The sequence below is a fragment of the Pseudomonas sp. IT-93MI4 genome, assembly GCF_949767635.1.
Lineage (GTDB): Bacteria > Pseudomonadota > Gammaproteobacteria > Pseudomonadales > Pseudomonadaceae > Aquipseudomonas > Aquipseudomonas putida_A.
Map to the genome: position 1 here is coordinate 1 of NZ_CATKPP010000006.1, position 57671 is coordinate 57671.

50 protein-coding genes (1 of these 50 running past the window's edge) are annotated in these 57671 nt (G+C 61.0%); 23 read left to right on the forward strand and 27 right to left on the reverse strand.

Annotation, left to right across the window (positions count from 1 at the left end; genetic code table 11):
• Positions 1–145 precede the first annotated feature (145 nt).
• The gene (locus tag ACM6I7_RS04860; protein WP_027610681.1) at positions 146–592 is read right to left on the reverse strand and encodes a response regulator; all 447 of its coding nucleotides are present in this window, start codon (positions 590–592) and stop codon (positions 146–148) included.
• Positions 593–851: 259 nt separating this feature from the next.
• Here ACM6I7_RS04860 and ACM6I7_RS04865 point away from each other — a divergent pair, with 259 nt between their 5' ends.
• The 8 genes from ACM6I7_RS04865 to ACM6I7_RS04900 all read left to right on the forward strand — a co-directional run bounded on the left by ACM6I7_RS04865 (position 852) and on the right by ACM6I7_RS04900 (position 10055).
• The gene (locus ACM6I7_RS04865; protein ID WP_414888069.1) at positions 852–2786 is read left to right on the forward strand and encodes a DUF294 nucleotidyltransferase-like domain-containing protein; all 1935 of its coding nucleotides are present in this window, start codon (positions 852–854) and stop codon (positions 2784–2786) included.
• The gene (locus ACM6I7_RS04870; protein ID WP_414888070.1) at positions 2783–3490 is read left to right on the forward strand and encodes a PolC-type DNA polymerase III; all 708 of its coding nucleotides are present in this window, start codon (positions 2783–2785) and stop codon (positions 3488–3490) included. Before ACM6I7_RS04865 ends, ACM6I7_RS04870 begins: the two co-directional genes overlap by 4 nt.
• A gap of 207 nt (positions 3491–3697) precedes the next feature.
• Complete coding sequence (locus ACM6I7_RS04875; protein WP_083369393.1) at positions 3698–4216, forward strand: RNA polymerase sigma factor; 519 nt, start codon at positions 3698–3700, stop codon at positions 4214–4216.
• Positions 4213–5184 (forward strand): FecR domain-containing protein, encoded by a 972-nt coding sequence (locus tag ACM6I7_RS04880; protein ID WP_027610677.1) that lies wholly within the window; start codon positions 4213–4215, stop codon positions 5182–5184. The genes ACM6I7_RS04875 and ACM6I7_RS04880 overlap by 4 nt, the downstream gene beginning before the upstream one ends.
• A 234-nt stretch (positions 5185–5418) precedes the next feature.
• Positions 5419–7857, forward strand: a complete 2439-nt coding sequence (locus ACM6I7_RS04885; protein ID WP_414888072.1) for a TonB-dependent siderophore receptor — start codon at positions 5419–5421, stop codon at positions 7855–7857.
• Between the two features lie 74 nt (positions 7858–7931).
• Positions 7932–9056 carry a PepSY-associated TM helix domain-containing protein gene (locus ACM6I7_RS04890; RefSeq protein ID WP_414888073.1) on the forward strand — a complete coding sequence of 375 codons (1125 nt, stop codon included), beginning with the start codon at positions 7932–7934 and terminating at the stop codon, positions 9054–9056.
• Positions 9053–9232: a hypothetical protein gene (locus ACM6I7_RS04895; RefSeq protein WP_027610674.1), complete on the forward strand. Its 180-nt coding sequence runs from the start codon at positions 9053–9055 to the stop codon at positions 9230–9232. The genes ACM6I7_RS04890 and ACM6I7_RS04895 overlap by 4 nt, the downstream gene beginning before the upstream one ends.
• A gap of 193 nt (positions 9233–9425) precedes the next feature.
• Positions 9426–10055: a glutathione S-transferase gene (locus ACM6I7_RS04900; RefSeq protein ID WP_414888074.1), complete on the forward strand. Its 630-nt coding sequence runs from the start codon at positions 9426–9428 to the stop codon at positions 10053–10055.
• Positions 10056–10227: 172 nt separating this feature from the next.
• On the opposite strand, the gene creD is transcribed toward ACM6I7_RS04900, so the two are convergent.
• The 4 genes from creD to ACM6I7_RS04920 all read right to left on the reverse strand — a co-directional run bounded on the left by creD (position 10228) and on the right by ACM6I7_RS04920 (position 14471).
• Complete coding sequence (gene creD, locus ACM6I7_RS04905) at positions 10228–11598, reverse strand: cell envelope integrity protein CreD (protein ID WP_115988748.1); 1371 nt, start codon at positions 11596–11598, stop codon at positions 10228–10230.
• 202 nt (positions 11599–11800) lie between these two features.
• Entirely contained in the window at positions 11801–13219 is a 1419-nt protein-coding gene (creC, locus tag ACM6I7_RS04910; RefSeq protein WP_414888075.1) for a two-component system sensor histidine kinase CreC, read from the reverse strand.
• Entirely contained in the window at positions 13219–13899 is a 681-nt protein-coding gene (creB, locus tag ACM6I7_RS04915; protein WP_414888076.1) for a two-component system response regulator CreB, read from the reverse strand. The genes creC and creB overlap by 1 nt, the downstream gene beginning before the upstream one ends.
• A gap of 68 nt (positions 13900–13967) precedes the next feature.
• Positions 13968–14471, reverse strand: coding sequence for an ATP-dependent zinc protease (locus tag ACM6I7_RS04920; protein ID WP_007962587.1), 504 nt, complete (start codon positions 14469–14471; stop codon positions 13968–13970).
• A gap of 309 nt (positions 14472–14780) precedes the next feature.
• Between ACM6I7_RS04920 and ACM6I7_RS04925 the strand changes: the two genes are divergently transcribed.
• On the forward strand, positions 14781–15668 hold the full coding sequence (locus tag ACM6I7_RS04925; RefSeq protein ID WP_115988746.1) for an acyltransferase: 888 nt from the start codon (positions 14781–14783) through the stop codon (positions 15666–15668).
• A 1-nt stretch (position 15669) separates the two neighbouring features.
• On the opposite strand, the gene ACM6I7_RS04930 is transcribed toward ACM6I7_RS04925, so the two are convergent.
• Entirely contained in the window at positions 15670–16227 is a 558-nt protein-coding gene (locus ACM6I7_RS04930; protein ID WP_414888077.1) for a DUF2780 domain-containing protein, read from the reverse strand.
• A 148-nt stretch (positions 16228–16375) separates the two neighbouring features.
• On the opposite strand from ACM6I7_RS04930, the gene ACM6I7_RS04935 reads away from it, so the two are divergent.
• Positions 16376–17011, forward strand: coding sequence for an RNA polymerase sigma factor (locus tag ACM6I7_RS04935; RefSeq protein WP_115988745.1), 636 nt, complete (start codon positions 16376–16378; stop codon positions 17009–17011).
• Positions 17008–17682: an anti-sigma factor domain-containing protein gene (locus ACM6I7_RS04940; RefSeq protein ID WP_333992353.1), complete on the forward strand. Its 675-nt coding sequence runs from the start codon at positions 17008–17010 to the stop codon at positions 17680–17682. Before ACM6I7_RS04935 ends, ACM6I7_RS04940 begins: the two co-directional genes overlap by 4 nt.
• Positions 17683–17800: 118 nt before the next feature.
• On the opposite strand, the gene fdhA is transcribed toward ACM6I7_RS04940, so the two are convergent.
• The 8 genes from fdhA to ACM6I7_RS04980 all read right to left on the reverse strand — a co-directional run bounded on the left by fdhA (position 17801) and on the right by ACM6I7_RS04980 (position 27942).
• Positions 17801–19000, reverse strand: coding sequence for a formaldehyde dehydrogenase, glutathione-independent (gene fdhA / locus ACM6I7_RS04945; RefSeq protein ID WP_027610665.1), 1200 nt, complete (start codon positions 18998–19000; stop codon positions 17801–17803).
• Positions 19001–19203: 203 nt separating this feature from the next.
• Positions 19204–20061, reverse strand: coding sequence for a formyltetrahydrofolate deformylase (gene purU, locus ACM6I7_RS04950; RefSeq protein ID WP_115988742.1), 858 nt, complete (start codon positions 20059–20061; stop codon positions 19204–19206).
• A gap of 208 nt (positions 20062–20269) precedes the next feature.
• Positions 20270–20902, reverse strand: a complete 633-nt coding sequence (locus tag ACM6I7_RS04955; RefSeq protein WP_008086919.1) for a sarcosine oxidase subunit gamma — start codon at positions 20900–20902, stop codon at positions 20270–20272.
• A 160-nt stretch (positions 20903–21062) separates the two neighbouring features.
• Entirely contained in the window at positions 21063–24080 is a 3018-nt protein-coding gene (locus ACM6I7_RS04960) for a sarcosine oxidase subunit alpha (protein ID WP_027610663.1), read from the reverse strand.
• Positions 24077–24406 carry a sarcosine oxidase subunit delta gene (locus ACM6I7_RS04965; protein ID WP_003228964.1) on the reverse strand — a complete coding sequence of 110 codons (330 nt, stop codon included), beginning with the start codon at positions 24404–24406 and terminating at the stop codon, positions 24077–24079. Before ACM6I7_RS04965 ends, ACM6I7_RS04960 begins: the two co-directional genes overlap by 4 nt.
• Positions 24407–24420: 14 nt before the next feature.
• A complete protein-coding gene (locus ACM6I7_RS04970) occupies positions 24421–25671 on the reverse strand; it encodes a sarcosine oxidase subunit beta (protein WP_003206307.1) in 1251 nt (416 codons plus the stop codon).
• A 20-nt stretch (positions 25672–25691) separates the two neighbouring features.
• Positions 25692–26945: a serine hydroxymethyltransferase gene (glyA, locus tag ACM6I7_RS04975; protein ID WP_027610662.1), complete on the reverse strand. Its 1254-nt coding sequence runs from the start codon at positions 26943–26945 to the stop codon at positions 25692–25694.
• Positions 26946–27231: 286 nt separating this feature from the next.
• On the reverse strand, positions 27232–27942 hold the full coding sequence (locus tag ACM6I7_RS04980) for a TraX family protein (RefSeq protein WP_253151281.1): 711 nt from the start codon (positions 27940–27942) through the stop codon (positions 27232–27234).
• 126 nt (positions 27943–28068) lie between these two features.
• On the opposite strand from ACM6I7_RS04980, the gene ACM6I7_RS04985 reads away from it, so the two are divergent.
• Positions 28069–29109: a low specificity L-threonine aldolase gene (locus ACM6I7_RS04985; RefSeq protein WP_016772826.1), complete on the forward strand. Its 1041-nt coding sequence runs from the start codon at positions 28069–28071 to the stop codon at positions 29107–29109.
• A gap of 244 nt (positions 29110–29353) precedes the next feature.
• Complete coding sequence (locus ACM6I7_RS04990) at positions 29354–30178, forward strand: SDR family oxidoreductase (RefSeq protein WP_414888078.1); 825 nt, start codon at positions 29354–29356, stop codon at positions 30176–30178.
• A gap of 120 nt (positions 30179–30298) precedes the next feature.
• Here the strand turns inward: ACM6I7_RS04990 and gbcB are convergent, their stop codons facing one another.
• Positions 30299–31399 carry a glycine-betaine demethylase subunit GbcB gene (gene gbcB / locus ACM6I7_RS04995; RefSeq protein WP_095187122.1) on the reverse strand — a complete coding sequence of 367 codons (1101 nt, stop codon included), beginning with the start codon at positions 31397–31399 and terminating at the stop codon, positions 30299–30301.
• A 281-nt stretch (positions 31400–31680) separates the two neighbouring features.
• Between gbcB and gbcA the strand changes: the two genes are divergently transcribed.
• Positions 31681–32976, forward strand: a complete 1296-nt coding sequence (gene gbcA / locus ACM6I7_RS05000) for a glycine-betaine demethylase subunit GbcA (RefSeq protein WP_027610658.1) — start codon at positions 31681–31683, stop codon at positions 32974–32976.
• Between the two features lie 69 nt (positions 32977–33045).
• Here the strand turns inward: gbcA and ACM6I7_RS05005 are convergent, their stop codons facing one another.
• From ACM6I7_RS05005 to ACM6I7_RS05055, 11 genes are all read right to left on the reverse strand, one after another.
• On the reverse strand, positions 33046–33333 hold the full coding sequence (locus ACM6I7_RS05005) for a hypothetical protein (RefSeq protein ID WP_064589561.1): 288 nt from the start codon (positions 33331–33333) through the stop codon (positions 33046–33048).
• A gap of 28 nt (positions 33334–33361) precedes the next feature.
• A complete protein-coding gene (locus ACM6I7_RS05010; protein WP_064589562.1) occupies positions 33362–33988 on the reverse strand; it encodes a hypothetical protein in 627 nt (208 codons plus the stop codon).
• A 529-nt stretch (positions 33989–34517) separates the two neighbouring features.
• Positions 34518–35762 (reverse strand): metallophosphoesterase family protein, encoded by a 1245-nt coding sequence (locus ACM6I7_RS05015; protein WP_414888080.1) that lies wholly within the window; start codon positions 35760–35762, stop codon positions 34518–34520.
• A 25-nt stretch (positions 35763–35787) separates the two neighbouring features.
• Complete coding sequence (locus ACM6I7_RS05020) at positions 35788–37656, reverse strand: hypothetical protein (RefSeq protein WP_414888081.1); 1869 nt, start codon at positions 37654–37656, stop codon at positions 35788–35790.
• Between the two features lie 208 nt (positions 37657–37864).
• Positions 37865–41317: a GMC oxidoreductase gene (locus ACM6I7_RS05025; RefSeq protein WP_414888082.1), complete on the reverse strand. Its 3453-nt coding sequence runs from the start codon at positions 41315–41317 to the stop codon at positions 37865–37867.
• 1071 nt (positions 41318–42388) lie between these two features.
• Entirely contained in the window at positions 42389–43159 is a 771-nt protein-coding gene (locus ACM6I7_RS05030) for an electron transfer flavoprotein subunit beta (protein ID WP_414888083.1), read from the reverse strand.
• Between the two features lie 10 nt (positions 43160–43169).
• Positions 43170–44390 (reverse strand): electron transfer flavoprotein subunit alpha/FixB family protein, encoded by a 1221-nt coding sequence (locus ACM6I7_RS05035; protein WP_097089050.1) that lies wholly within the window; start codon positions 44388–44390, stop codon positions 43170–43172.
• Complete coding sequence (gene dgcB, locus ACM6I7_RS05040; RefSeq protein WP_414888084.1) at positions 44390–46339, reverse strand: dimethylglycine demethylation protein DgcB; 1950 nt, start codon at positions 46337–46339, stop codon at positions 44390–44392. The genes ACM6I7_RS05035 and dgcB overlap by 1 nt, the downstream gene beginning before the upstream one ends.
• A gap of 154 nt (positions 46340–46493) precedes the next feature.
• Positions 46494–48554, reverse strand: a complete 2061-nt coding sequence (dgcA, locus tag ACM6I7_RS05045; RefSeq protein WP_047596497.1) for a dimethylglycine demethylation protein DgcA — start codon at positions 48552–48554, stop codon at positions 46494–46496.
• A gap of 15 nt (positions 48555–48569) precedes the next feature.
• Positions 48570–49100, reverse strand: coding sequence for a DUF5943 domain-containing protein (locus tag ACM6I7_RS05050; protein ID WP_007926354.1), 531 nt, complete (start codon positions 49098–49100; stop codon positions 48570–48572).
• 213 nt (positions 49101–49313) lie between these two features.
• Positions 49314–50291, reverse strand: coding sequence for a dipeptidase (locus tag ACM6I7_RS05055; protein WP_007962626.1), 978 nt, complete (start codon positions 50289–50291; stop codon positions 49314–49316).
• A 234-nt stretch (positions 50292–50525) separates the two neighbouring features.
• Here ACM6I7_RS05055 and ACM6I7_RS05060 point away from each other — a divergent pair, with 234 nt between their 5' ends.
• The 4 genes from ACM6I7_RS05060 to ACM6I7_RS05075 all read left to right on the forward strand — a co-directional run bounded on the left by ACM6I7_RS05060 (position 50526) and on the right by ACM6I7_RS05075 (position 52146).
• Positions 50526–50927 carry a lysozyme inhibitor LprI family protein gene (locus ACM6I7_RS05060; RefSeq protein ID WP_097089169.1) on the forward strand — a complete coding sequence of 134 codons (402 nt, stop codon included), beginning with the start codon at positions 50526–50528 and terminating at the stop codon, positions 50925–50927.
• Between the two features lie 212 nt (positions 50928–51139).
• Entirely contained in the window at positions 51140–51394 is a 255-nt protein-coding gene (locus ACM6I7_RS05065) for a type II toxin-antitoxin system RelE family toxin (RefSeq protein WP_414888085.1), read from the forward strand.
• Entirely contained in the window at positions 51378–51701 is a 324-nt protein-coding gene (locus tag ACM6I7_RS05070) for a helix-turn-helix domain-containing protein (RefSeq protein WP_414888086.1), read from the forward strand. The genes ACM6I7_RS05065 and ACM6I7_RS05070 overlap by 17 nt, the downstream gene beginning before the upstream one ends.
• Before the next feature lie 28 nt (positions 51702–51729).
• A complete protein-coding gene (locus ACM6I7_RS05075; protein WP_414888087.1) occupies positions 51730–52146 on the forward strand; it encodes a DUF3010 family protein in 417 nt (138 codons plus the stop codon).
• Between the two features lie 139 nt (positions 52147–52285).
• On the opposite strand, the gene ACM6I7_RS05080 is transcribed toward ACM6I7_RS05075, so the two are convergent.
• Entirely contained in the window at positions 52286–53230 is a 945-nt protein-coding gene (locus tag ACM6I7_RS05080) for a GlxA family transcriptional regulator (RefSeq protein WP_095121415.1), read from the reverse strand.
• Positions 53231–53422: 192 nt separating this feature from the next.
• Here ACM6I7_RS05080 and ACM6I7_RS05085 point away from each other — a divergent pair, with 192 nt between their 5' ends.
• The 5 genes from ACM6I7_RS05085 to ACM6I7_RS05105 form a co-directional block, all read left to right on the forward strand.
• Positions 53423–54367 (forward strand): choline ABC transporter substrate-binding protein, encoded by a 945-nt coding sequence (locus ACM6I7_RS05085; RefSeq protein ID WP_414888088.1) that lies wholly within the window; start codon positions 53423–53425, stop codon positions 54365–54367.
• A 76-nt stretch (positions 54368–54443) separates the two neighbouring features.
• Positions 54444–55331 carry a 3-keto-5-aminohexanoate cleavage protein gene (locus ACM6I7_RS05090; RefSeq protein ID WP_086793588.1) on the forward strand — a complete coding sequence of 296 codons (888 nt, stop codon included), beginning with the start codon at positions 54444–54446 and terminating at the stop codon, positions 55329–55331.
• A 227-nt stretch (positions 55332–55558) separates the two neighbouring features.
• Entirely contained in the window at positions 55559–56524 is a 966-nt protein-coding gene (locus tag ACM6I7_RS05095) for an L-carnitine dehydrogenase (protein ID WP_414888089.1), read from the forward strand.
• Between the two features lie 127 nt (positions 56525–56651).
• Entirely contained in the window at positions 56652–57128 is a 477-nt protein-coding gene (locus ACM6I7_RS05100) for a thioesterase family protein (protein WP_414888090.1), read from the forward strand.
• A 23-nt stretch (positions 57129–57151) separates the two neighbouring features.
• On the forward strand, positions 57152–57671 hold the beginning of the coding sequence (locus ACM6I7_RS05105; protein WP_414888091.1) for a gamma-butyrobetaine dioxygenase. 644 nt of this gene lie beyond the right edge of the window; the window shows 520 of its 1164 coding nt (coding positions 1–520); it begins with the start codon at positions 57152–57154; its stop codon lies beyond the right edge, outside the window.

The window sequence follows — 57671 nt, forward strand, 5'->3', positions numbered from 1 at the left end:
CCCCCAAGGGGTAGAGGGGGAAAGGGAGTCGATCTTTTTGCATTTCAAAACCGGAGTTCGACTGAGGAATTTCAAGTCGGTGTACCTCGAATATTCAACTCGGTCAGTCCCTTCTCCCCTTAGGAGAGGGTTAGGGTGAGGGCTCTTAGGGTTCTATGCCCAATTCGTGTTTGACCAGGCCCAGCAGCTTCACCGTATCAATCGGCTTGAGCAGAAAATCCACCACGCTCAAATGCATCGCCGCGATGGCGTCCTTCACATCGGCATCGCCGGAAACAATGATGATCGGCAACGCCGCCCGCACCGATTCGCGTACCTGGCGGATCAAGTCCAGGCCATCGACGTTGCCCATGCGCAGATCCGTGATCACCAGGCCAATCGAGGGTTTTTCCGCGAGCATCTTCAGTGCGGCTTCACCGCTGGCCGCAGTCATGCAACGAATACCGTCCAACGCGAGAATCTCCGACAACAGCTCCCGGGCGTCCTTGTCGTCATCGACGATCAGTACACGTTGCGGCGGCAAGTCGGGTTCGAGCATTACAGCGCTGAGCGCTTCACGCTCGGCGTCGCTCAAAATATCGTGGTCGGACATGGCATTCTCTACGTTTTCAATTCAGTCACCTGGCACAGTCGTCAGACATCGCTAAGCAGAGCTTCAATGTGCACTTCGTCGGATTTTTTTCCAAGTGGCTGGCGGAGGAATTTCCGACTGTTTTTGTAGGGCACTTCCTAAATGTGCCGAGCGGCAGCCCAAACCTAGACTTACGTCCAATGGGCACCCCGCGCGCAGGGGCCGACCATGGCTGCAACGATCCGACAACAACAATTCGAAAAAGACTGCGGTAATGGTTATGAGTAAAGCGGACGCCTTCACCCAGGCAGGGAAAACCGCGGTGTTGCAGAACATTCAGGGCACTCTGCAATTCCTCCAGCGCTTCCCGCCCTTCAATCAGATGGAACACGCCCACCTGGCTTTTCTGGTGGAACAATGTCAGCTGCGCTTCTATGGCCAGGGCGAAAGCATCATCAAGCCCGCCGACGGGCCGGTCGAATATTTCTACATCGTCAAACAGGGCCGAGTGGTCGGCGAACGCCAGCACATCACCCGGCCCGGCACCGAAACCACCTTCGAGATCACCACCGGCGAATGCTTCCCGCTGGCCGCGCTGATTGGCGAACGGGCGACCCGCACCGAACATCTGGCCAGCGAAGACACCTTCTGCCTGCAGCTGAACAAACCGGCGTTCATCAAACTGTTCGCCCTGTCCAACAGCTTCCGCGATTTCGCTTTGCGCGGGGTCAGCAGCCTGCTCGATCAGGTCAACCAGCAAGTCCAGCAGAAAGCCGTGGAAACCCTCGGCACCCAGTATTCGCTGAACACCCGCCTCGGCGAATTGGCGATGCGCCATCCGGTGACTTGCAGCCCCGACACGCCGTTGCGCGAAGCGGTGAAGCTGATGCACGAGCAACAGGTCGGCAGCATCGTCGCGGTGGATGAGCACAAGGCGCCGCTGGGGATTTTCACCCTGCGTGACCTGCGCGAAGTGGTCGCCAATGGCAGCGGTGATTTCAGCGAAACCATCGAGCGGCACATGACCTGTTCGCCGTTCTTTCTGTCGCCCGATCACAGCGCTTTCGACGCGGCGATTGCCATGACCGAACGGCACATCGCCCACGTTTGTCTGGTCAAGGATCAGCGTCTGTGTGGCGTGGTCTCCGAGCGTGATCTGTTCTCGCTGCAACGGGTCGACCTGGTGCATCTGGCCCGGACCATCCGCAGTGCCCAGCGCCTCGAACAAATGGTGAGCCTGCGCGGCGAGATCGGCCAACTGGTCGAACGCATGCTTGCCCACGGTGCGTCTTCGACGCAGATCACCCACATCATCACCCTGCTCAACGACCACACCGTGTGCCGGGTGATCGAGCTGACCCTCGCCGAAAAAGGCGACCCCGGCGTACCGTTCAGCTGGCTGTGTTTCGGCAGCGAGGGCCGGCGCGAACAGACGCTGCACACCGATCAGGACAACGGCATTCTGTTCGAAGCGCGGGACGCGGCGCATGCGGCGGAGATTCGCGGCAAGCTGCTGCCGATCGCCCAGCAGATCAACCAGAGCCTGGCGCAGTGCGGCTTCAGCCTGTGCAAGGGCAACATCATGGCCGGCAACCCTGAGCTGTGCCTATCCAGAGCAGAATGGGCGCGGCGCTTTGCAGCATTTATCCGCGAGGCGACGCCGGAGAACCTGCTCGGTTCGAGTATCTATTTCGACCTGCGGGTGGTCTGGGGCGACGAAAAAGGCTGCGCGCAACTACGCCGAGGGATTCTCGATCAGGTCGGCGACAACCGTTTGTTCCAGCGCATGCTGGCCGAGAACGCGCTGCGCAATCGTCCGCCCGTGGGGCGTTTCCGCGAATTTGTGCTGGCACGCAAGAACGGCGAGAAAGCCACCCTTGATCTCAAAGTCCAGGGCCTGACGCCCTTCGTCGACGGCGCACGCCTGTTGGCGCTGGCGCATGGCATCGAAACCAACAACACTCTGGAGCGCTTGCGTCAGCTGGTCGAAAAAGAAGTCATCGAACGGCTCGATGGCGCGGCATATGAAGAGGCCTACCACTTCATCCAGCAGACGCGCATGCAGCAGCACCAGATCCAGACCCGTGAGAATCTGCCTTGGTCGAACCGGGTCGATCCCGACATCCTCAATCATCTGGATCGGCGCATTCTGCGTGAATCCCTGCGCCAGGCCCAGCGTCTGCAAAGCAGCCTGGCTCTGCGGTATCAGCTGTGAGCCTGTTCTCGTGGCTGCGGCCGGCCAGCCCTTTGCTGTCGGCAGACCTGCAACAACGTCTGGCACAACTGCCAACCATCGGCGAACTGAAAGAATGCAGCCTGCGCGAACAGCGCTGGGTGGTGCTCGATCTGGAAACCACCGGGCTGAACCTGAACAAGGATCGCGTGCTGTCGATCGGCGCGGTGGTGATCGAAGACGGCGCAATCTACTTCAGTCAGCAGTTCGAGCGCACCCTGCAATGTCGGGAGCTGAAGCTCAGCCCCAGCGTGTTGATTCATGGCCTGGGGCCGAATGCGATTGCCGCCGGCAGCGACCCGGCCGAGGCGTTGCTGGAGTTCATGGAGTTCATCGGCGACAGCCCGGTGCTGGCGTTTCATGCGCCCTTCGATCAACACATGCTCGGACGCGCATTGAAGGAACACCTGGGTTACAGGCTGCAGAATGTGTTTCTGGATGTCGCGCACATGGCGCCATTGTTGTGCCCACAGGCGAACATTCGCGAGGCCGGCCTGGATGAATGGATCGACTGGTTCAAGCTTGAGGTGTTCGAGCGGCACAACGCGAGTGCCGATGCGCTGGCCACGGCGGAACTGGCGTTGATCCTGTTCAGCCGGGCGCGGCAGCAGCAGATTCATAGTCCGTTGAACCTGCAACAGCGCTTGAGTCAGTGGAAACGCCGTCAGCAGGCGCCTTCCTTCTAGATCTTCGGTGCCGGTACTGGCCTCTTCGCGAGCAAGCCCGCTCCCACACTGGCATGCATTCCCCCTGTGGGAGCGGGCTTGCTCGCGAAGAACGATGATGCGGTCTTACTGATACCACCCGACCAGTGGCCAATTGCTAACCATTCCCACCTCTGCGAGAATCGCGAACAATTCTCGTTGGTTAACACTTCCCAATCGGTGCGTCTGGTGTCGTCAGTCCCAAGCCCTCACAGTGAACTCGTCGGTGCGTTGTATCGCGACCATCGCGGTTGGCTGCTGAGCTGGTTGCGGCGCAACGTGGCGTGCCCGCAGCGGGCCGAAGACCTGAGCCAGGACACCTTCGTGCGTTTGCTCGGTCGCGATGAATTGCTGACGCCGCGCGAACCGCGGGCGTTTCTGGTGGCGATCGCCAAGGGCCTGCTGTTCGACTACTTCCGCCGCGCCGCGCTGGAACAGGCATACCTCACTGAATTGATGCTGATCCCCGAAGGCGAACAACCTTCGGTGGAAGAACAGCAACTGATCCTCGAAGACCTCAAGGCCATCGACCGCCTGCTCGGCAAACTGTCGACCAAGGCCCGCGCCGCTTTCCTGTATAACCGCCTCGACGGCCTCGGCCACGCCGAAATCGCCGAGAAGCTTGGCGTCTCGGTGCCGCGTGTGCGGCAGTACCTCGCGCAAGGCATTCGCCAGTGCTACATCGCCCTGTACGGTGAGCCGACATGAACCCGGCCAGTTCCAAACCGGTCTCGGCTCAGGTGCTGGACGCGGCGATTGCCTGGCAGTTGTCACTGGATTCCGGCAGTCCGCTGGAGCGCGAGGAGTTCGCCAAGTGGCACGCGGCCCATGAAGAACACGCCCGCGCCTGGCGCCAGCTGGGCATGCTCGATCAGCGCTTCAGCGTCGCCAACGGCCCGGCCCGCGCGGCCTTGCTGCAATCGCGCGAAGGCATTCGACGCCGTGTGCGCAAGCTCGGCAGCGGATTGGCCAGCGTGGTGGCGCTCGTCGGTCTGGCGTTGTTTGCCGGTGATCGCTACTTGCCGCTGGATTACTGGCTCGCCGATCAACGCACCGCCACCGGCGAGCAGCGTACGGTGCGCCTGGCCGATGGCACCGTGCTCAACCTCAACACCCACAGCGCGGTGGATGTGCGTTTCGATGCCAGGCAGCGGCTGATCGTGTTGCAGGCAGGCGAGATCATGGTCGAGACCGGCCATGGCGATGCGCGGCCGTTCATTGTCGAAACCCGCGAAGGCAGCATGCGCGCGTTGGGCACGCGGTTTCTGGTCAAGCGTGAAGACCAAGGCACACGCTTGAGCGTGTTGCAGTCGGCGGTGGCGGCGCATCCGCAAAGTCATCCTGAAGAGCAGATCCTGCGCGAAGGCCAGCAAGTGCTGATCCGCAATGACGGCCTCGACACGGTCGCCGCGCTCACGCCCGGCGCCGATGCCTGGACCCGCGGCATGCTGGTGGTGGACAACGCGCGACTGGAAGACCTGGTGCATGAACTGGGTCGTTATCGCCGAGGGCATCTGGGCGTCGCGCCGGAAGTCGCTGACCTGCGCATCACCGGCAGTTTCCCGCTGCACGACACCGACAAGGCCTTGAGTGCGCTGCTGCCGACCCTGCCGGTGCAGATTGAGCGGCATACACCGTATTGGGTCACGGTGGCGAAGGCTGATACCAAGCCTTAAAAAATTCGTTGTCAGGGAAATAGCTATCGCGAGCAGGCTCACTCCTACAGTAGGAATGCGTTCCCCCTGTAGGAGTGAGCCTGCTCGCGATAGGGCCATCCGCCACACTCGAAAATCCCGAAGCGGCCGCTCCCTTCCAAGTTAATCGAAATTATTTTCATCCAGCCCTATCACTTTTCAATTCTCGTCCGGCACTCAGGCAATTGAGAAATATTTCCATTCAGGAGCCTTCGCATGTCCCGTTCGCTAGACACCTTGTTGCGCCCCAGTCTGTTGGCCATCGCCATTGCCCTCAGCGCGCCGCTGCTCAGCAGCCCGTTGCTCGCTGCTGAACAGGCCTCCAGCGTGCGTGCCTACAACCTGCCAGCGGCGCCGCTGTCGACCACGCTGAACCAGATCGCCAGCCAGGGCGGCCTCGCGTTGTCGCTGAACCCGGCGCTGGCCGCCGGCAAGACCTCTGCGCCGGTCAGCGGTCAGTACGACGCCGCCGGTGCTCTGCGCGCGGCGCTGCAAGGTACCGGTCTGCAACTGGAACAAAGCAGTACCGGCACCTACACCCTGGTTGCCGTGCCGGAAGGGACATTGGCGCTGCCGGAAACCGCAGTGATCGGCGTGGAAAATCTGGAAACGGCCTGGGGCCCGGTCGAAGGCTACACCGCCACCCGCACCGCCGCCGGCACCAAGACCGACACCGCGCTGGTCGAAGCACCGCGCTCGATCTCGGTCGCCACCCGTCAGCAAATGGACGACCGCAGCGTGCACAGCCTCGATGACGCCGTGCGCTACATGCCGGGCATCACCGCCAGCAGCTACGGCAGCGACACCCGTATCGACTGGCTGCGGGTGCGCGGTTTCGAGCCGACCCAGTTCCTCGACGGCCTGCCGCTGCCCAAGGGTGTATACGCCAACCCAAAACCTGAAACCTGGAACCTCGACCGCCTCGCGCTGCTGCGCGGCCCGGCCTCTTCCGTCTACGGCCAGACGCCGCCGGGCGGTCTGCTGGACATGGTCAGCCGGCGCCCGAGCGCGGAAGCCAGCAGCGAAATCCAGTTGCAGTACGGCAGCGACAACCATCGTCAGATCAACTTCGCCAGCACCGGCAAGATCGACGACGCCGGGCAGTTTCTCTACGGCATCAGCGGTGTAGTGCGCGACAGCGACACGCAGATCGATCACATCGAGAACAAGCGCTACAACATCGCGCCGAGCCTGACCTGGAACATCGATGACGACACCAAATTCACCCTGCTGACCCAGTTCACCCGCGACGATACCGGTGTCACCAGCCAGTTCTACCCGATTCAGGGCACCAAGATCGACATGCCGTTCGGCAAGATTTCCCATCACAAGAACCTCGGTGATCCGGACTACGACTTCTACGACCGCACCTACTACGCGCTCGGTTATGCCTTCGAGCATCGCCTCAACGATGTGTGGCAGTTCAAGCAGAACCTGCGCTACACCAAGTCGGATCTGTCGTTCCAGACCGTGACCGTCAACAGTTACAACACGCAGTACGCAGGCTACACGGTTGACGATCAGGGCAATGTCGGTCGCGGCACCACCAACGTCGATGAAGACATCAGCCAGTTCGCCGTGGACAACAACTTCCAGGCCGACTTCGCCACCGGCGACATCCGCCATACGCTGTTGCTCGGTCTGGATCACCAGCGCAGCAACACCAACTACACGTCGATCTTCGGCACCGCGCCGGACATTAACGTCAACAACCCGATCTACGGTCAGCCGATCACCCGTCCAGCACGTTCTTCGGCGTTCTATGACTATGACCAGAAGACCTACCAGACCGGCCTGTACGTGCAGGACCAGATGGCCCTCGACCAGTGGCGCCTGACCCTCGGCGGGCGTGAAGACTGGGTGCACACCGGCACGCAGTTCATCAACAAGGGCGACGCCACCAACACCCAGCGCGACAAGGCGTTCAGCGGCAACGCGGCGCTCAGCTACGTGTTCGACTCGGGCTTCGTGCCGTACCTGTCGTATGCCGAATCCTTCCAGCCAACCAGCGGCGCCGATGCCACTTCCACCGGCTCGCTCAAGCCGACCGAAGGCAAGCAATGGGAACTGGGCATCAAGTACCAGCCGCCGGGCAGCAAGACTCTGCTGAGCGCTGCGGTGTATGACCTGACTCAGAAGAACGTCGCGGTCAACAGCATCGTCAACAACGTGACCATCACCAGCCAGACCGGTGAGGTGAAAGTCAAAGGCCTGGAGCTGGAAGCGGTTTCCGACGTCACCGATAACCTGAAAGTCATCGCCGCCTACACCCTGGCCAAGTCCGAAGTGCAGAAAGGCGTGGACAAGGGCAATCGCCTGCAACTGATGCCTAACCAGCAAGCTTCGCTGTGGACCGACTACACCTGGCACAGCGGCGTACTCGACGGTTTCGGCATCGGCGGTGGCGTGCGTTACACCGGCAACACTTACGGCGACAAGGCCAACACCTGGCTGGGCAAGGCGGACGCCTACACCGTGTTCGACGCCTCGGTGCATTACGACCTCGGTCGCCTGGACAACAGCCTCAAAGGTGCGTCGCTGGCAATTAACGCCACCAACCTGTTCGACAAGGACTACATCTCCACCTGCGACGGCTACTACTGCTACTACGGTGACCAGCGCAGCGTCATCGCCAGCGCCACTTACAAGTGGTAAGCGCGTGAGCTGAACCAGGTTCTGTCACCAGGCCGTCCCCCGTGGACGGCTTCGGTGTTTTTGAAGGTCATGAAATGAAAAGTAAAACAATTCGCCGCTGGTCGTTCATCCACACCTGGACCAGCCTGATCTGCACCGTGTTTCTGCTGCTGTTGGCATTGACCGGTCTGCCGCTGATCTTTCATCACGAAATCGAGCACCTGCTCGGCGATGCCCCGCAAGTGCGCGAAATGCCCGCCGACACGCCGCGCCTGAACCTGGCGCAACTGGTCGAGGCCGCAGAAAAACATCGCCCAGGTGAAGTGGTGCAGTACTTCGGTTTCGAAGACGACGAACCGAACGCCGTGCTGACGATCATGGCGAAAACCGCCGGCACCGAACCGAACTCGTCGCACACCTTCATGCTCGATGCGCGCACCGGTGAAGCGTTGGAAACCCCGTCGGCCAATGGCGGGCTGATGCTGTTCATCTTGCGCCTGCACGTCGACATGTTTGCCGGGCTGCCGGGCAAGTTGCTGCTGGCATTCATGGGCCTGCTGTTTGTGGTCGCGATCATCTCGGGTACGGTGCTGTATCTGCCATTCATGCGCCGTTTGCAGTTCGGCACCGTGCGTCAGTACAAGTCCACCCGCTTGCGCTGGCTCGACCTGCACAATCTGATCGGCGTCGTTACCCTGACCTGGGCCTTGGTGGTCGGCGTCACCGGAGTGATCAGCGCCTGCGCCGATCTGCTCATCGCCGCGTGGCGCAATGACACGCTGAGCGCCATGGTCGCGCCCTACCGCGATGCCCCGCCGCTGACCCGACTGGCCCCGGCCACCCGCCTGCTCGACATCGCCCGCGACGTGGCGCCGGGCATGAACCCGGATTTCATCGCTTTCCCCGGCACGCGGTTTTCCAGCGAGCATCATTATTCAGTCTTCATGAAGGGCGGCACGCACCTGACCTCGCACCTGCTGACGCCGGTGCTGATCGACGCCAGCACCCTACAGGTCACCGCTGTGGCCGAGCGCCCGTGGTACATGGACGCCATGGGCATGTCCCAGCCGCTGCACTTCGGCGACTACGGCGGCATGCCGATGAAGATCCTCTGGGCGACCCTCGACGTGCTGACCATCATTGTCCTCGGCAGCGGCGTGTACCTGTGGGTGGTACGGCGTAAAGCGGCAAAACCGTTGCCGCTGGAGGCTGCTGCATGAAGCCGCGTCAGAGCAATTTCTGGAAGGTCTTCAGCACACCGCTGGTGATTGCGCTGCTGAGTGCGGCGGGATTGTTTTCGGCGCTGTTGGGGGACGGGATCTGGGATGCGTTGAGCTGGGTCGGGCTGGGTGTTCCGGCATTTCTGGCGATCAAGGGGTTGCTGCGACGCGGGTGATTTCCGTGTCGCCTGACAAGGCCTCTTCGCGAGCAAGCTCGCTCCCACAGGGGATTTGTGAACGAAACAGATCCAGTGTGGGAGCGGGCTTGCTCGCGAAGGCGGCCTGATGAACACCAGCAAATTCCTCGCCAGCCGCTCTGTATCTGACTAGGCTAATCTCCTGCTCTTCGATGACCACCGAGGTTTGCCAATGTCCGCCCCCAGCATGACCCTGTTCCACAACACGCTTTCCCCGTTCGTGCGCAAAGTGATGGTGCTGTTGCACGAGACCGGTCAGCAGGATCGCGTCGCCCTGCAAGACTGCGTCCTCACGCCGGTCAGCCCGGACACCGCGCTCAACGCCGACAACGCGCTGGGCAAGATCCCGGCGCTGCGTCTGGCGGACGGTAGCGTGATCCATGACAGCCGCGTGATCCTCGAATACCTCGACCAGCAGCACGTCGGCAATCCGCTGATCCCCCGCGAAGGAGCGGCCCGTTGGCGGCGTCTGACCCTGGCCTCGCTGGCCGACGGGATCATGGACGCCTCGGTGATGGTGCGTTACGAACTGGTGCTGCGCGCCCCGGAAAAACACTGGGACGAGTGGCTTGATGCCCAGCGCGAGAAAATCCGCCGCGCCCTGGCCTATCTGGAAAGTGACGCCATCGCTGAGCTGACCAGCCATTTCGACGTCGCCGCAATCAGCGTCGCCTGTGCACTGGGTTACATCGATCTGCGTCATCCGGATCTGGACTGGCGCAGCGCCAATCCGCAACTGGCCAACTGGTTCTTTGAAGTGAGTCAGCGACCGTCCATGGTCGCCACGATGCCCAAGCCTTAAGGCTGCGGCGCCTGATCCGGCCTCTTCGCGAGCAAGCCCGCTCCCACATTGGAATGCGTACTCCTGTGGGAGCGAGCCTGCTCGCGAATGCACCAGCTCGGTCCCACTGGCAGAAACCCGACAATCCGCGTCACCAACTCTTCCTTCCAGCGCTGATCCTCACGCAGCCCGCTCATTGCATCGCCCCCACATCAAAATCCAGCGGCTTGGCCGGTTTCTGCCCGATCCCGTACCAGTCGAGTTTCCGCGTCAGCACCATGAACACCCCGAGCAGGCCGAACAACAGCAGCGAACCCATCAGCAACGCGTAATCCTCGGCGCTCAGCAGGCCATACAGCAGGCCATACAACGCCGCCAATCCCGCAGAAAAACTCAGGCCGTGGCGCACGCTGTGCAGCACGTGGCAAACATAAAACCCGATCAACAGCACACAGCCACTGGCCGACAGCAGATACGCCAGGGCAAAGCCGATGTGCTCCGACAACGACAGCAGTAACAGATAGAAGAACGCCAGCGCCACCCCGACCAACGCATATTGCACCGGGTGTACTGCCAGACTCTTGAGCACTTCAAACAGGAAGAAACCGGCGAACGTCAGGACGATGAACAACAGCGCATATTTGATCGCCCGATCACTCTTCAGGTACTGATCCACCGGATCGATGAAACTCACACCAAAACTGCGCCCGTTGAACGCCTCGCAGTCATTGCCCATCACGCACCGGCTCATGGCTTCTTGCAGGTTGGTGGAGAAAAATGTGGTCTGCCAATCGGCGCTGAAACCCTGATCGCTGATCTCGCGTTTGCCCGGCAGGAAGTTGCCAACAAAACTGGGGTGCGGCCAGTTGGCGGCAAGGCTGACGTGACTGCTTTTGCCCACCGGCAACACCTGCAGCGAACCGGTGCCTTGCAGGCGCAGGTCGAAACCGAAAGTCAGTTCCGTGGCGTTGCGGGTATCCAGCGCCGGCAACGTCACCCGCACGCCTTCGCCGAGCCAGCCGACCTGGGTGCCGGGTACGAAGTCCAGGCGTTGACCGTCGAGTTCCAGTTTCAGGGCGTTTTCAATACCGCGAATGTCACTGATGCCCACCGCCAGAAACGGCGCATCGAACTGGTAATCGGCAAAGTCTTCCTTGATCCCCAATTGCGCCGGCAACGAGAAATGCCCATTGATGCGATTGTCGGCATGGAACAGTCGCGCTTCGTAGATACCGCGATTGCGCAGCTCGGTCTGCACCTGGCCGTCGAGCTCGAAGCGCTCCGGGAGAAAGTACAGCCGACCGCGTTCTTCACTTGGCTCGTCGTAGCGCTGGTTGGTTTTGTCGTTGAGCTTCCAGTTGTGAATCACTTTGCGATACGGCACTACCATCACCGGCCCGCTCAGTTGCTGGCTGTAGCTGGAGCTGCGAGCGATGTCTTCGAGCACGCCGTCGCGCAGTTGCTGGCGATCATCGATGATGCCGTCGATCATCAGCAGCGGTATCAGCAACAGCAGGATCAGCAGGGCAATCGCCCCGAGCTTTATGGTCAGATTCTTGTTCATGGGACTCTCCCTGTTTGGATGGGCAGAGTCTGCTGTTGATGTATGAGGGGAATGTGGGGGGAATATGGAGATTGTGTGGAGACTGCACCGGCCCCTTCGCGAGCAAGCCCGCTCCCACAGTTGATCTTTGGTGTGACAGAGACCTGTGTTTCAACACCCCCCCTGTGGGAGCGGGCTTGCTCGCGAAGGCAGCGACTCGGTTTCAGGACAAGCGCAATGTCACTTCCACACCGCTCTCGACGTTGCGGATATGCATCGACCCACCATGCAACTTCACCACTTCCTCAACAAAGTTCAGCCCCAGTCCAGTGCTCTTGCGCCCACTGTCCGGGCGCGGCAGCGAATAAAATCGCTCGCTCAGGCGCGGCAAGGCGTAATCGGGAATCGCCGCTGCTTCGTTGAACAAGCGCAACTCGACCTGCTCCCCCACGCGCTCGGCACTGAAGCGCAGCAGCCCGGCGACCGGGGTGAAATCCAGCGCATTCTCCAGCAGATTGCCCAACGCCTGACGCAACAGAAACGGCTCGCCGATCAGCAGCAGATCTGGCGCAATCGTCTGCTCGACCGTGAGCCGCCGGCCTTCGATGCGCGCTGCCTGCGCCCGCAGCAAATCATCAACCAATGCCGCCAGCGGCACCGCCACGCGCTCGTCCAGTCCCTGACGCTGCTCGACTTGCGCCAGATTCAACAGCCGCTCGATCAACTGCTGCATCCGTGCGCTTTCGCTGTCGATGTTGCCGACAAAGCGCAGGCGCTGAATCGCTGGCATCTCATCCTGCAGCAATTCCGCAGCACCGCGAATCGCCGCCAGCGGACTCTTCAATTCATGGGTCAGGGTGTGCACGTAGCGTTCGACGTAAGCCTTGCCTTCGAGCTGGGTGCGCATCTGCTCCACCGCTGTGGCCAGTTGCTTCAGTTCGCCGCCACGGTAATGCGGTACTTCCACTCGCCGGCCTTCGCTCACCGCCTGCGCATACCCGGTCAAACGGTGCAGCGCGCGGCTCAGCCACCACGACAGCAAAGCGCCGAACAGCAGACCGAGGCCGATCAGCCCGGCACCGTAAAACAGCAAGCGCCGCTCGGTACGATCAACATAAGGCTGCAATGAGCTGTTGGGTTTGGCCACGGTAACCACGCCGATGATCCGGCCGTTGTCGCGGATCGGCGCACCGACGTGCATCACCGAGGAGTTCGCATCATTCGGATCGCTGCGGCTCGAACGAGCGCCGTACTCACCACGCAAAGTCAGGTACACGTCGTTCCAGCGCGAGTAATCCTGACCGACCGCCACGCCGCTGGAATCCAGCACCACGATGCCTTTGGCGTCGGTGACGTAGATGCGGTGGTTGACCTGGTTTTTCGGCAAACCCCAAATCGTCGCCTGTGGTTGGCGCTCGCCGTAGGCCCGCAACAATTCGGGCCAGCGGTTCTCGCTGAGCGTGCCGGCCTTGAAATCATCACGGAGAATTTCCGCCATCAGGTTGGCGGTGTCGACCAGGGTTTCTTCGGTGGACTGGCGCACGCCCGGGCGGATTTCTTCCATCACCGTGTTGAGCACGAAGTAACCGGTCAGGCCAACAAACAGCACATACACCAGAAAAATCCGCAGCCCCAACGACATCAGCTGTGCCCCGGGCTGTAGCTGTAACCGAGGCCGCGGTGGGTCTGGATCGGCTCGGCGTCGGCCCGCACCAGGCGCAGTTTGGCGCGCACGCTTTTGATGTGGCTGTCGATGCTGCGCTCGTAACCGGCGTCCGCCGCCACGCCCAGCGCATCGAGCAATTGCTCGCGGCTGAACACCCGCTGCGGTTGTTCGAGCAGGCATTGCAACAGGCGAAACTCATGACGGGTCAGGCTCAACGGCTGTCCCCGATAGACGATCTGCACACGCTCGGCATCGATGCGAAACAGCGTCGAGGACGCTTCAACCGCAGAACGCGGCGCCATGCGCTTGAGAATCGCCCGTACCCGCGCGGCGACTTCCCGCGGGCTGAACGGCTTGACCACGTAATCGTCGGCGCCGATCTCCAGCCCCACCACCCGATCGATCTCGGCGTCCCGGGCACTGAGAAACAGCACCGGCACTTCACTGAAGCGCCGCAGCTGTTTGCAGGTTTCGAAACCGCTGATGTCCGGCAGGCCGATATCGAGAATGATCAAGTCAGCCGGGGTCTGCCGTTGAAACTCCAGCGCCGCCGCGCCGAGGCTCAGCCACGTGGTAGCGAACCCCTCGCCCTGCAGGGCAAAAATCAGCGTATCGGCAATCGCCGCTTCGTCTTCGACAATCAGGATATGAGGCATGGCGTCCGAGCCCATGGGTTAAGTGCGCGAACGGTGCCCCAAGCCTGACGTTACGTCAATGAGACCACTTAGCAGTCTGGCTTGTCGGCGGTGAAACGCCGCGCCGGGTTCACCGCTGCGCCAAACTCGCGCAAGGCCTTGGCACCGATCAGCAGCGGGTAGTTGAAGTTGCTGCGGTCGGTCAGGTTGACCTCAACGGTACGCTTGACGTTGCCCAGGCACAGTTCCAGATCAACCACCGGGCGCTTGGCGACTTCGGTGCTGTCGCCCTCGTCCTCTTCATCCGAGCGGCTCTTGATCTTGCTGATCCGCGCGACCTTGTGTTCGTAGACCTTGTTGCTGGCATCCTTGGTGCCGAGGCGGAAACGCACCCAGTTCTCGCCGTCGCGGGTGAAAGTCTCGATGTCCTTGGCCGACAGCGAGGCGGTCAGCGCGCCGGTGTCCATCTTGGCCTTGAGCACCTCACCACCGATTTCCGGCAGCGCGATGTATTCGTAACGCCCGTACAGGGTCGGCTCGGCGGCCATGACCGGCAGGGCGACGAGGGCAAACAGTGCAAGGAGGGATTTCACGTAAGGGGCTTCCTTGGAAAATGAGGGCGTCAGACGCGAGATTTTAGACAGCGGACGGGCAATTGGTTCGCTGGAGTCCGCCTTCGCGAGCAAGCCCGCTCCCACAGGGGATCCGGGATCTGTTGGAGATGGCATGCACACTGAAGATCCACTGTGGGAGCGGGCTTGCTCGCGAAGAGGCCAGCCCTGCCAACACGGTAATCAGCTCCAGCATAGCCAGCCAAAAGTGAAACATTCGTCACCATCGATTTGGCCTGTCACCCGAAGCCACTTATCATGGCGCGCCCATCCGCCTTCATAGAGTTGCTTATGCGCCGCCTGCTCACCGGCTGTTTCGTCACCCTGCTGCTGTTGCTCAACACCCTGATCCTGATCGGGCCGTTGCTGGTCTTTGCCCTGCTCAAGCTGATCGCGCCGGGGCGCTGGCGCGATTACGCCTCGTGGGCGGTGATGTGGATTGCCGAGACCTGGGCCGAAATCGACAAGCTGATCTTTCGCCTGTGCATTCCCACCCAATGGGATATTCGCGGCGGCGCAGACCTGCGTGGTGACACCTCGTACCTGGTGGTCAGCAACCACCAGTCGTGGGTCGACATTCCGGCGCTGATCCAGACCCTCAACCGGCGCACGCCGTTCTTCAAGTTCTTCCTCAAGAAAGAGCTGATCTGGGTACCGTTCCTCGGTCTGGCGTGGTGGGCGCTGGATTACCCGTTCATGAAGCGCTACAGCAAGGCGTTCCTCGCCAAGCACCCGGAGTTGGCGGGCAAGGATCTGGAAATCACCAAGCAGGCCTGCGAGCTGTTCAAACGCCAGCCGGTGACGGTGGTGAATTATCTGGAAGGCACCCGCTACACCGCGGCGAAAAGTGCGCAGCAGCAGTCACCGTTCAGACACCTGCTCAAACCCAAGGCCGGTGGCGTGGCGTTTGTGCTGGCGGCGATGGGGGAGCAGCTGGATGCATTGCTCGACGTGACCGTGGTTTATCCACAGGAGAACATTCCGGGGTTCTGGGATCTGATCAGCGGCAGCGTGCCGCGCGTCATCGTCGACATCCAGACCCGCGAACTAGACCCGGCGTTGTCGCAGGGCGATTACGAAAACGATCCACTGTTTCGTCAGCAGGTCCAGAACTGGGTCAACCAGCTCTGGACCGAGAAGGATCAGCGCATTAGCGAATTGCGCGGCGAGCGCAGCTGAATCAGCTACCGGTGCCGGCGCCCCAGATGCTGCCGAGACTCTGCAGAATCGGGCCGCCGACGCCTTGGTCACCCAGGTACTTGAGCAGCACCGGGGCAAATTGGCCGACCATGCCGCTGTCCATGCCCAAGGCCCCGAAGGCGTTGTTCAGGCCGTTGGTGTCCTTGACGTTGCCCAGCGCGTTTTCCAGCCCGGCCGACTTGCCCGACGAACCCAGCAAACCACTCAACGCCGCCAGGTTGCCGCTGCCGCCCGACAGTTTGTCGATGCCCGGCACTTCTTTGGCCAACTGCGAATAATCGGTGCTGCTCAACTGATTCTTGGCCAGGCCGAGCATGGCGCTGGTGCCACCGACGGCTTGCTGAGGCGTAACACCGAGACCGGTAACGGCTTGCAGCAAACCGGCGGTTTCCGAGGTCGGCGCGGCGGCGGTGGCAGCGTTGCCACCCTGCATGCTTGCAGCCGCTTTTGTCACATCGTCCAGACTGAAGCCGGCAAACACCGGGCTCGCTGCAAGGGTCATCAGTGAAGCCAAGGCAATACCGCGTGAAATCTTCATTCAGACATCCTCTTGCGCTGTGGTAACCGCCCTTCAATGAGCGGCAAAACTGCCGGTTTGACCGGGTTTCAGCCTGCATGTTCCTCGCCGGCGCATCCATTTTCAGCATAGCCACGTATATAAAACGTGAAACCGTGGATAACCGCAGATGAATGGCACAAGCGCTGTCGCTGAACTAGCCTGTGAACAGCCCGAGCAGCGCCCTCGTCGCCCGCCCATTGCCTGGAGAGCCGTCATTTCCATCGCCGACCACGATCAGTTGCGCCAGCTGTTGGCCCAGTGCTCACTGGGCGACCGCGGTGCATTCGAAACGCTCTATCGCAGCGTTGGCCCGCGCCTGCACGGCGTGGCCCTGCGCTTCATGGGCCGGGCGGATCTGGCCGAGGAAGTGCTGCAGGAAAGCTTCGTGCGCATCTGGAACAACGCCTCGCGCTACGAAGCCCATTTGTCGGCGCCGCTGACCTGGATGATCAACATCACCCGCCATCAGGCCATCGACCAACTGCGCAAACAGCGCGAACGGCCGATGACCGACTTCGAACAGGACACCCTGCCGGACGAAGGCCCTTCGGCCCACGACCTGTTAAACAGCAGCCGCGAAGCCAGCGCGCTGCACCGTTGCCTCGACACCCTCGACGGCATGCAGCGCCAGTCGATCAGCGTCGCCTACTTCCAGGGCCTTTCCTGCTCGGAACTGGCCGAACACCTGGCGGCACCGCTGGGCTCGGTGAAGTCGTGGATTCGTCGCGGCATGGAGCGTCTGCGCAGGTGCCTTGAATCATGAACTACCAGACCCCCGCCCTGCGCCGCGCCCTCGCTGCCGATTACGCCATTGGCCTGATGTCGGCGGCGGCGCGTCGACGTTTTGAACAATTGCTGCTGGATGACGCAGCACTGCGAACCGAGTTGGCGCAGTGGCAGGAGAGCCTCGCCAGTCTTACCGAAACGCTGCCGGAGCACCCGGTGCCGGATCGGGTGTGGCAAGGCATCACCGCACGGATCGAACCGCAAGTGCTGCACGTCCCGGAAAAACGTCCGTTCTGGAACTGGCTGCGCGTCAGCGTCGCTGCCTGTTCGATCGTGGTGCTGGTGTTCCTCGGCTCCCTGTACAACCGCGACGACGCCCGCTACCACGCCACCCTGCTGAGCGCCGACGCGCAACCGGCACTGAAAGTCGAGGCGCATGCGGATTATCTGCAGGTCGAACCGCTGACATTGGCAGCAATAGGGCCAGATCGCAGTCTGGAATTGTGGGCGATACCGGCGGACGGCAAGCCGATTTCACTGGGGGTGATTCCTGCAGGCGGCAAAGGCAAGGTTGAACTTAGCGCGGCGCAGAAAGTCTTGATCGGCCAGCCGATTGCGCTGGCGGTGAGTCTGGAACCGAAGGGCGGCTCGCCGACCGGGCAGCCGACCGGGCCTGTGCTTTACCAGGGCGCTTTGGCAGCCCTCTGATTGCAAAAATCAAAAGATCGCAGCCTTCGGCAGCTCCTACATCGATCCCTGTAGGAGCTGCCGAAGGCTGCGATCTTTTGATCTAAAAAAAAGGCGACCCGTGGGTCGCCCTTTTTACTTACGCCGCACTGAACAACCGATGCGGATCGATCACAAACTTCTTCGGTACGCCGGCATCGAACTCGCCGTAACCTTCCGGCGCCTGGTCGAGGCTAATGACCTGCACGCCGACCACTTCGGCGATGTTGATGCGGTCCCACATGATCGCCTGCATCAGTTGGCGGTTGTACTTCATCACCGGGGTCTGGCCGGTGTGGAAGCTGTGGGATTTGGCCCAGCCCAGACCGAAGCGGATGCTCAGGCTGCCCATTTTCGCGGCGGCGTCCACGGCACCCGGATCCTCGGTCACGTACAGGCCCGGAATACCGATCTTGCCGGCGACGCGCACCACGCCCATCAACGAGTTGAGCACGGTGGCCGGGGCTTCGGCTTTCACCCCGTCATGCCCGTGGCCGCGCGCTTCGAAGCCCACGCAATCCACCGCGCAATCGACTTCCGGCTCGCCCAGCAGTGCGGCGATCTGTTCGTGCAGCGGCGTGTCCTTGGACAGGTCGACCACTTCAAAACCCTGAGCCTTGGCGTGCGCCAGGCGGATGGTATTGACGTCGCCGATGATCACCACCGCCGCCCCCAGCAAACGCGCCGAGGCCGCAGCGGCCAGCCCGACCGGGCCGGCGCCGGCGATGTAAACGGTGCTGCCCGGGCCAACGCCCGCCGTCACCGCACCGTGATAACCGGTCGGAAGGATATCGGAGAGACAGGTCAGGTCGCGGATTTTCTCCATGGCCTTGTCGCGATCCGGCAGTTTCAGCAGGTTGAAGTCGGCATACGGTACCAGCACGTATTCGGCCTGGCCGCCGGTCCAGTCGCCCATGTCGACATAACCGTAGGCACCGCCGGCACGGGCCGGGTTGACGGTCAGACAGACACCGGTGTGCTGCTCCTTGCAGGAACGGCAGCGCCCGCAAGCCACGTTGAACGGTACGGAAACCAGGTCGCCGATCTTCAGGTTCTCGACGTCGGAACCTTTTTCGATCACTTCGCCGGTGATTTCATGGCCCAGCACCAGACCGGTCTGCGCCGTGGTCCGGCCGCGCACCATGTGCTGGTCGGAGCCACAAATGTTGGTGGACACCACACGCAGGATTACACCGTGTTCGATCTTCCTGCCGCGCGGGTCCTGCATTTTCGGATAGTCGATTTTCTGTACTTCGACCTTGCCAGCGCCGAGATACACCACACCACGATTGCCAGACATGCTTTCACCTCGCTGTTGTTTTTATGGAACTGCGTTGCCCAGGCAGGCAGCGCGTTAAGTGCTCGGGTACAGATGCTGATTGTTGTGTTGCCTGTTATGGCCTCTTCGCGAGCAGGCTCGCTCCCACAGTTGATCTTTGGTGTGACAGAGACCTGTGTTTCGACACAAATCCCTGTGGGAGCGAGCCTGCTCGCGAAAGCGATCTAGAGAACGACCGTGCGATTGGCGTTGAGAAACACCCTGCGCTCAATGTGATAACCCACGGCCCGGGCCAACGTCAGCCCCTCGATATCCCGCCCCTTGGCAATCAGATCCTCGGGGTAATGACTGTGATCCACCGCCTCGACACCCTGGGCAATGATCGGCCCTTCATCGAGGTCGTTGTTGATGTAATGCGCCGTCGCGCCAACCAGCTTCACGCCCTTGTTGTAGGCCTGGTGATACGGCTTGGCACCCTTGAACCCCGGCAGCAGCGAGTGGTGAATGTTGATCGCCTTGCCATCGAGCTTGCGGCACAGCTCCGGTGACAGCACCTGCATGTAGCGGGCGAGGATCACCAGTTCGGCGCCGGACTCTTCGATCACCTGGCACACCTGACGCTCCTGCGCCGGCTTGTCGTTGGGGTCGAGGGGGAAATGGTAGTAGGGAATCTGGTGCCAGTCGGCCAGCGGCTTGAGGTCCGGATGGTTGGACACCACCGCCGCCACGTCCATCGATAGTTGGCCGATACGCTGGCGGTAGAGCAAATCGTTGAGGCAGTGATCGGCCTTGGAGACCATGATCACCACTTTTGGCCGGTAGTTCGGCGCGGTCAGCTCGAAGACCATGCCGAATGCCTCTCCGCGCTCGGCGAGGCCGGCGCGGAAGGACTGCTCGTCGAAACCGTCGGGCTGACGGAATTCCACGCGAATGAAGAAACGGCCCGAGAGCCGGTCATCGAACGAATGGTGCTCGGTGACGTAGCAACCCTGCTCGAACAGAAAACGCGTCACCGCGTCCACCGTGCCGAGCACGCTGGGGCAGTCGGCGGTCAGAATCCAAGTGTCTGGGGCGCGGCTCATGGTGCGGTGACTCCTGTTCTTTTGTGCGCGGTGTCTGGGGGATTTTTGCCCCTCACCCTAGCCCTCTCCCGGAGGTAGAGGGGACTGACCGAGGTGTTCTTTCGAGCTACGCCGACCTGAAATATCGCGGCGAACTCAGGCTCGAAAACTACACAAATCTGCTCCCTTTCCCCCTTGGGGGAGAGGGCTGGGGTGAGGGGGTAAGCTTTTAGGCTTGTACGCTCAACCCGTATTCAGCCGAAGCATCCTGCAGCCACAACCACCAGTAGTCCGAGAAGCTGCGGCGGATCAGCAGTTCCCAGGTGTCTTCGGCGGTATGGCGGATCATCAGCTGCGACTTGGCGAACACCGTGCCCACCGCTTTGCCGACCGGGAAGTTGTTCGGGTGCACGTCATAGCTGGTGGATTTCATCAGCACCTGACGCACGTTCGGCCCGCTCAGTTCGAGCACCTGCTGGCCGCCGCTGACGTTGACGATCGCGATGTGCAGGTCGCCCAGCGCTTCGCGCAGTTTCTGCTCGGCGGCGAATTCTTCACCGCTTGGCACGATCAGCAGCCACTCGTCCGGGCCCATCCATTGCAGGCTGGTTTCGCCTTTGACGATCACGCTCAGGGCGCCCGGCAACTCAATGCCGAGGGCCTTGTGTACGCCGGCGGCGAACGCTGCATCGTGGCCGTCGCCACGAATCGTCAGGTGACCGAGGAGTTTCTTTTCACGCACGATCACGCCGGCGTTCTTGCGACCCTTGCCGACCAGGCTGGCGAGGTCGGCATGGTGCAGCGACGACTCGGCCTTGGCCCCGGTGGTCGGGCGTTGTTGGTATACGTTGGCTGTGGTCATAAAGCACCTTCCTGAATTCTGACTTGAACCCTTTGCAAGCAGATCTACCGCTATCGCGAGCAGGCTCACTCCTACAAGGGGTACGCGATCACCTGTAGGAGTGAGCCTGCTCGCGATGAAGTCACCGCGGTGCGACTGGCACTCCACAGGAGCCGAACCCTCAAATATTCTGCCGATCCCCCTTCGGATCGAAGAACACCGAAGACACAATCTCCGCCTCGATCACGCTGCCATCGGCCAGCGGCGCGAACACCCGCTCGCCCATGCGCTTCAGACCGCCCTTGACCACGCCCATGGCAAACGAATAGCCGAGGGAGTTGTGCGCGTAGCTGGAGGTCACGTGGCCGACCATGGTCATCGGGATCGCCTGCTTGGTGTTGAACACCAGTTGCGCACCTTCCGGCAGCCAGACGTTCGGGTCGATCGGCTTCAGGCCCACCAGTTGTTTACGCTGATCCTTCACGCAGTCTTCTCGGTTCATGCCGCGCTGGCCGATCCACGAGAACGGTTTGGTGCGACCGACGCACCAGCCCATGTTCAGGTCGTCCGGGGTCATCGAGCCGTCAGTGTCCTGACCGACAATGATGAAACCCTTCTCGGCGCGCAGCACGTGCATGGTTTCAGTGCCGTACGGCGTCAGGTTGTACTGCTTGCCGGCCTCGACGATTTTCTCCAGCACGCCCATCGCGTAGTCGGCCTGCACGTTGACTTCGTACGACAGCTCACCGGTGAACGAGATGCGGAACACCCGCGCCGGCACGCCGCCGACCAGACCTTCTTTCCAGGTCATGAACGGGAACGCTTCGTTGCTCAGATCAATGTCGGTCACGGCGCTGAGCAGCTTGCGGCTGTTCGGCCCGGACAGGGTCATCGTCGCCCAGTGGTCGGTGACCGAGGTGAAGTACACCTTCATCTCTGGCCATTCGGTCTGGTGGTACAGCTCCAGCCATTGCAGCACGCGAGCCGCGCCGCCAGTGGTGGTGGTCATGACGAAATGGTTGTCCGCCAGGCAGGCCGTCACACCGTCATCGAAGACCATGCCGTCTTCTTTGCACATCAGGCCGTAACGCGCCTTGCCCACGTCGAGCTTGGTCCAGGCGTTGGTGTACACGCGGTTGAGGAACTCGCGGGCATCCGGGCCTTGAATGTCGATCTTGCCCAGGGTCGAGGCGTCGAGCAGGCCGACGCTGTCGCGCACGGCTTTGCATTCGCGCTTCACTGCGGCGTGCATGTCTTCACCGTTTTTCGGGAAGTACCAAGGACGTTTCCACTGGCCGACGTCTTCAAACTCGGCGCCGTTTTTCAGGTGCCATTGATGCAACGCGGTGTAGCGTACCGGCTCGAAGATGTGCCCACAGTGACGACCGGCCACGGCGCCGAACGTTACCGGCGTGTAGTTGGGGCGGAACATCGTGGTGCCCATCTGCGGGATGGTCACGTTCAGCGAGCGGGCGGCAATGGCCAGGCCGTTGACGTTGCCGAGCTTGCCCTGATCGGTGCCGAAACCCAGCGCGGTGTAACGTTTGACGTGCTCGACCGACTCGAAACCTTCGCGGGTCGCCAGTTCGATGGCGGCGGCGGTGACGTCGTTCTGCAGGTCGACGAATTGTTTCGGCGCACGCGAAGTGCCCTTCTCGTGCGGCACTTGGAACAGCGCCAGGGTCGCTTCTTCGAGACGGCTCAGCGCTTTTGGCAGCGTGCCTTCGACCACCGCGAAACCGGCTTCACTGGCAGCGCGTGCGCCACCTTCGAAACCATCGGCCAGCGAATCTCCGAGGCCGTAAACGCCGTTGATGCCGCCGACGCACACACGCTTCTGCGGTGCTTCGCCCGGTACGAAACCGAGGATGTCTTCACGCCAGATCGGCTTGCCACCGAGGTGCGAAGCCAGGTGCACCACCGGGCTGTAACCGCCGGAACTGGCGATCACGTCGCAGTCGAGCCATTCGCCCGGGCTGGTCACGGTGTGCGCTTTGACGTCAATCGCGGCGATGCGGGCAGCGGTGACGCGCTTGCTGCCACGGGCCTCGATCACGGCGCTGCCGGTGAGGATGCGAATGCCTTTGGCGCGGGCTTCTTCCACCAGCGCACCACGCGGATTGCTCCGTGCATCGGCGATGGCCACCACTTGCAGGCTGGCGTCGAGCCAGTCCAGCGCCACGCGATAGGCGTGATCGTTGTTGGTGGTCAGCACCAGCTTCTTGCCCGGTGCCACACCGTAACGGCGCACGTAAGTCGAGACCGCACCGGCGAGCATGTTGCCCGGCACGTCGTTGTTGCCGTAGACCAGCGGACGTTCGTGGGCGCCGGTCGCCAGCACGACACGCTTGGCGCGAACCCGGTGGATGCGCTGACGCACCTGACCGATTGGCGCACGGTCACCGAGGTGATCGGTGAGGCGTTCGTGAATGGTCAAGAAGTTGTGGTCGTGGTAGCCATTAACGGTGGCGCGCGGCAACAGCAGCACGTCCGGGGTGTTCTTCAGTTCAGCAATGACGCTGGCCACCCACTCGATCGCCGGTTTGCCGTCGAGGCTTTCGCGCGAATCGAGCAGGCTGCCGCCGAACTCTTCCTGCTCATCAGCGAGGATCACCCGCGCACCACTGCGCGCAGCCGCCAGGGCCGCGGCGAGACCGGCAGGGCCGGCGCCGACGATCAGCACGTCGCAGTGCTGGTTCATGTAGTCGTAGGTGTCCGGATCGACTTCGGTCGGCGAACGGCCAAGCCCTGCAGCCTTGCGAATGTACTTCTCGTAGGTCATCCAGAACGATTGCGGGTACATGAAAGTTTTGTAGTAGAAACCCGGCGGCATCAGCTTGCCGCCGACCTTGCCGAGAATCCCCATCATGTCGTTGTTGACGCTCGGCCAGCCGTTGGTGCTGGTGGCGACCAAACCTTGATACAGCGCCTGTTGCGTGGCGCGCACGTTGGGAATCTGCGTGGCTTCGGTAGCACCGATCTGCAGCACGGCGTTCGGCTCTTCGGCACCGGCGGCGAAGATCCCGCGAGGACGCGAATACTTGAAGCTGCGGCCGATGATGTCGACGCCGTTGGCGATCAGTGCCGAGGCCAGCGAGTCGCCCTCGAAGCCTTTGTAGCTCTGACCGTTGAAGGTGAAGCTCAGCACTTTGTTGCGGTCGATCCGTCCACCGTTGGACAGGCGATTGGTCTGGCTCATACCTTCTCTCCCAGCGCCGTCGTGGCTGTTTTCGCCGTATCAGCCTTGTCGGTGAATTGCGGCTTGGTGCCGATCTTGTAGGTTTCGAGAATCTCGTAGGTCACGGTGTCGCGGGTGACGTTGAAGTACTGGCGGCAACCGGCGACGTGATCCCACAGCTCGTGGTGCAGACCACGCGGGTTGTCGCGGAAGAACATGTAGTCGCCCCACTCTTCATCGGTGCAGGCGTTCGGATCCAGTGGGCGCGGGATGTGCGCCTGACCGGATGCATGGAATTCCTCTTCGGAGCGCAGTTCGCCGCAGTGAGGACAGAAGATATGCAACATGGGGATTTCTCCTGTTAGTGGGCGACCGCAGCAGCGCCGTGTTCATCGATCAACGCACCGTTGTGGAAACGGTCGATGGAGAAAGGTGCGGCCAACGGGTGCATTTCACCCTTGGCCAGACTCGCGGCAAACACGTTGCCCGAGCCAGGAGTCGCCTTGAAGCCACCGGTGCCCCAACCGCAGTTGAAGAACATGTTCGGTACCGGGGTTTTCGAAATGATCGGGCAAGCGTCCGGGGTGGTGTCGACGATGCCGCCCCACTGGCGGTTCATGCGCACCCGCGACAGCACCGGGAACATCTCGACGATGGCCTGGATGGTGTGCTCGATCACCGGGTACGAACCGCGCTGGCCGTAACCGTTGTAACCGTCGATACCGGCGCCGATCACCAGGTCGCCCTTGTCCGACTGGCTGATGTAACCGTGCACGGCGTTGGACATGATCACGCTGTCGATAATCGGTTTGATCGGCTCGGACACCAGCGCTTGCAGCGGGTGAGATTCGATCGGCAGACGGAAACCGGCGAGCTTGGCCATGTGCCCGGAGTTACCGGCGGTGACCACACCGACACGCTTGGCGCCGATGAAACCCTTGTTGGTCTCAACGCCGATGCACACGCCGTTTTCCTTGCGGAAACCGATCACTTCGGTCTGCTGGATCAAGTCCACGCCCAAGGCGTCGGCGGCACGGGCAAAGCCCCAGGCCACGGCATCGTGACGGGCGACGCCGCCGCGACGCTGAACAGTCGCGCCCATCACCGGGTAGCGGGTGTTTTTCGAGCAGTCGAGGTACGGAATCTCGTCGGCCACTTGCTTGGCGTTGAGCAGTTCGCCATCAACGCCGTTGAGGCGGTTGGCACTGACCCGACGCTCGGAATCTCGGATGTCCTGCAGGGTGTGGCACAGGTTGTAGACGCCACGCTGGGAGAACATCACGTTGTAGTTCAGATCCTGCGACAGACCTTCCCACAATTTCATCGCGTGTTCGTACAGGTGCGCCGACTCGTCCCACAGGTAGTTCGAGCGAACGATGGTGGTGTTGCGCGCGGTGTTACCGCCGCCCAGCCAGCCCTTCTCGACCACGGCGACGTTGGTGATGCCGTGCTCTTTCGCCAGATAGTAGGCGGTCGCCAGACCGTGCCCGCCGCCGCCGACGATGACCACGTCGTAGACCTTCTTCGGCGTCGGCGTGCGCCACATGCGCTGCCAGTTCTCGTGGTGGCTGAGGGAGTGTTTGAAGAGGCCGAAGCCCGAATAGCGTTGCATAGTCATTTACTCCAAACCGCTCAGCGATAAACCGGGTAGTCGGCGCACAGTGCCGCGACGTTCTTGGCCACATTCGCTTCAACGTCGGCGTCACCGAGGTTGTCGAGGATGTCGCAGATCCAGCCGGCCAGCACTTCGCACTGGGCGACCTTGAAGCCGCGCGTGGTGACGGCCGGGGTGCCGATACGCAGGCCCGAGGTCACGAACGGCGATTGCGGGTCGTTCGGCACGGCGTTCTTGTTGACGGTGATGTGCGCACGGCCAAGGGCAGCGTCAGCATCTTTGCCGGTCAGGCCCTGACGGATCAGGCTGACCAGGAACAGGTGGTTGTCGGTACCGCCGGACACTACATCGTAGCCACGTTTGATAAACACGCTGGCCATCGCCTTGGCGTTGTCGATCACTTGCTGCTGATAGGCCTTGAAGCCTGGCTCCAGCGCTTCCTTGAAGCACACCGCTTTACCGGCGATGACGTGCATCAACGGGCCGCCCTGGGCCCCGGGGAATACCGCGGCGTTGAGCTTCTTCTCGATCTCTTCGTTGGACTTGGCCAGGATCAGCCCGCCACGCGGACCGCGCAGGGTTTTGTGGGTAGTGGTGGTGACCACGTCGGCGTACGGCAGCGGGTTCGGGTACAGGCCAGCAGCGACCAGACCGGCCACGTGAGCCATGTCGACGAACAGCAGCGCGCCAACCTTATCGGCGATCTGGCGGAAGCGCGGGAAGTCCAGGGTCTTGGAGTAGGCGGAGAACCCGGCAACGATCATCTTCGGCTTGCACTCGACGGCCAGACGCTCGACTTCGTCGTAATCGATCAGCCCGGTGTCGGTGTTGATCCCGTACTGCACCGCGTTGTAGAGCTTGCCCGAGGACGACACTTTCGCGCCGTGGGTCAGGTGACCGCCGTGGGCCAGGCTCATGCCGAGAATGGTGTCGCCCGGCTGGATCAGCGCCAGGTACACGGCGCTGTTGGCCGAGGAACCGGAGTGCGGCTGGACGTTGGCGTAATCGGCGCCGAACAGTTGCTTGGCGCGCTCGATGGCCAGCGCTTCGACTTTATCCACATGCTCGCAGCCACCGTAGTAGCGCTTGCCCGGATAACCTTCGGCGTATTTGTTGGTCAGGCCGCTGCCCTGCGCTTGCATCACGCGTTTGCTGGTGTAGTTCTCCGACGCGATCAGCTCGATGTGATCTTCCTGACGTTGCTCCTCGGCATTCATTGCCGCCAGCAGTGCATCGTCGTAACCCTGGATCTGGTCTTGCTTGCTGAACATCGCGTCTCTCCCAGCGGCATCTGTGCGCCATTCGTCTCGGTAAGGCACTGGCAATCAAGGCAGTGCCCTTTGATGCCGATGGTATGACCGGCGCAGACAGCTCAAATGCCTGCGGACGCCACGCAAAGGTGCGTTTACGACATGGCCGGAAAAGGCTGGTCGGACACATCATCCAAAACTGCGGAGATCCTCTGTGGGAGCGGGCTTGCTCGCGAAGAGGCCGTGTCAGTCGACATCAATGCCGCCTGACACACCGCCTTCGCGAGCAAGCCCGCTCCCACAGGGGTCAGGTGTATGCCGTGCGGACGGCGAGCAATAGGAGGAAATGCGCGGGGTAGAGGGCGTAAGCCCAGCGCCGCATTGGCGGTGGCTGGAGATGTCGCCCATGTCGCAACAGGAACATTCCGAGCATTGGCGCGAACAGGCAGGTGGCAATGCCAAGTATGGCCACGCTACTGCCGAACCTCGCCGACTCATACAGTACCTGCCACTGATTGCCCGCCAGACACACCAGCCCCGGCAGCAGGCTGAAATACCACGGACGGCGAAACACCAACAGCAGCGCCAGCGGCAACAGAACGCCGAAGAACCCGAACATCAGTCGCTCCGGAAAAACAGCGGCCAGCACCAACGCAGCGACACCCAGTAATCGCGACATGATCGAGGGATCCTGCCAGCCCCGCGCCACCAGCAACCCCAGCGCCAGCGTAGGCATCACGTTCAAGGTGTCGGGATCAGGAATGTACAAGCGGTACGGAATCTCACTGACCGCACTGAACAACAGCAGCCAGCCCAGATAGCGCCACTCGGTCTTCTGCGCACCGGCCCGGGACAGGTTCGCCGCCATCGCCAGGCAGAACCACGGGAACGCCAGACGTCCCGGCACATACAGCCAATCGGCGCTGATCCCGACATATCGCAGGTGATCGAGCAGCATGCTCAGCAGCGCCAGCCACTTGAGAAGATCCAGCGCGCCGTCGCGTTTAGTCACGTGCATAATCGGGTAACAAACTGGTAATTTTCTGACAGCGACATCCCGTGTGCTCCCCGGAAGATCTTCGGTAAAGTGCGCACCCTCATTGACCACGAGCCTTCACAAGAGTCTCGACCACGGAAGCCGGCCATGACCGACAAGAGCCAACAATTCGCCAGCGACAACTACTCCGGTATCTGCCCTGAAGCCTGGGCCGCCATGGAACAGGCCAACCACGGCCACCAGCGCGCTTATGGCGACGATGAATGGACCGCACGTGCGGCCGACCATTTCCGCAAGCTGTTCGAAACCGACTGCGAAGTGTTTTTCGCCTTCAACGGCACCGCCGCCAACTCGCTGGCGCTGTCGTCGCTGTGCCAGAGTTACCACAGCGTGATCTGCTCGGAAACCGCCCACGTCGAAACCGACGAATGCGGCGCCCCGGAATTTTTCTCCAACGGCTCGAAACTGCTGATCGCCGGCACCGAAAACGGCAAGATCACCCCGCAGTCGATCCGCGAAGTTGCGCTCAAGCGCCAGGACATCCACTACCCGAAACCGCGCGTTGTGACCCTGACCCAGGCCACTGAGGTCGGCAGCGTGTACACCCCGGAAGAAGTCCGCGCCATCAGCGCCACCTGCAAAGAGCTGGGCCTGCACCTGCACATGGACGGCGCGCGTTTCTCCAACGCCTGTGCGTTCCTCGGCTGCTCGCCGGCCGACCTGACCTGGAAGGCCGGCGTCGATGTGCTGTGCTTCGGCGGCACCAAGAATGGCATGGCGGTGGGTGAAGCGATCCTGTTCTTCAACCACAAACTGGCCGAAGACTTCGATTACCGCTGCAAGCAGGCCGGGCAACTGGCGTCGAAAATGCGCTTCCTCTCGGCACCGTGGGTCGGCATCCTCGAAAACGACGCCTGGCTCAAATACGCTCGCCACGCCAACCACTGCGCGCAACTGCTGGCCGAGCTGGTCAGCGACATTCCGGGCGTGGAACTGATGTTCCCGGTGCAGGCCAACGGCGTATTCCTGCAACTCTCGGAACCGGCCATCGCCGCGCTGACCGCGAAAAACTGGCGCTTCTACACCTTCATCGGCAAGGGCGGCGCACGCTTCATGTGCTCGTGGGACACCGAAGAAGAACGCGTACGCGAACTGGCCCGCGACATTCGCGAAGTGATGTCCGCCTGATTCCTTGAGCCGATAAGATCCCCTGTGGTGAGGGGATTTATCCCCGATAGGCTGCGCAGCAGCCCCAAAACCTGCCATTGAGTTTCTGTCTGACAGAGACTGATTCAGACTTTGGGCCTGCTGCGCAGGCCATCGGGGATAAATCCCCTCGCCACAAAGTTACACCCCACCTTACGTGTTTGCCTCTTGGTCTACATTGTCTGTCGAGCCCTCCGCTCACATAACAATAAGCAGGAGCATCGGCATGTCGCTACAAGGCAAAACCCTGTTCATCACCGGCGCCAGCCGTGGCATCGGGCGTGAGATTGCGCTGCGTGCCGCGAAAGACGGGGCCAATATCGTGATTGCGGCCAAAAGCGCCGAAACCCATCCCAAACTGCCCGGCACCATCCACAGCGTAGCCAAGGAAGTCGAAGCCGCTGGCGGCAAGGCATTGGCCCTGCAAGTCGATGTGCGTGATGAAGACGCGGTGCGCAATGCGCTGGCCCAGGCCAACGAGCATTTCGGCGGCATCGATGCGCTGGTCAATAACGCCGGGGCGATCAAGTTGACTGGCGTGCAGCACATCGAACTCAAGCGTTTCGACCTGATGCACCAGATCAACACCCGCGCGGTACTGCTGTGCAGCCAGGCCGCCCTGCCCTATCTGAAGAAATCCGCCGGACACATCCTCAACTTGTCGCCACCGCTGAACATGGCGAACAAGTGGTTTGCCCAGTTCAGCCCCTACACCGTGACTAAATACGGCATGAGCATGCTGACGATCGGGATGAGCGAGGAGTTCGCCAGTTACGGCATCAGCGTCAATTCACTGTGGCCGCAGACCATGATTGCCACCGCCGCCATCGAATTCCAGTTGGGCAACCGCGAGTCGTTCAAGCATGCGCGCACGCCGGCGATCATGGCGGATGCGGCGCATGTGATTCTGGGAAGCAGCGCACGACAGATCACTGGACGGCTGCTTATCGACGAAGAAATTTTGCGTGAGCACGGCGTGACTGAGTTCAAGCATTACCGGTTCGAGCCGGACAGCGACGCCGCACTGATGCCCGATCTGTTTATCGATTGAAGCGCATAACCCTGTGGGAGCGAGCCTGCTCGCGAAGAGGCCGTGTCAGACAGCACAGATGTTGAATGACACACCGCCTTCGCGAGCAGGCTCGCTCCCACATTGGATTTGTGCAGTGGTCTAGAATTCGATGCGCACGTCGCCCTTCGGCACGCTGCAGCACGACAAGATAAACCCTTCCGCCTCGTCGTCCTCGGTAATCCCGCCGTTGTGCTCCATCTCCACCTCGCCCCCCAGTTTCATCACCTTGCACGTCCCGCAAATCCCCATACCGCAAGCTTTCGGGATCATCAGGCCAAGCTTGGCCGCCGCCGCGTGCACGGTTTCGCCCGGTGCCACGCGAATGCTCTTGCCGGAGGCGGTGAACTCGACCTGATGCAGATCCGCCGCATCGATTTCCGGCGCATCGGCGGCCTGCTCGGCTTGCTCCACCGCATCGGCACGAGCTTCCGGTGGCGTGGCGCCGAAGGATTCCTCGTGATAACGCGACATATCGTAACCGGCCACTTCCAGCAGGCGCTTGACCGCGTTCATGTACGGCGTCGGGCCGCAGCAGAACACTTCGCGCTCAAGGAAGTCCGGCACCATCAGTTCGAGCATCTTGTGATTGAGGTAGCCGCGATAACCGGCCCACGGCTCGCCCAACCCGTGTTTCTCGCAGATCAGGTGCAGGCTGAAGTTGTCGATCCGCGACGCCATGTGCTCCAGCTCGCGGTGATAAATGATGTCTTTCGGCGAGCGCGCGCTGTGGATAAAGGTCATGTCGACGTTGGCGTTGGTGTCGTAGAACCAGCGCGCCATCGACATGCACGGAGTGATCCCCACGCCGCCGCTGAGATACAGCACTTTCGGGCTCGGGAAGTCGATGGCGTTGAACAGCCCGACCGGCCCGTGCACCGCCAGCTCCTGGCCTTCATGCAGGGTGTCGTGCAGCCAGTTGGAGACCTTGCCCCCCGGCACACGCTTGATGGTCACCGAGAAGCTGTACGGCACCGACGGCGAACTGGAAATGGTGTACGAGCGCATGATCGGCTGGCCGTCGATTTCCAGCTCCAGGGTCACGAACTGCCCGGGCTTGAAGAAGAACAGGATCGGCTGGTCGGCCATGAAACAGAAGGTGCGCACGTCCCAGGTTTCCTGGATGACTTTGACGCAACGGACGATGTGTCGGCCATTCGCCCAGGTCTGGGTGGTGACCGGATTCAGGAAGCTGTTGGACATGCTGTTCTCCACGGCCGACTGTCGGCCTTCATGTGGCGATTCTGCGTATAGCGTGAACCGTCCGTTTACCTATCCGCGACATCGGCATACTTATCGCGACCAGCCCCCAACCGCCGGGGGTTGCGCGTCGGGAACAGATTGCACCATGTCGCCCATGGATAAGGTTCCGGCCAGCGCCGGCCCCACACTCGCCCCACACCAAGACGAATTCTTTACACCTTGCGTAGCAACCCTGATCAGCCACTTTCGCGGCCACGCAGATGGCCTTGAGGAATACATCGATGGACGTCACCGCAAAAATCAGCCTGGGCGATCCGCTGGAACCCGCACGCAAGGCCACCGCACAGATGCTGCAGGAGCGCGAGCGCACTTTCTCGCTGCCGCAGCCGTTCTACAGCGACGAACGCCTGTTCGATATCGACATGCAGGAGATCTTCCAGAAAGAGTGGTTGATCGCCGGCATGACTTGCGAGATCCCGGCCAAGGGCAACTACCTGACCCTGCAGGTCGGCAAGAACCCGATCATCGTCATTCGTGGCGCCGACGGTGTGGTGCATGCCTTTCATAACGTCTGCCGCCACCGAGGCTCGCGCCTGTGCACCAGCGAAAAGGGCAAGGTCGCCAAGCTGGTCTGCCACTACCACCAGTGGACCTACGAACTGGACGGGCGCCTGCTGTTCGCCGGCACCGAGATGGGCGCCGACTTCGACATGAAGCAGTACGGCCTCAAACCGGTGAACGTGAAGACTGCCGGCGGCTACATCTTCATCAGCCTGGCGGAGAATCCGCCGGCCATTGATGACTTCCTGTCGACGCTGAACCACTACATGGAACCGTACGACATGGAGAACACCAAGGTGGCGATCACCACCACCTTGATGGAAAAGGCCAACTGGAAACTGGTGCTGGAAAACAACCGCGAGTGCTACCACTGCAACGCGTCGCACCCGGAACTGCTGAAAACCCTGCTGGAATGGGACGACGTCACCGACCCGCGCGCCGATCAGGCCTTCAAGGATCACGTCGCCGCCTCCGCCGCTGCCTGGGAAGCCGAGAAAATTCCTTATGCACACGCCAGTTTCGGCCTGCGCAACCGCATCGTGCGCATGCCGCTGCTCAAGGGCACCGTGTCGATGACTCTGGACGGCAAACAGGGCTGCGCCAAACTGATGGGCCGGATCAAGAACCCCGACCTCGGCTCGATGCGCATCCTGCACCTGCCGCATTCGTGGAACCACTGCATGGGCGACCACATCATCGTCTTCACCGTGTGGCCGATCAGCGCCCAGGAAACCATGGTCACCACCAAATGGCTGGTGCACAAGGACGCGGTCGAAGGCGTGGATTACGACGTCGAGCGCATGCGCCAGGTGTGGGACGCGACCAACGATCAAGACCGGCGTCTGGCCGAAGAGAACCAGCGCGGGATCAACTCCACGGCTTATCAGCCGGGGCCGTACTCCAAGACCTATGAGTTTGGCGTGGTCAACTTCGTGGATTGGTACAGCGAGCGGATGCTGAACAACCTTGGGGCCGAGCCTGCGCCGTACCTCAAGGGCGTGCCTGTTCAGGGTTGAAAATCGCCAGTGCCGACAATAAAAAACCGCGAGCACGCTCGCGGTTTTTTTATTGCAGCCGTGGCACCGTTACCAGTTCCAGGATCTGATGATGCTCTGCGCCGCCTCGAAGATATTGTTCACATCAGCGGCACTCGGCGGACGTTTATAGTCCGGGTCGATTTTTCTTTGCAGCGCATCGTACAAACCATCGATCTTTTCTTCGGTTCGTTTCTTGTCGCGAAGTCGAAGAGCATCGAGCTTTGCTTTATTTGCATCAAGCGCCCGATTTTCTTCAAGATTGATTGCGCGACACCACTCGCCTTCAATAGGATCGATAAACGGCGGTGGCCCGATGGGTTTAAATGGTTTGATCATTAAACACCTCACAGACCATAAAATGGCTTCAGGAGAACCAGCCTCCAATCCAACTGACGACCGAATTGAAAGTATTGGTAATTTTCTCCCAGACATTCTTCAGCCAACTGAGGATCTTCTGGCCAATCTCGATAAAGAAGTCACCGATCTTGTTGAGTACGCCATTAAAGAGATTGCCAAAGTTTTCCATAAAACCAATAACCGCATCGGCACTGGCCGGAAATTTGTCAACTTCATTGATGGCCGCGTCGTAGATTTTGTCGATTCGCTCTTCGGCAGCCTTCTGGTCACGTTTACGCAGTTCCTCAAGTTTTTCCTTGTAGGACTTGGTATCGGTCGACCCGGAATTCTGGAACGCTTCGGTGGCTTTCACCAGCCCTTTTTCCGATTGATTCGACTGTCCTTCTCCTGCTTCCCTGGCTTCTTTTTCCAGCCTTTTCACACCTGGATCATTGGCACCATTACTCAGATAAAGGCTGCGCAGGTGAATCTGTTGCAGGCGTGGCGAAGCCATCAGTACGCCTCGTGCCGCACCCGACGAGCGTTTCTTGGCATGAACGCGCATTTCGTTCAGCAGTTCGACATAAGCCTCTTTCGACGGAGGAACGGCCGCTTCGGCGACCGACTTGACTTTTGACTTGGCTGCTTCAGACATTTTGGAACTCCTTGTAGTGTTGTATTTATCGCACTTGGTGTTGTGCCCCGGCAGACAAATGCTGCTGATAAAACCGGCAGACAGCACTCGTCAAAAAACTCATACTCCGCCCATGCAACTGCTCGTTGTCTTTTTAATTCCGGCAATTATCAAACAGCATCCCACATGAAATACGCGCGAATTAAACAGCTTTCGCAGCGCCATCCCGAAATGGATTAATCACAAAGTAGGGTTTCTTGATAAAAAGCCAATAAATTGACTAAAAGTACTCCATTACAAAAAAACTCCTGCATTGAACCCGGCGGAATTTATTGCTGAACAATTTTGTTCAATTCCTCACGTGCAGCCAAGTAAAGTCGCAGCCACCATACCTGTCAAACTTGCCAATAGAACTATCGGAAACTGTTTCTATTTTGATTCGGCATATACCGACAACCAAACCCTTTAACTAGCCAGCACAAGAGAAGTTAAGGTTTTTATATTTTCAATGCATGAAAAGGCCTGCGGTACAGATACCGCAGGCACCCGGTCATGTGGATGACCACCTCACACTGCCATCCTCGCCAATAAACTCCTCGAAAATCTCCTCCCCCACCAACCTGATTTTCGCGTACCCGTTCAACACCCGCAGCGGATAGTCCGGATCCTTCGCATCCTGGGTCTCGGAAAACAGTATCCGTGGATGCCCGTTCAGCTCGCTGGTGGTGCCATAGGGAATCGCTCCGTGCCCGGCACAGCGCGCATGCAGTCCGCCCTGGGTGGCGTAGACGATGCCATTGTGCAGATGCCCCCAATACCAGTAATCCGGCTCGCGCCCCAGTGCATCGCACACCGGTTGATACAGCGCGGTCTTGTTGTGTCCGGTGATATCAAAACCCTGATGATGACTGAGCACCATGAGCTTCTTGCGTTTGGGCAAGCCCTTCATCCAGGCGATTTGCGGTTCGTTCAGCGTGCCGTCCATGTACAGGTTCATCACGTCCGAGGCATAGGCCGTGTCCAGCCCGACAATCAGCCAGTCGTCATTGATCAAGGCAAAGTAGCTGGTGCCCTGCTGCCCCGGAAAACGCGCGGCCAGTTCCTTGAAGTAACCGTGGGCGCCGCTGTACATCTCGTGGTTGGAATTGAGGGTGAACGAGCCGTGGGTGCCCATCGGCCAGCCCGACATGTCGGTGTCCTCCTGGGAGTGGGTGCCCGCGTAATAGACATCCCCCAGGTGAATGGTGAAGTCGGCATTGGCCAGTTGCATCTGGTTGGCCACCGACACCGCCGGCGCATGGCTGTTGAACGGCCCGGTGCCCCAGTCGCCGGCGATCGCCAACGTCACTTCGCGATCCATGGTCACCAGCGCTGGGTCGGTGCCGAAGGTCGCGTGGTGACGCAGGTTTTCGATCCATTTGAGCAGCGCCTCGCTCCACAGCAGATCCAGCAGTTCCCACTTGCGGCAGCCGAGCAGCGTGCCGTCCTTGAGCACTTTGGTTTGCAGTTGATCGGGGGACTGCGGCAATGGCGTCGCATTGCCGATGCGCAGGATCGACAACCCGTGGGACAACTCCCACGGCACCGCCGGCTCGTCATCCGGCAACTCGCCGTTTTTCAGCACGTATTGCGCCTGATCGTGACCGCGCTGCAGCAGCTTGATGATCGCCTGAAACTCCTGCGGCTCCAGCTCGCTGATGAGCTTCATCCAGGCCATTTCCATGCGCGTGAACAAGCCGTGAATGCGCAGTTTGACCTTGTCGTACTCGTGTTCCCAATGACTGACCAGTGACATGGCGTAATCCTCTATCCGTAAGGGCTCACAGGGTTTTCATGAATTCGATCAACGCACGTTTGTCGTCGTCCGACAGCGTGGTGCCATACAGGTGACCGCTGTTGTGGTTGCCCTCCAGTCGGGTGTCGTATTTGAAATCCGCCGAGGCTTTGGCTTGAGCGCCCGTGGTGACGAAACCGACGTTGACCGGGTCGTAGACGTCGGAGCCGGTGATGAACACCACCGGACGTTTTTCCGGCGGTTGCAGCAGGTCCCACAGGGTCGGCACCGAACCGTTGTGCAGGTACGGCGCGCGCAGCCAGATACCGTCAGTCGGCGTGTTGCTGTAGCTCTGGGTCTTGCGATACGCGCCGAAGTCGAATGGCGGTTTCTTGAAGGTGTGGAACGCGGTCACCAGACCGGTGGTGAACGAGTCCAGCCGATGTGGATCGGTGCCGAGTTGATCGATATTGGTGGTGACTTGCCCGGTGTCGGCGCGACCGAAGTCGTGGCACGCGGCGCAATTGGCATCCCAGATCGGCTTGCCTTGCGCGACTTTCGCCTGATCCAGCGCCCATGGCCACGCCGGCGCCTTGTGCCCGAGCAGCCAGTTGGTCACTCGGTTGAAGCTCGGCGGCAGCACCGATTCCGGGGTCGCGCCCACGGCCATCGCGGCGGCGTAGTTGCGTTCGTGGATCTTGTTGTTATTGCCGTCCCAGTGCAGGTACATCGATTCCCGCGGCTTCTGGTTCCACACTTGCGGCAGATCGACGGTGCCGATGGTCGAGTCATCCGGGAAGCCGAACACCACCATTTTCGTCGGGTTGAAGGTGTCGGTGCGGCCCGGGCCCTGTTGCGGACGCAGCTTCTGCCAGGCGTAGGCCTGCTTCTGCTTGAGCAAGGCGCTTTTCGCCATCGGGATGATCAGATAGCGGTTGTAGAGCTTCTCGAAAAAGCCCAGCTGGAATTTGCCGTTGATCGCCGCCATCACCGCGTCGGTGGTGAATTTCGGGTCGCTAGCGCAATCGTAGGCGAACCACTGGAAGGCTTGCAGTTGCAGGGTGTTGGCCGGCGCGCTGGGTACGTTGACCGCAACCTCGCTGGCATTGGCCCGGTAGGAACCGGTGTGACACAGCGCGCAGTTCGGTTCCACGGTCGGGTAACCGATCTGCCGCTTGGCCATGCCGATCGGCAGGTCCTTGCCGTTCTCATAGAGAAAGCCGAAGACTTCCCAGCCGCCGGGTTTGGGCAGTTTTTCCGGGCACATCTGCGGCAGCACGGCGAACAGGTAATACGGGATCCGCGCTTCGATGCCCAGACCGATGGCGGCGTATTTGTAATGATCTTCGTCGGAGGCGTATTCCTGCTCCGGCACCACGCGCAGCATCTGGTACCAGGTCTGGTAACCGATGAAACCGAGCAGCGCCAGTACGACCAAGGTACCGACCTTGAAGGTATGGCTCTGCCATTGCCGCGCCCAGGCCGCGCGCCACTCGCGCCAGCCATCGCACAGCAGCGCCCATGGCCGGTTCGCGGGCGTGGTACCGAGGTACAGCAGAATGCCGAGGATCAGGAAGAAGCTCAGATCGCCCATCAGCATCGGCACGAACACCGAGCCTTGAATGCTCGTATTGATCAGGTAAATCCAGAACACCACGGCGATCAGCCGCGTCAGTACGCACAGCCAGGAATGCACCACATAGCGCGGCGCATTGAAGCCCGACGGCATGTAAAACACGCTGATGCCCACCAGCAGCATCCCGGTGTTTTCCAGCCACGGGTCGGAGAGTTGCGGCGGCAGACCGACCACCGATGTCAGCAATCCCGGCGCGAACAGCGCCGGGATCGCGAACACCATGTTCATCGCAATGCCGATCCAGATGAAGCGTTGAAACCAGCGAATACAGGTATCCATGTCATCCATTTCCTTCTGACCACCAACCAGCGATGTCCCCTGTGGTGAGGGGATTTATCCCCGATGGGTCGCGAAGCGGCCCCAAACCCTGCCGGCGCGGTCTGTCAGGATGATCGCGCACTCAGGTTTTACGACTGCTGCGCAGCCGATCGGGGATAAATCCCCTCGCCACAGAGAATCTCCTCAACACAGAAATCAGTAATCGATCTCAGCCGAGGGCCGTTTTCTCCAGGTGCTCAAGGATGAGCGGATACACATCCACCACCGCGTTCTTGCCGAACATGCAGTCGATGTGGCCGTAGCCCGGCACCACATGCCGGCTGTAGCGCTCCGGCCCGTGGGCTTCGCAGACTCGCTGGTAGGTCTTGAGCGTGCTTTCCGGCAGGTAACACTGGTTCTCCGCGCCGCTGATAAAGCAGATCGGCATCGTCAGCCGCTCGAAGTGCGGCATGTACACATCGTTGCCCTTGAAATCCACCAAGTGCCCTTTGCGCACGATCAGCGCCAGGTGCTCGAAGGTCTCGATGTTCGATTCGCCGAACAGTTCGTGCAGGTTGTCGTGCAGGGTTTCGTTGAGGGTGTCGTGGCGATACAGCGAGGCGTACATGAAAGTGATGCGGTGGCACACCGGGTTGGTGCAATAACCCTGCGCCTCGATTCGCGCGTAACCGTTGAGGGCCTTGTCGTAGAGGCGGTTGAACCAGTTTTCCTTGCTGTCGGCGTAAGCCGTCATCGATTTGATACCGATTGCATCGAGCATGCCCGGCAGGTGCAAACCGGCCTTCAACCCGGTAGCCGTGGCAACCACAGTGTCAGCGGCAATCTGCGAGCAGACCACCGAACGCACACCCTGCAGCCCTGCCAGCAACGACATGAAGAATGTCGTCGCGCCGTAGCAATGCACCACGCACTGCACGTCTTTGGCCTGCGTCTCCTGCTGAATCTGCGCAATGGCAGCCTTGAAGTCGTACTGGGCGATCTGGTCGCCGTTCCATTCCTTCTTGCTCGCCGGCAGCAGAATGCTCACCCGGAAATCCAGCAGCCACACGTCGTAGTCGTGCTTGCACAGGTACTCCAGCAGGTTGGTCTGGATGGTGTCGGTGGAAAAGATATTCGAACCGACACCCAGGCCATGCACCAGCATCACCGGGCCTTTGCTGCCGGCCTGATAACGGGTCAGGCGCAGCTCGACACCGTCCTCGGTGGGGAAGAAATGCACCGCCGGGGTCGGCGCATCCAGCGGCCGTTTCAGGCGTGGCGGCGCGTCGGGGTTGAAGTAGATATCGCCAGCGAAGACCCCGCCGTAACTCTCCCAGAGAATCCCGGCGAAGAACTTGCCGAAGCGCGCCAAGCCTTCGATGCGCTCGCGCTCGTTACGCGCGTTGAGCACTTTCATGGTGGTCATCTGCTTGGCGAAATCGCTCGGATGAATGTGCATCACTCCGGAGCCGATCACCTCGCCCGACTTGTCCGGCCCGCGATACAGCGTCACGTACAGGGTGCTGGTGTCGTGCCAGATGTTCAGCACGCCGTTGTCTTCCGGCACGGTTTTGAAGGCGCTGAAGAAGTAGTCGCTGCCGTCCTCGGCGGTCAGTTTCATGTCGTATTTCATGTGCCGCGTGTCGACCTGCTGCTCGAATTGCTCGAACAGGTTGAACACGCCATTGCTGGCGGTCAGCGGTTGCGGCGACAGCGCCGGGGCATTGACCGTACCGACAATGGTCGCGGCGTGCTCCGGTTCCTTGATCATCCGGTTGAGGTCGTTGGCGGTGATGGTCAGGGTAAAGTCGATCGGCGAATTATCTGCCTCGCCGCGTTTGGCCGCCGCCTCGTAGACTTTCAGATCGGTGCTTTGCGCGGCGGTGAAGGCGCGGGAGAAATAGCCTTTCATGGTTTCGGTGAACTGCACGCCGAGAGTCGGTGGTGCCACCTGTTTGCGCGGTGCCGACGGCAGCGTGTAGTCGATCTGCCAACCACGGTCGGCGGCCAGCAGGCCCATGTTGCGTTCACTCACAGCGGAGATGGTCAGCAGCGGATTGACCGCCAGCGAGGTCGGAATCACCGCGCCGTCGGTCACGTACAGACTGGGGTAAACATCGGTGCCGGCCGCGCCGCTGAACACCTGGCCCTTGTGATTGACCACGCCTTGCGTCGCGTCTTCGCCCATCACGCAACCGCCCAGCGGATGCACAGAAACGATGCTGTGCTTGAGCAGCCTGGTCCAGATCGGATTCTCGACCCAGACCCCGCCCAGTGCCTTGGTGCTCTGGTACAAACGTTCGTTGCCGAGCTTGAAGTTTTCCTGCTCACCGACACCCGGCCAGTCGATGCGCAACTGGTCCTTGTTGTCGAGAATCATCCGGCCCTGGCCGCTGTCGTGGCTCATGATCAGGTAGGTCTGCATATTGTGCAGCGCGCCGTAATACGGGCCACGCAGGAAGCTTTCGGCCTCGCGCTCCTTGTAGCCGAGCTTGCCGCTGAAACTGTCGTCCGTGGCCTTGCCGATCATCTCGGCAAACCCGGCCATCGCCGGCACCATCGGCCGGCCGAGGGCGCCGGGGATCGAGCCTTCCTCGATGACCATGCGGCTGCGCCATTCACCTTCGGTGCGCATGTCGATGATCGAGGTGATGCACGGGCCGACCGGGTGCAGCTCCTTGGCCGAATGCGCGCCGAAGCCGATGCCGTTGATGGTCTGCTCGCAGTTGTGGCCGAAGCCGAGAATGTCACCGTTACCGCTCATGTTCTCGCCGAGCTGGCCGGACATCACCAGACCCTTGTCCCGCGAACGCAGCAGGATCTCGGTAGAGCCGAGAGTGCCGGCGGAGACCACGACGATATCGGCCTTCACGAACAGCGTCGGCGCGTCGAATTTCTCGCGCCCGCTGTCGAGGTACTGGAAGTGCACGATCCAGCCATCGCCGTCGCGCTCCAGATGCCGCACCTCAGCCTGGCAGAAAATCTCCGCGCCATGGTTCCAGGCATCCGGCAGATAGTTCATCAGCGTGGTGTTCTTGGCCTTGTTGTTACAGCCCGAGACGCAGTCGCCGCACTGGTTGCACGGCAGTTGTTCGACGCCGACGTGGTTGAGGTTGTTCGGCAGCTTGTCGAAGGTCACGTTGATCGGTGGCTTGTAGAAATGCGCGCCTTGCTTGAGGTAGTCCGCAGACTTTTTGTTGGCGTCGAGCTTGGGCAGGTTCGGCGCGCTGTTCGGATACGGATTGGGCTTGAGCATTTCCCGGGCGCGGGCGTAACCGTCCTTGAGCAGCGTATCGCGATGATCGCGTACCGCCTGCGGCCAGCGTGGATCCTCGAACACCCCGGGTTCCGGCTCCAGGGCAACGTTGGCGTTGATCAGCGATGTACCGCCGAGGCCGCAGCCGACCACCACGTTCTGCTGGGCATTCACATGCAGATCGAACAGCCCGGTGCGCGAGCCGATGTGGCCGTCCGGGTCATGCACCTGCAGCTCTTCAGTCGCGGCGATCATGGTGTTGGGGTATTCACCGGGCTGGATTTCCCGCCCGCGTTCGAGCAGGCACACCTGCTTGCCGGCCCGGGACAGGCGCGACGCAGCAATGCCGCCGCCATAACCGGAGCCGATGACGATCACGTCGTAGTGTTCCTTGATCTCGCTGATGGGCGTTGCGATGCGTGTCATGAGGGTGTTCCTCTTCTCAGGCAGATGGGGCAACTCTGCGGTTGCCTGCAATCTATGGGCGAACGGGCACCTGGCCTCCGGGTCGAGCCCGGCGACAGCACAGCAGTTAAAGCAGGAGGTCGCTACAGACGAGCGCGTTGATTGGCCGCACGACGTAACGTGCGCTTGCGTGGCGAGGGGGGATGGCGGTGTGGGCGGCTATCCATCATGCGTTCTCCCAGAACCTGATGTGGATAAGTGACGGCTGTCCTTGTGCCATTGCAGTGAAGACAGCGCAGGAATCGAAGTCAAGGCAACGGTTTAGAACTGTATGAAATCTGATCAATTGCTGTTTGGACTATGCCCGACGGGGCCTGCAGGGTTTGGCAAACAAGTTATCCACATAACCGCCCACAGCAATTGGGGGTAACTGTGGATGACTGGAAAAATAACTCGCTGATTTGTGAAGAAAAATCGTGACTTATCCAGAATGATGGTTTGCCAGACACATTGGCTATTTTTTGATCAAGTCTTTGTAAGCCACGGTTTTCATGGCTTGTAGAGGATGGCGAACACGTTATCCACAGAAGCACCAACAGAGTTCGGGGGTAACTTCGCGGCGGCTGTGGAAAAGCGCTGAGGGCTGTGTGAAATCGCGGTTTACACGGGGATTATCAGCTTTAAAAGCTTAATCGATCAATTATTGATCAATCCTATACAGGCCACGTTTTATATGGCTTGCAGCGGACAGCGAACATCTTGTCCACAGAAGCGCCAACAGAGATTGGGGGCAACTCTTGAAGTTATTCAGGAGAAAAAGCCCGGAAAAACCGTGACTTAGGCTGGTTGTTTTTTGAGCTGGAGCCTGGAGGGCTTGATTGGCGTGGGGTACAGGGATGGGCGAACACGTTATCCACAGATCCGCCAACAGGGATTGTGGGTAAACACACTGAGATCTGCTGCCCCTTAACCAATGTGGGAGCGGGCTTGCTCGCGAAAGCGGTGGGTCATTCAACTTTGATGCAGCTGAAACGACGCTTTCGCGAGCAAGCCCGCTCCCACAGGGGGTGTTCAGTGTCTGGAAGATCGTGGCTAGCGAACGACGCCTTCTTCGATCAGGAGTTTGAGGATCGCTTCCGCCCCGGCCTGCGCTGTAACGCCCTTGAGCACTTGTCCACCACCCCCACTGGCCTTGGCCGTCGCCGCTTTCATACGGTCCGCACCGCTCTTGGCCTTGATCACCTTCAAACGTTTCGGCCGTGGCTTGGCCGGCTGCAACGTGGCAACCGCCAGCAGTTCATCGTCCAGCACCTCAACGTCTTCGGCATTCAACACCCCGCGTCGCGCCGGGCCGTAGGCACTCTGTCGAGGTTTGGGCGCGGCGTTATCCACAGTCGCCAGAAACGGCAGCTTCACCTTCAACCGCCGCCGCTGCCCGCGAGGCAAGGCTTGCAGCACCAGCGCCGAACCGTCGGTGATCGACTCGACCTGCGCCAGCCCCACCACCAGCGGCCAGCCCAGCCCTTCGGCCAACAGGAACGGCAACATGCCCGAGCCTTCGCCGGTTTCCGCCTGACTGCCGGTCAGCACTACCTGGGCGCTGGCATCACGCAGATACGCGGTCAGCGCCGGCAAGGCGTCGGCGCCAGCGGGTTGCTCCAGCACATGCAGCTGTTCCAGGCCCATGCCCAGATAGGCGCGCAGTGCCGGTTCCGCGACATCCCCGGCATGCAGCACTTGCAGGTTATCCCCAGCCAGTTGCAGGCCCAGTTCTACGGCGCGCGCGTCCTGTTCGGCGCGGCGTGGCCGGCCCGAGGTCGGATGGGCACCGATGGAAACCAGACTGATGATCTTTGTGCTCATAACCCGTTCCTTAAGCCGCATCGCGCTTGGCTTCGTTGCGGTAAGCCGCTACCGCCGCGATCAACGCCTGAAGAATTTCCGCGCTCTCGCCAATCACCGACAGGTCGGCGCGTTTGATCATGTCGCAACCGGGGTCGAGGTTGATCGCCACCACCTTGTCACAGGCACCGATGCCCTGCAGGTGCTGGATCGCCCCGGAGATACCCACAGCCACGTAAACCCGCGCGGTGACCCAAGTGCCGGACGCACCGACCTGCCGATCACGGGCCATGAAGCCATCGTCTACCGCGACCCGCGAGGCGCCTTCGGTGGCGCCGAGTGCCGCAGCGGTCTGGTGGAACAGCGCCCAGTCCTTGACCCCGTTGCCGCCGGAGAAAATGAACTCGGCTTCGGCCATCGGAATCGCCGCCGGGTCCACCGCGACCGCGCCAAGATCCTCGATCCGCGACAGGCTGCGCGCCACCGTTGTGGATAACTCCACCGGCAGCGCCTCATGACGGGTTTCGCTGACCGGTTCCGCGCATTCGGCTGCGGCCAGAATCAAGCGTGCGACCGGTCGCGCCAGGTCTTGCAGGCCCGCGCCAGCGCGACCGATGCATTCCTGATCCTTGACCTGCCAAACTCGCGTTGCCGGCCGTTCGCCCAGTGCCGCGGCAAAACGCCGACCGAGTTCGCCGCCACCGCTGCGGCTGTCCGGCAGCAGCCAGTGGCGCGGATTGAACTGGTTATCCACAGCCCGCAGGCCCTGCACCCGTTGCTCCGGTGCATAACCGCTGAATTGGTCGCCCTCCAGTACCAGCAAGCGATCGACGCCGGCCGTGGCGAAGGCGTTCTCTTTGTGCTCGCCAAACACCACCGCCAGCACCGCGCCGTCGTTGCCGGCCAGTTGATGAGCCAGGCCGAGCAAGTCGCGGTCGTGGCTGCTCAGGCGGCCGCCGACCATGTCCGGCACCACGCTGATGTAGAACGCCGGGGCTGGCACCTGATGCAGCGGCAACTGCACTTCAACCGTGGCCGAGCGTTTGACCGCCCCGCCCTGTTGCGCGCCGCTGCGGTCGATACGCTTGATGCCGTTGGGGCCGATGAATCCGATGCCGTGCAGGTTCTTGCGGATGACACCATTGGGGCCCATCCAGCTGTGTTGCGCCGGTTGCATCGCCGCGTGCAACGGGTGCAGGCGGTTACGCGCAATCCATTCGGCGCGCGGGTCGCGGCGGATAATGTCGCTCATCAGTGGGCCTCCGCAGGTTCACGTTTGGCCGGTGCAGTCGGCTTGTTCGGCGCGGCGTCTTCGAGCAGCGCGTCGGCCACCAGCTCGGCGATGTCCTTGATCAGCGGACGCGGTTCGACCACGCCCTCGAGCATCGCAGTGCACTGTGGACAACCTACTGCCACCAGCTCGGCGCCGGTCTCGCGGATATCATCCATGCGCATGTCGGGGATCCGCTGCTTGCCGGGAATGTCGGTGATCGGCGCACCGCCACCGCCGCCGCAGCAGCGCGAACGGAAGCCGGAACGTTGCATCTCTTTGACCTCGATGCCGAGGGCGCGCAGCACTTCACGCGGCGCCTCGTACTCGCCGTTGTAGCGGCCGAGGTAGCACGGGTCGTGGTAGGTCACGCTGTTGCCTTTGTGCTGACCGAGATTGAGCGCACCGGCCTGGATGATTTCCGCCATGTAGGTGCTGTGGTGCTGCACCAGGTAGTTGCCGTCGAACGCGCCGTACTCGTTTTTCAGCACATGGAAGCTATGCGGATCGCAGGTGACGATGCGGTTGAAGCTGTATTTGGCCAGGGTCTGGACATTGCGTTTGGCGAGCAGCTGGAAGGTCGCTTCGTCGCCTAAACGCCGGGCCACGTCACCGCTGTCACGTTCTTCGAGGCCGAGTACGGCGAAGTCGACCTTCGCGGCTTTCAGCACTTTGACGAACGCACGCAAGGTGCGCTGGTTACGCATGTCGAAGGCACCGTCGCCGACCCAGAACAGCACGTCGGTGGATTTCTTTTCGCTGAGCAGAGTGAGGTTCAGATCCGCCGCCCAGTTCATCCGCCCGCCCGGAGCGAAACCGCCGGGGTTGTCAGTGGCGATCAGGTTTTCCAGGACCTCGGCACCCTTGTTCGGGGTCGCGCCTTTTTCCAGCGTCAGATGGCGGCGCATGTCGACGATGGCGTCGACGTGCTCGATCATCATCGGGCATTCCTCGACGCAGGCACGGCAGGTGGTGCACGACCACAGGGTTTCGGCATCGACCAGACCATTGACGATCGGTTGATGCGGATTGCCACTGTGTTCACCAATGGGCTTGCCGGGATACGGGCTGCCGGCAAACTTCGCGTCAGTGCCGCCAGCGAGGCCGACGACCATGTCCTGAATCAGCTTTTTCGGGTTCAGCGGCTGGCCGGCAGCGAACGCCGGGCACGCCGCTTCGCACTTGCCGCACTGCACGCAGGCGTCAAAACCGAGCAACTGGTTCCAGGTGAAATCCTTGGGTTTTTCCACGCCGAGCGGCGCGCTTGGATCATTCAGATCCAGCGGTTTCAAACCGGTGGAACGACCGCCGCCAAAACGTTCGGCGCGGCGGTGCCAGGCCAGGTGCAGGGCGCCGGCGAAGGCGTGCTTCATCGGCCCGCCCCAGGTCATGCCGAAGAACAGCTCCGACACGCCCCACAAAACGCCGAGCCCGAGAATCGCCGCCAGCAGCCAGCCGCCGAAGTTCTCCGGGAGAATTCCGGCCACCGGCAGGGTCACCAGGAAGAACGAGGCGGAGAAAGCCAGCAGGCTTTTCGGCAGGCGCATCCACGGGCCTTTCGACAACCGTGCCGGCGGGTTGAGCCGGCGCCGGTAAACGAAGAGCGCACCGACGAACATCACCGCCGTCATCAACAGCAGCGCATAGCCGAGGATGCGGCTATGCAGGCCGAAACCGTGCACCAGAATCGCCAGCACGATCGACGCTACCGCCCCACCGGCCGTGGCGACGTGGGTGTTGGCGATGTATTTGTCCCGCGCCACCACGTGGTGCAAGTCGACCATGTAACGCTTGGGCATGGCCAACAGGCCGCCGATCAGATCGACCTTCGAGGCCCGGCCCCGACGCCACATGGCCACCCGCCGCAACGCACCCAGCACCGCAAGGGCCAGGGCTGCGAACAACAGGATTGGAAGAAGGGTGTTCAACATGGTGAAGCTCCCACCAGTACAGCCTGGAGAAACACGGTCCGCTTTACTGTGGGAGCGGGCTTGCTCGCGAAAGCGCTGGATCAGTCAGCTCATGCACAACTGACAGAATGCATTCGCGAGCAAGCCCGCTCCCACAGTGGTCATGTGCAAGTCCTTAGAAGTCTTTGCACAACCGCAGGGCGTCATAGATCGCAGCATGGGTATTACGCTGCGCCACGCAGTCGCCGATGCGGAACAGTAAGTAACCGTCACCGGTACTGCTCAACGATGGCTGCGGCTGGATCGCGAACAACGCTTCGACGTCGATCTGGCCCTTGTTGCGCGAACCCTCTTTGAGCGCGTAGTAGATTTCCTCATCCGGACGCACGCCGTTTTCCACCACCACCTGATCGACCACCCGCTCCTCTTTGGCGCCGGTGTATTCGTTCTCCAGCACCGCCACCAGCTTGTCGCCTTCGCGGTAGACCTTTTCCAGCATCATGTCGCCGGTCATGATCACTTCTTTCGGGTACATGCTGCGGTAGTAGGTCGGGAACGACGTACCGCCGATGGCCACGCCCGGCTTGATGTCGTCGGTGACGATCTCGACCTGGCTGCCCTTGTCGGCGAGGAAGTCGGCGACCGACATCCCGGTGAACTCGCAAATGGTGTCGTAGACCAGCACGTTCTTGCCCGGCGCGACCTTGCCGTCGAGCACGTCCCAGCTGCTGACCACCAACCCTTCGGCGGCGCCCCAGTGTTCGTTCTGCTCAAGGAATGGATGCCCACCGACTGCCAGCACCACCACGTCCGGACGCAGATCCATAATGGTTGCCGCATCGGCCGCAGTGCCCAGGCGCAGGTCGACTTTCAGCCGCGCCAGCTCCAGCTGGAACCAGCGGGTGATGCCGGCGATCTGGTCACGTTGCGGCGCTTTCGACGCGGTGGTGATCTGTCCGCCGATGAATTCTTTCTTCTCGAACAGGGTCACGTCGTGGCCACGCTCGGCAGAGACGCGTGCTGCTTCCATCCCGGCCGGGCCGGCACCAACGATCACCACTTTGCGTTTGACGCCTGTGGACTTCTCGATGATGTGCGGCACGCCCATGTATTCACGGGAGGTCGCGGCGTTCTGGATGCACAGCACGTCCAGACCTTGATACTGACGATCGATGCAGTAGTTGGCGCCGACGCATTGCTTGATCTGGTCGATCTGGCCCATCTTGATCTTGGCGATCAGGTGCGGGTCAGCGATGTGCGCACGGGTCATGCCGACCATGTCGACGTAACCGCCTTCAAGGATGCGCGTGGCCTGGTTCGGGTCCTTGATGTTCTGCGCGTGCAGCACCGGAACCTTGACCACTTCCTTGATTCCGGCCGCCAGGTGCAGGAACGGCTCCGGCGGATAGCTCATGTTCGGAATCACGTTGGCCAGGGTGTTGTGGGTGTCGCAACCCGAGCCGACGACGCCGATGAAATCGAGCATGCCGGTGTCGTCGTAATACTTGGCGATCTGCTTCATGTCCTCGTGCGACAGACCATCCGGGTGGAACTCGTCACCGCAGATACGCATGCCCACGCAGAAGTCGTCGCCGACCTCGGCACGCACGGCTTTCAGTACTTCCAGGCCAAACTTCATCCGGCCTTCGAAGCTGCCACCCCATTCGTCGGTACGCTTGTTGACGCGCGGGCTCCAGAACTGGTCGATCATGTGCTGGTGCACGGCCGACAGCTCGACGCCGTCCAGGCCACCGGCCTTGGCGCGACGCGCCGCTTGCGCGTAATTGCCGATCACCCGCCAGATTTCTTCCGGCTCGATGGTCTTGCAGGTCGCACGGTGCACCGGTTCACGGATACCCGACGGCGACATCAGGGTCGGCCAGTGGAAACCGTCCCAGCGCGAGCGTCGGCCCATGTGGGTAATCTGGATCATGATCTTGGCGCCATGCTTGTGCATGGCGTCGGCGAGGTTCTGGAAGTGCGGAATAATCCGGTCGGTGGACAGGTTGACCGAACTCCACCATTGCTGCGGACTGTCGATGGCGACCACCGACGAGCCACCGCAGATCGCCAGGCCAATGCCGCCCTTGGCTTTCTCTTCGTAGTATTTGACGTAGCGCTCGGTGGTCATGCCACCGTCAGTCGCGTAGACCTCGGCGTGCGCGGTGCTGAGCACGCGGTTACGGATGGTCAGTTTGCCGATCTGGATCGGCTGGAACATTGCTTCGAAAGCCATGGCGGGTTCCTCGACTTACAACGGCTTGACGGTGAACAGGCCGTCGTCGTGGCCTTCTTCGGAGCCACCGTAGACTTGCTCGGCAACCGTACGAATCTTGCTGCCGCGAGCGGCGAGGATCTGGTCCATGGCGCCGGCAAACCAGCCGGTGAACATGTAGTCGACCTTGCGCCCGACCTTGCCGTACACATAGACGAACGCGGAGTGTTCGAGCTTGACGCTGGCGGTGCCTTTGTCGAGGTCGATGTCCTGAATCTTGAACAGGCCCCAGCCGCGTTGCGACAGGCGCTTCATGTAGTGTTCGAACACCGCGACGCCTTCCAGGCCGTGACATTCGGCTTCTTTTTCACACCAGTGCCAGGCGGACTTGTAGCCGGCCTTGTAGAGGATTTCGGCATAGGCGTCGGCGCCCAGCACTTCCTCGATACCCATGTGGTTGTTGACGAAGAAGTGACGTGGCACGTAGAGCATCGGCAGGGCGTCGGAGGTCCAGACACCGGTTTCGCTGTCGACTTCGATTGGCAATTGCGGGGCGATCTTGGCCATGGAAACTTAACTCCAGAAAATTCGTGGTTGGTGCCGAGCGAAGCTTTTGCTTTGCTCTTATAAACAAGCCGTATGAATGACTTTGGAGCCGTAGCGAGCACGTCGAGAGCAAGGAAGGACCGGAGCGACAAGCGAGACAGTACGGGACGTACGGCGAGTTTGGCGCGAGGACCTGACGCAGCTATCGGCGAGCGGAGTAGGCTCCAGAGTTATTCATTCGCCCCAGACGTCTTTGAGGACGTTCACCCAGTTCTCGCCCATGATCTTGCGCACCACACGCTCGGAGTGGCCGCGCTTGAGCAGGGTTTCGGTCAGGTTCGGGAACTCGCCGACGGTGCGGATGCCCAGCGGGTTGATGATCTTGCCGAAGCTGGTCAGACGGCGGGCGTAGCCCTTGTCGTGGGTCAGGTATTCGAAGAAATCCTGGCCGTGACCCTGGGTGAAGTCGGTGCCGATGCCGATGGCGTCTTCGCCGACGATGTTCATGGTGTATTCGATGGCTTCGGCGTAATCGTCGATGGTCGAATCGATGCCCTTGGCGAGGAATGGTGCAAACATGGTCACGCCGACAAAACCGCCGTGGTCAGCAATGAACTTCAGTTCAGCATCGGACTTGTTGCGTGGGTGCTCTTTCAGACCCGACGGCAGGCAGTGGGAATAGCAGACCGGTTTTTTCGATTCGAGGATGACTTCTTCGGAAGTCTTGGAGCCGACGTGGGACAGGTCGCACATGACGCCGACGCGGTTCATCTCGGCGACGATTTCGCGACCGAAGCCCGACAGGCCGCCGTCACGCTCGTAGCAACCGGTGCCGACCAGGTTCTGGGTGTTGTAGCACATCTGCACGATGCCGACGCCGAGCTGCTTGAACACCTCGACATAGCCGATCTGGTCTTCGAACGCGTGGGCGTTCTGGAAGCCGAAAAGGATGCCGGTCTTGCCCTGCTCCTTGGCGCGGCGGATGTCGGCGGTGGTGCGCACCGGCATTACCAGATCGCTGTTTTCGCGGATCAGCTTCTGGCTGGCGGCGATATTGTTCACAGTCGCCTGAAAGCCTTCCCACACCGACACGGTGCAGTTGGCCGCCGTCAGACCGCCCTTGCGCATGTCTTCGAACAGCTCGCGGTTCCATTTGGCAATGATCAGACCGTCGATAACGATGCTGTCGGCGTGTAATTCGGCTGGGCTCATCAGGCGTCCCCTTATTGGCGATTCATGCGCCGAATCGTCTGCCGGCGCTTTGGGGCCAGCATATGCCTCGGTGCCGGGGCGACCGGGTGCAAAAACGACAGGGGAATTGCCGAAAGCGTCAATCCGCGACAAAGGGTCGCCAGGCGCTCCGATCAGCTACCTGTTCAAGCCCGCACGCTTGAGCCAGAATCTGGCGCATCTTGGATACATCACTGGATTAGAGCGGCGACAACCATGAAATCGATCTTCCTGGCTTTGGCACTGATGGCGACCGGCGTACACGCCGCCGAAGAGACCGACAACAACCCGTGCGACGCGGTGGAAAACGACGTCCAGACCCTGGAATGCTCGACCTACAGCCGCAGCACCGCCGAAGACCTGCTCAAGGACAACTACGCCAGCCTAAACGAGCGCATGCAGACCACCTACGGCAAAAACGCCGCGCAACTGGCCGACATCACCGCCAAACTGAAAACCGCCCAGCAACAATGGCTGAAAACCCGCGACGCCGATTGCGCCGTGGAAGCCTTCCCCGCCACTGAAGGCAGCAAGGCATTCAAGATTGCGCAGAATGACTGCGTGGCACGGATGAGTGACGAACGGTCGGAGTTTTTGGAGTCGATCGGGCAGGAATGATCCTGAATGTTCCGCTGAAAGCTGGAACTGCCTCCAGCTTTCAGCCGCACTATCCCCTCTTCCTACAAAGTACTCCGACCTCGCCTACACAAATTTCTTGAACGCCCGAAGCTGCGGGCCTTTCACGCAACATGCTGTCAACGATTGTTGATTGGCCTCCGAAGAAACATAAGCAAAGATTCGCGAATCTTATAAAAGACTTATATTCTTCCATGAACAGCATCCACTGGACGCGAAAGGCCGTTAAGCAACTCTTGAAATTGCACACCGTTCATCAGGGACAGGTTAGAGATGCCGTCACGGCGCTTGCCGACATGCCTGATGTTGGCAATGTCAAAGCACTGATTGGCCATGACTATGCCTACCGCCTGCGCGTCGGCAATTATCGAGTCATGTTCGACTGGGATGGCGTAATCAAAGTGGTCAGTATTCAAGAGGTCAAAAAACGTGATGAACGCACCTACTGAAATCCAAATCATCAACGATGCCGAGGGCAACCCCGCCTTCGTAGTCATTCCCTACGCTCAATACGTTGCGCAGAAATTGCAGCCCGATCTGATCCCGCATGAGGTGGTCAGTCGCATGGTTGACGGGGCGACACCGATCCGTGCCTGGCGCGAACACCTGAACCTGACACAGGAAGAAGTGGCGAAACGTCTGGGAATTTCCCAGCCGGCGTTCGCTCAACAGGAAACAGTAGCGAAGCCACGCAAGGCAACCCGCGAGAAAATTGCCGCAGCGTTCGGCATCAGCGCCAATCAGCTTGAGTTGTAGGCTGCCCTCTTCATTCAAAGGAATTCCCATGAACATCTGCGGCATCGAAATCAAAGGCAGCGAAGCGATCATCGCCGTGGCCTCCCTTGACGGGCCAACGCTGAGCCACGTGGCACTTAACACCAAGAAAATCGCCCTCGACGATGATGACGAGGCGGCCAACGTCAAACGCTTCGCGGCGCAGGTCGCTTCGTTTGTGCGCGAGCATTCGATTGACCGGATTGCGATCAAGAAGCGCAGCAAGAAGGGCGAGTTTGCCGGTGGGCCGACCACGTTCAAGATCGAGGGTGTGTTTCAGTTGCTGGATGGGTGTGAGGTGACGTTGCTGTCGCCGCAGACGATCAATGCGCAGGCCAAGAAGCACAACTTTGAGCTGCCGGGGACGTTGAACAAGTATCAGCATGAGGCTTACAAGACGGCGTGTTCGGCGTTGGTGAAGAAGTAACCTTTTCTTCAGACACTGAAGATCAAAAATGTGGGAGCGGGCTTGCTCGCGAATGCGGTGGATCAGTCAACTCATGTTTCGACTGACACTCCGCTTTCGCGAGCAAGCCCGCTCCCACATTGGTTTTGTGTGCATCCATTCAGGCTTGGGCGGTACGCCGGTCTTCACGGGGACAGCGAGCGAACCTCGCGCGGTAGCTGCGGGTGAAATACGAAGGTGATTCAAACCCGCAGGCGATGCTGACTTCGAGCACACTCATATCCGTCTGGCGCAATAACTGCCGGGCCTTTTCCAATCGCAGACGCAGATAAAAATTGCTCGGAGTATCGTTCAGATGCAGCCGAAACAAGCGCTCCAGCTGCCGCCGCGTGACCTTGATCGATTCCGCCAGTTGCAGCGTGGTCAGCGGTGGTTCGCTGTGTTGCTCCATCTCGCCAATCACTTGCACCAACTTCTTGTTGCTGATGCCGTAACGCGTGGCGACTTCCATGCGCTGGTGGTCCTTGCGCGGACGAATCCGCCCCAGCACGAACTGCTCGCTGACCTGGATGGCCAGTTGCGGGCCATGGGCCTGGGCGATCAGGTCGAGCATCAAATCGATGGAGGCGGTGCCACCCGCCGAGGTAATGCGCCGCCGATCGATCTCGAACAGTTCCTGCGTCACGCTGAGCTGTGGATAAGACTCTTTGAACGCATCGATGGCTTCCCAGTGCAGGGTCAGGCGATGACCGTCGAGCAGGCCGGCCTCCGCGAGGACGAAGCTGCCGGTGTCGATAGCGCCAAGGGTCACGCCTTCGTTGTCCAGGCGTCGCAGCCAGTGCTCAAGGGTCGGCGTGGCGAACTTCAACGGTTCGAATCCGGCCACCACTAACAGCGTCGCGCCTTTCTTCAGCGGCTCCAACGCCGCGTCGGCGTTGACCGACATGCCGTTGCTCGCCAGCACCGCCCCGCCATCGGCGCTGAGCACGTGCCAGCGGTACAGCTCGCCACGAAAACGGTTGGCTACCCGCAGCGGTTCGATCGCGGAGATGAAGCCGATGGCGGAAAACCCCGGCATCAGCAGAAAGTAGAAATCCTGGGACATGTGCGCACTCGGTTAGCGGGTAGCGTGGATCGTTGATACGCCGATTGTCGTCAGCGTTCAAGCGCACAGGTCGCTACAGTGCAAATGCCAGTCGCCGCAGTGCGCTTTCACGGGGCCGTTGCTGCGTAACTTTGCATCACCGGCACGCCAGATGCCGGAACTCACAATAAACGACCTGCCGAGGAACCCGACATGAAACGACTGATCAGCAGCTGTGTTCTTGCACTCAGCGGTACCGCTTTCTTGAGCGCCAGCGTCATGGCGGCCGAACCTGCGTCGTGCCAGAACGTACGCATGGGCGTCGTGAACTGGACCGACGTGATCGCCACCAGTGCCATGACCCAGGTCCTGCTCGATGGCCTCGGCTACAACACCAAACAAACCAGCGCGTCCCAGCAAATCATCTTCGCCGGGATCCGCGATCAGCGTCTCGATCTGTTCCTCGGTTACTGGAACCCGCTGATGACCCAGACCATCACCCCGTTCGTCGATGCCAACCAGGTCAAAGTCCTGCCGGCACCAAGCCTGAAGGACGCCCGCGCCACCCTCGCCGTGCCGACCTATCTGGCCGACAAGGGCCTGAAAACCTTCGCCGACATCGCCAAGTTCGAGAAGGAACTGGGCGGCAAGATCTACGGCATCGAACCGGGCTCGGGCGCCAACACGCAGATCAAGGCGATGATCGCCAAGAACCAGTTCGGCCTCGGCAAGTTCCAGTTGGTCGAGTCCAGCGAAGCCGGGATGCTCGCCGCCGTTGACCGCGCCGTACGCCGCAAGGAAGCCGTGGTGTTCTTCGGCTGGGCGCCGCACCCGATGAACGTCAACGTCAAGATGACTTACCTCACTGGCAGCGAAGACGCCCTCGGCCCGAACGAAGGCATGGCCACGGTATGGACCGTCACCGCGCCGAAATACGCCGAACAGTGCCCGAACGTCGGCCGCCTGCTGAGCAACCTGACGTTCACCGCCGAAGACGAGAGCCGGATGATGCAGCCACTGCTCGATCACAAGGACGCCTTCGAGTCGGCCAAGCAATGGCTCAAGGATCACCCCGAAGACAAGCAGCGCTGGCTGGAAGGTGTGACCACCTTCGACGGCAAACCGGCCGCTGAAAATCTGCAACTGACCAGCAAATAACCCAAGCCCGAACACACGCTTCGCAGCCCGAGAAAGGGCTGCGAACAGACCCATCACGCCTGAAGGAAACCGCACCATGAACCATGACGTCATCATCACCTGCGCACTTACCGGTGCTGGCGACACGACCGCCAAGAGCCCCCACGTGCCGGTCACCCCGAAACAGATTGCAGCGGCTGCGGTGGAAGCGGCCAAGGCCGGCGCCACCGTCGTCCACTGCCATGTGCGCGACCCGCAGACCGGCAAGTTCAGCCGTGACGTGGCGCTGTACCGCGAAGTGATGGAACGCATCCGTGAGGCCGACGTCGACATCATCGTCAACCTCACCGCCGGCATGGGCGGCGACCTCGAAATCGGCGCTGGCGAGCACCCGATGGAGTTCGGCCCGAACACCGATCTGGTCGGCCCGCTGACCCGTCTGGCCCACGTTGAAGAACTGCTGCCGGAAATCTGCACCCTCGATTGCGGCACGCTGAACTTCGGCGACGGCGACACCATTTACGTCTCGACCCCGGCGCAACTGCGCGCCGGCGCCAAGCGCATCACCGAGCTGGGGGTGAAGGCCGAGCTGGAAATTTTCGACACCGGCCACCTGTGGTTCGCCAAGCAGATGATCAAGGAAGGCTTGCTCGACAACCCGCTGTTCCAGCTGTGCCTGGGCATCCCGTGGGGTGCGCCGGCCGACACCACCACCATGAAAGCCATGGTCGACAACCTGCCGGCCGATGCGGTGTGGGCCGGGTTCGGCATCGGCCGCATGCAGATGCCAATGGCCGCGCAAGCGGTGCTGCTCGGCGGCAACGTGCGGGTCGGCCTGGAAGACAACCTGTGGCTGGACAAGGGCGTGCTGGCGACCAACGGCCAACTGGTCGAGCGCGCCAGCGAGATCCTCAGCCGCCTCGGCGCCCGCGTGCTGACCCCGGCTGAGGGCCGCAAGAAGATGGGCCTGACCCAGCGCGGCTGACCCAACCACCCATTTCCCTCTGTGAAATGAATTCTGTGGTGAGGGGATTTATCCCCGATGGGTGGCGAAGCCGCCCCAAGACCTGACAACCCGGGGCATCAGATAGACCGAGAGTGCTGGTTTTACGACTGCTTCGCAGTTGATCGGGGCGGTGCGACGTTTCGCTAAATCCCCTCGCCACAAGACAGAGTTTCCACAGGACCACCGAACTCTCTCAGGAAATCACCATGAGCTTTATCACCGACATCAAAACCTTCGCCGCCCTCGGCAGCGGTGTCATCGGCAGCGGCTGGGTCGCGCGTGCCCTCGCCCATGGCCTCGACGTGGTGGCCTGGGACCCGGCGCCCGGCGCTGAAGCTGCGCTGCGCAAACGCGTGGCCAATGCCTGGGGTGCGCTGGAGAAAAACGGTCTGGCGCCCGGTGCTTCGCAGGATCGTCTGCGTTTTGTCGCGACCATCGAAGAATGCGTGCGCGATGCCGATTTCATTCAGGAAAGTGCCCCGGAACGCCTCGAGCTGAAACTCGATCTGCACAGCAAAATCAGCGCAGCGGCCAAGCCTGATGCCTTGATCGGATCGAGCACTTCCGGCCTGTTGCCGAGCGAGTTCTACGAGAGCTCGACCCACCCTGAACGCTGCGTAGTCGGTCACCCGTTCAACCCGGTCTACCTGCTGCCGCTGGTGGAAGTGGTCGGCGGCAAGAACACCGCGCCCGAGGCCGTGCAAGCAGCGATGAAAGTCTACGAATCCCTCGGCATGCGCCCGCTGCATGTGCGCAAGGAAGTGCCGGGATTCATCGCTGACCGTCTGCTCGAAGCGCTGTGGCGCGAGGCGCTGCACCTGGTCAACGACGGCGTGGCGACCACTGGCGAGATCGACGACGCGATCCGTTTTGGCGCCGGTCTGCGCTGGTCGTTCATGGGCACGTTCCTGACCTATACGCTGGCCGGCGGTGACGCGGGGATGCGCCACTTCATGTCGCAGTTCGGCCCGGCGTTGCAGTTGCCGTGGACCTATCTGCCGGCACCGGAACTGACCGACAAGCTGATCGACGATGTGGTCGGTGGCACCAGCGATCAGCTTGGCCGCCACAGCATTTCAGCACTGGAGCGCTATCGTGATGACTGCCTGCTGGCGGTGCTGGAGGCGGTGAAGACCACCAAGGAAAAGCACGGGATGAGTTTCAGCGAGTAATCCTTGCTCAGCAGTTCCGGCCCCTTCGCGAGCAAGCCCGCTCCCACAGGTGACCGCATTCCAATGTGGGAGCGGGCTTGCTCGCGAAGACGGCAGCCCAGTCACTATTAATGTTGGATCTGACACCATGCCCACTCTCACCACCTACCAAACCACCATAATCCCCGACTGGGTCGACTACAACGGCCACCTGCGCGACGCCTTCTACCTGCTGATCTTCAGCTACGCCACCGACGCACTGATGGACCGTCTCGGCATGGACAGCAACAACCGCGAAGCCAGCGGCCACTCGCTGTTTACCCTTGAACTGCACCTGAATTACCTGCACGAAGTGAAGCTCGACGCCGAGGTCGAAGTGCGCACGCAGATCATCGGTCACGACAGCAAACGCCTGCACCTCTATCACAGCCTGCACCTGGCCGGCGACGAAAAGGAACTGGCCGGTAACGAGCAGATGCTGTTGCACGTCGATCTCGCCGGCCCACGTTCCGCGCCGTTCACCCCGGACACCTTGAGCCGTCTGCAAGCCATCGTCGCCGAGCAAGTCGATCTGCCCGCCCCGGCTTACATCGGCCGTGTCATCGCTCTGCCACCCGCCCGCTAATCCCGCCCACGCAAGGAGCCGCCATGCACACCGCTGCCGCTGTTGCCGATTTCCGTACTTATCCGTTGATCAGCGCGCTGAGCGGCGTGCAGAACCTGGCGGATCGCGTTTCACTTGCCTGGGCCGACGGCCGCGTCAGCCCGTTCCATCACGTCTGGTTGCGAGATAACTGCCCGTGCGAGCAGTGCGTCTACAACGTTACCCGCGAGCAGGTATTCGAGATCGTCGATGCTGCGCCGGATCTCGTCCCCGCCAACGCGCACATCGACAGCGACGGCTGTCTGCAGATCGATTGGCAGGATGGCCATCGCAGTCGCTTCGATCCGGGCTGGCTGCGCGCGCACGCCTATGACGACGAGTCCCGCGCCGAACGTCTGGCCGCCAAACCCAAGGCTTACCTGTGGCGCAGCGATTTGCAGCTACCGGTATTCGAATATTCAGCGCTGATGAACGACAACGGCGCGCTGCTGCAATGGCTGATCGCGGTGCGCGACATCGGCCTGACGCAAGTACGCGGCGTGCCCACCGAGCCGGGTTCGCTGA

Bases quoted from the DNA above. Each gene is read 5' to 3' on its own strand.
- ACM6I7_RS04895 (WP_027610674.1), top strand. From the start codon at position 9,053: ATGAAGCCGCGTCAGAGCAATTTCTGGAAGGTCTTCAGCACACCGCTG.
- ACM6I7_RS05075 (WP_414888087.1), top strand. From the start codon at position 51,730: ATGAACATCTGCGGCATCGAAATCAAAGGCAGCGAAGCGATCATCGCC.
- ACM6I7_RS05065 (WP_414888085.1), top strand. From the start codon at position 51,140: ATGAACAGCATCCACTGGACGCGAAAGGCCGTTAAGCAACTCTTGAAA.
- glyA (WP_027610662.1), bottom strand. From the start codon at position 26,945: ATGTTCAGCAAGCAAGACCAGATCCAGGGTTACGACGATGCACTGCTG.
- ACM6I7_RS05090 (WP_086793588.1), top strand. From the start codon at position 54,444: ATGAACCATGACGTCATCATCACCTGCGCACTTACCGGTGCTGGCGAC.
- gbcB (WP_095187122.1), bottom strand. From the start codon at position 31,399: ATGTCCAACAGCTTCCTGAATCCGGTCACCACCCAGACCTGGGCGAAT.
- gbcA (WP_027610658.1), top strand. From the start codon at position 31,681: ATGGACGTCACCGCAAAAATCAGCCTGGGCGATCCGCTGGAACCCGCA.
- ACM6I7_RS04955 (WP_008086919.1), bottom strand. From the start codon at position 20,902: ATGACCACAGCCAACGTATACCAACAACGCCCGACCACCGGGGCCAAG.
- ACM6I7_RS04865 (WP_414888069.1), top strand. From the start codon at position 852: ATGAGTAAAGCGGACGCCTTCACCCAGGCAGGGAAAACCGCGGTGTTG.
- dgcA (WP_047596497.1), bottom strand. From the start codon at position 48,554: ATGGCTTTCGAAGCAATGTTCCAGCCGATCCAGATCGGCAAACTGACC.
- ACM6I7_RS05080 (WP_095121415.1), bottom strand. From the start codon at position 53,230: ATGTCCCAGGATTTCTACTTTCTGCTGATGCCGGGGTTTTCCGCCATC.
- ACM6I7_RS04965 (WP_003228964.1), bottom strand. From the start codon at position 24,406: ATGTTGCATATCTTCTGTCCTCACTGCGGCGAACTGCGCTCCGAAGAG.
- ACM6I7_RS05020 (WP_414888081.1), bottom strand. From the start codon at position 37,656: ATGGATACCTGTATTCGCTGGTTTCAACGCTTCATCTGGATCGGCATT.
- ACM6I7_RS04935 (WP_115988745.1), top strand. From the start codon at position 16,376: ATGAATGGCACAAGCGCTGTCGCTGAACTAGCCTGTGAACAGCCCGAG.
- ACM6I7_RS05050 (WP_007926354.1), bottom strand. From the start codon at position 49,100: ATGGCCAAGATCGCCCCGCAATTGCCAATCGAAGTCGACAGCGAAACC.
- ACM6I7_RS04980 (WP_253151281.1), bottom strand. From the start codon at position 27,942: ATGCACGTGACTAAACGCGACGGCGCGCTGGATCTTCTCAAGTGGCTG.
- ACM6I7_RS04900 (WP_414888074.1), top strand. From the start codon at position 9,426: ATGTCCGCCCCCAGCATGACCCTGTTCCACAACACGCTTTCCCCGTTC.
- ACM6I7_RS04985 (WP_016772826.1), top strand. From the start codon at position 28,069: ATGACCGACAAGAGCCAACAATTCGCCAGCGACAACTACTCCGGTATC.
- ACM6I7_RS05100 (WP_414888090.1), top strand. From the start codon at position 56,652: ATGCCCACTCTCACCACCTACCAAACCACCATAATCCCCGACTGGGTC.
- ACM6I7_RS04885 (WP_414888072.1), top strand. From the start codon at position 5,419: ATGTCCCGTTCGCTAGACACCTTGTTGCGCCCCAGTCTGTTGGCCATC.
- ACM6I7_RS04940 (WP_333992353.1), top strand. From the start codon at position 17,008: ATGAACTACCAGACCCCCGCCCTGCGCCGCGCCCTCGCTGCCGATTAC.
- ACM6I7_RS05010 (WP_064589562.1), bottom strand. From the start codon at position 33,988: ATGTCTGAAGCAGCCAAGTCAAAAGTCAAGTCGGTCGCCGAAGCGGCC.
- ACM6I7_RS05015 (WP_414888080.1), bottom strand. From the start codon at position 35,762: ATGTCACTGGTCAGTCATTGGGAACACGAGTACGACAAGGTCAAACTG.
- creB (WP_414888076.1), bottom strand. From the start codon at position 13,899: ATGCCTCATATCCTGATTGTCGAAGACGAAGCGGCGATTGCCGATACG.
- ACM6I7_RS05035 (WP_097089050.1), bottom strand. From the start codon at position 44,390: ATGAGCGACATTATCCGCCGCGACCCGCGCGCCGAATGGATTGCGCGT.
- ACM6I7_RS04860 (WP_027610681.1), bottom strand. From the start codon at position 592: ATGTCCGACCACGATATTTTGAGCGACGCCGAGCGTGAAGCGCTCAGC.
- ACM6I7_RS05005 (WP_064589561.1), bottom strand. From the start codon at position 33,333: ATGATCAAACCATTTAAACCCATCGGGCCACCGCCGTTTATCGATCCT.
- ACM6I7_RS04970 (WP_003206307.1), bottom strand. From the start codon at position 25,671: ATGCAACGCTATTCGGGCTTCGGCCTCTTCAAACACTCCCTCAGCCAC.
- ACM6I7_RS05070 (WP_414888086.1), top strand. From the start codon at position 51,378: ATGAACGCACCTACTGAAATCCAAATCATCAACGATGCCGAGGGCAAC.
- ACM6I7_RS05030 (WP_414888083.1), bottom strand. From the start codon at position 43,159: ATGAGCACAAAGATCATCAGTCTGGTTTCCATCGGTGCCCATCCGACC.
- ACM6I7_RS05055 (WP_007962626.1), bottom strand. From the start codon at position 50,291: ATGAGCCCAGCCGAATTACACGCCGACAGCATCGTTATCGACGGTCTG.
- ACM6I7_RS04880 (WP_027610677.1), top strand. From the start codon at position 4,213: ATGAACCCGGCCAGTTCCAAACCGGTCTCGGCTCAGGTGCTGGACGCG.
- ACM6I7_RS04990 (WP_414888078.1), top strand. From the start codon at position 29,354: ATGTCGCTACAAGGCAAAACCCTGTTCATCACCGGCGCCAGCCGTGGC.
- ACM6I7_RS05085 (WP_414888088.1), top strand. From the start codon at position 53,423: ATGAAACGACTGATCAGCAGCTGTGTTCTTGCACTCAGCGGTACCGCT.
- ACM6I7_RS04890 (WP_414888073.1), top strand. From the start codon at position 7,932: ATGAAAAGTAAAACAATTCGCCGCTGGTCGTTCATCCACACCTGGACC.
- ACM6I7_RS05095 (WP_414888089.1), top strand. From the start codon at position 55,559: ATGAGCTTTATCACCGACATCAAAACCTTCGCCGCCCTCGGCAGCGGT.
- ACM6I7_RS04960 (WP_027610663.1), bottom strand. From the start codon at position 24,080: ATGAGCCAGACCAATCGCCTGTCCAACGGTGGACGGATCGACCGCAAC.
- purU (WP_115988742.1), bottom strand. From the start codon at position 20,061: ATGAGCCGCGCCCCAGACACTTGGATTCTGACCGCCGACTGCCCCAGC.
- ACM6I7_RS05060 (WP_097089169.1), top strand. From the start codon at position 50,526: ATGAAATCGATCTTCCTGGCTTTGGCACTGATGGCGACCGGCGTACAC.
- ACM6I7_RS04925 (WP_115988746.1), top strand. From the start codon at position 14,781: ATGCGCCGCCTGCTCACCGGCTGTTTCGTCACCCTGCTGCTGTTGCTC.
- creD (WP_115988748.1), bottom strand. From the start codon at position 11,598: ATGAACAAGAATCTGACCATAAAGCTCGGGGCGATTGCCCTGCTGATC.
- creC (WP_414888075.1), bottom strand. From the start codon at position 13,219: ATGTCGTTGGGGCTGCGGATTTTTCTGGTGTATGTGCTGTTTGTTGGC.
- ACM6I7_RS04930 (WP_414888077.1), bottom strand. From the start codon at position 16,227: ATGAAGATTTCACGCGGTATTGCCTTGGCTTCACTGATGACCCTTGCA.
- dgcB (WP_414888084.1), bottom strand. From the start codon at position 46,339: ATGTTGAACACCCTTCTTCCAATCCTGTTGTTCGCAGCCCTGGCCCTT.
- ACM6I7_RS05025 (WP_414888082.1), bottom strand. From the start codon at position 41,317: ATGACACGCATCGCAACGCCCATCAGCGAGATCAAGGAACACTACGAC.
- fdhA (WP_027610665.1), bottom strand. From the start codon at position 19,000: ATGTCTGGCAATCGTGGTGTGGTGTATCTCGGCGCTGGCAAGGTCGAA.